Origin of the sequence: Halocynthiibacter sp. SDUM655004 (assembly GCF_026015885.1) — a bacterium.
GTDB classification, from domain to species: domain Bacteria; phylum Pseudomonadota; class Alphaproteobacteria; order Rhodobacterales; family Rhodobacteraceae; genus Falsihalocynthiibacter; species Falsihalocynthiibacter halioticoli.
In genome coordinates, this window is the sequence record NZ_JAPDUG010000001.1 from 1,296,228 (window position 1) to 1,353,335 (window position 57,108).

53 protein-coding genes and 1 tRNA gene (2 of these 54 running past the window's edge) are annotated in these 57,108 nt (G+C 56.1%); 21 read left to right on the forward strand and 33 right to left on the reverse strand.

Translation table 11 applies throughout. The features are described from left to right. Positions 1 to 1,532: the 3' portion of a ComEC/Rec2 family competence protein gene (locus N9C89_RS06340; RefSeq protein WP_263952991.1), read on the forward strand. It extends 520 nt beyond the left edge of the window; 1,532 of the gene's 2,052 nt are visible here — the last part of the coding sequence; the start codon falls outside the window, past its left edge; the stop codon is at positions 1,530 to 1,532. Positions 1,533 to 1,547: 15 nt separating this feature from the next. On the opposite strand, the gene lexA is transcribed toward N9C89_RS06340, so the two are convergent. From lexA to N9C89_RS06370, 6 genes are all read right to left on the reverse strand, one after another. Further along, positions 1,548 to 2,252: a transcriptional repressor LexA gene (gene lexA / locus N9C89_RS06345; RefSeq protein ID WP_263952992.1), complete on the reverse strand. Its 705-nt coding sequence runs from the start codon at positions 2,250 to 2,252 to the stop codon at positions 1,548 to 1,550. Between the two features lie 159 nt (positions 2,253 to 2,411). Then, positions 2,412 to 3,599 (reverse strand): gephyrin-like molybdotransferase Glp, encoded by a 1,188-nt coding sequence (gene glp / locus N9C89_RS06350; RefSeq protein ID WP_263952993.1) that lies wholly within the window; start codon positions 3,597 to 3,599, stop codon positions 2,412 to 2,414. Next, positions 3,600 to 4,076, reverse strand: coding sequence for a cyclic pyranopterin monophosphate synthase MoaC (moaC, locus tag N9C89_RS06355; RefSeq protein WP_263952994.1), 477 nt, complete (start codon positions 4,074 to 4,076; stop codon positions 3,600 to 3,602). Continuing rightward, on the reverse strand, positions 4,076 to 4,885 hold the full coding sequence (trpC, locus tag N9C89_RS06360) for an indole-3-glycerol phosphate synthase TrpC (RefSeq protein WP_263952995.1): 810 nt from the start codon (positions 4,883 to 4,885) through the stop codon (positions 4,076 to 4,078). Before trpC ends, moaC begins: the two co-directional genes overlap by 1 nt. Positions 4,886 to 4,978: 93 nt before the next feature. Further along, positions 4,979 to 5,998, reverse strand: coding sequence for an anthranilate phosphoribosyltransferase (gene trpD / locus N9C89_RS06365; RefSeq protein ID WP_263952996.1), 1,020 nt, complete (start codon positions 5,996 to 5,998; stop codon positions 4,979 to 4,981). Further along, on the reverse strand, positions 5,995 to 6,609 hold the full coding sequence (locus tag N9C89_RS06370) for an anthranilate synthase component II (RefSeq protein WP_263952997.1): 615 nt from the start codon (positions 6,607 to 6,609) through the stop codon (positions 5,995 to 5,997). The genes trpD and N9C89_RS06370 overlap by 4 nt, the downstream gene beginning before the upstream one ends. A gap of 176 nt (positions 6,610 to 6,785) precedes the next feature. On the opposite strand from N9C89_RS06370, the gene N9C89_RS06375 reads away from it, so the two are divergent. After that, positions 6,786 to 8,264 (forward strand): divergent polysaccharide deacetylase family protein, encoded by a 1,479-nt coding sequence (locus N9C89_RS06375; protein WP_263952998.1) that lies wholly within the window; start codon positions 6,786 to 6,788, stop codon positions 8,262 to 8,264. An 86-nt stretch (positions 8,265 to 8,350) separates the two neighbouring features. On the opposite strand, the gene N9C89_RS06380 is transcribed toward N9C89_RS06375, so the two are convergent. The 7 genes from N9C89_RS06380 to fabI form a co-directional block, all read right to left on the reverse strand. Further along, positions 8,351 to 8,515 carry a hypothetical protein gene (locus N9C89_RS06380; RefSeq protein WP_263952999.1) on the reverse strand — a complete coding sequence of 55 codons (165 nt, stop codon included), beginning with the start codon at positions 8,513 to 8,515 and terminating at the stop codon, positions 8,351 to 8,353. 149 nt (positions 8,516 to 8,664) lie between these two features. Next, the gene (gene trpE, locus N9C89_RS06385; protein WP_263953000.1) at positions 8,665 to 10,176 is read right to left on the reverse strand and encodes an anthranilate synthase component I; all 1,512 of its coding nucleotides are present in this window, start codon (positions 10,174 to 10,176) and stop codon (positions 8,665 to 8,667) included. A gap of 45 nt (positions 10,177 to 10,221) precedes the next feature. Continuing rightward, positions 10,222 to 12,051: a peptidylprolyl isomerase gene (locus N9C89_RS06390; protein WP_263953001.1), complete on the reverse strand. Its 1,830-nt coding sequence runs from the start codon at positions 12,049 to 12,051 to the stop codon at positions 10,222 to 10,224. 106 nt (positions 12,052 to 12,157) lie between these two features. Beyond that, complete coding sequence (locus N9C89_RS06395; RefSeq protein WP_263953002.1) at positions 12,158 to 13,351, reverse strand: aminotransferase; 1,194 nt, start codon at positions 13,349 to 13,351, stop codon at positions 12,158 to 12,160. 19 nt (positions 13,352 to 13,370) lie between these two features. Beyond that, positions 13,371 to 13,889 (reverse strand): xanthine phosphoribosyltransferase, encoded by a 519-nt coding sequence (gene gpt / locus N9C89_RS06400; protein WP_263953003.1) that lies wholly within the window; start codon positions 13,887 to 13,889, stop codon positions 13,371 to 13,373. 33 nt (positions 13,890 to 13,922) lie between these two features. Further along, on the reverse strand, positions 13,923 to 14,534 hold the full coding sequence (locus tag N9C89_RS06405) for a LysE family translocator (protein WP_263953004.1): 612 nt from the start codon (positions 14,532 to 14,534) through the stop codon (positions 13,923 to 13,925). 22 nt (positions 14,535 to 14,556) lie between these two features. After that, positions 14,557 to 15,369 carry an enoyl-ACP reductase FabI gene (gene fabI, locus N9C89_RS06410; protein ID WP_263953005.1) on the reverse strand — a complete coding sequence of 271 codons (813 nt, stop codon included), beginning with the start codon at positions 15,367 to 15,369 and terminating at the stop codon, positions 14,557 to 14,559. Between the two features lie 116 nt (positions 15,370 to 15,485). Between fabI and pdxH the strand changes: the two genes are divergently transcribed. The 5 genes from pdxH to N9C89_RS06435 all read left to right on the forward strand — a co-directional run bounded on the left by pdxH (position 15,486) and on the right by N9C89_RS06435 (position 22,049). Beyond that, on the forward strand, positions 15,486 to 16,091 hold the full coding sequence (gene pdxH / locus N9C89_RS06415) for a pyridoxamine 5'-phosphate oxidase (RefSeq protein ID WP_263953006.1): 606 nt from the start codon (positions 15,486 to 15,488) through the stop codon (positions 16,089 to 16,091). Positions 16,092 to 16,215: 124 nt separating this feature from the next. Further along, entirely contained in the window at positions 16,216 to 16,749 is a 534-nt protein-coding gene (locus tag N9C89_RS06420) for a cold-shock protein (protein WP_263953007.1), read from the forward strand. Beyond that, positions 16,719 to 17,315, forward strand: coding sequence for a DUF192 domain-containing protein (locus tag N9C89_RS06425; RefSeq protein WP_317134927.1), 597 nt, complete (start codon positions 16,719 to 16,721; stop codon positions 17,313 to 17,315). The genes N9C89_RS06420 and N9C89_RS06425 overlap by 31 nt, the downstream gene beginning before the upstream one ends. Before the next feature lie 42 nt (positions 17,316 to 17,357). After that, positions 17,358 to 17,434 (forward strand) — tRNA-Pro (locus N9C89_RS06430). 925 nt (positions 17,435 to 18,359) lie between these two features. Next, positions 18,360 to 22,049, forward strand: a complete 3,690-nt coding sequence (locus N9C89_RS06435) for a vitamin B12-dependent ribonucleotide reductase (RefSeq protein ID WP_263953008.1) — start codon at positions 18,360 to 18,362, stop codon at positions 22,047 to 22,049. 152 nt (positions 22,050 to 22,201) lie between these two features. Here N9C89_RS06435 and N9C89_RS06440 read toward each other — a convergent pair whose 3' ends face one another. From N9C89_RS06440 to N9C89_RS06465, 6 genes are all read right to left on the reverse strand, one after another. Then, positions 22,202 to 23,137, reverse strand: a complete 936-nt coding sequence (locus N9C89_RS06440) for a carbon-nitrogen hydrolase family protein (protein ID WP_263953009.1) — start codon at positions 23,135 to 23,137, stop codon at positions 22,202 to 22,204. Positions 23,138 to 23,243: 106 nt separating this feature from the next. After that, positions 23,244 to 23,810, reverse strand: coding sequence for an acetolactate synthase small subunit (gene ilvN, locus N9C89_RS06445; RefSeq protein WP_263953010.1), 567 nt, complete (start codon positions 23,808 to 23,810; stop codon positions 23,244 to 23,246). A gap of 13 nt (positions 23,811 to 23,823) precedes the next feature. Further along, positions 23,824 to 25,578, reverse strand: a complete 1,755-nt coding sequence (locus N9C89_RS06450) for an acetolactate synthase 3 large subunit (protein WP_263953011.1) — start codon at positions 25,576 to 25,578, stop codon at positions 23,824 to 23,826. Between the two features lie 416 nt (positions 25,579 to 25,994). Beyond that, a complete protein-coding gene (locus N9C89_RS06455) occupies positions 25,995 to 26,738 on the reverse strand; it encodes a phosphotransferase (RefSeq protein ID WP_263953012.1) in 744 nt (247 codons plus the stop codon). Beyond that, positions 26,735 to 27,385, reverse strand: coding sequence for a response regulator transcription factor (locus N9C89_RS06460; RefSeq protein ID WP_263953013.1), 651 nt, complete (start codon positions 27,383 to 27,385; stop codon positions 26,735 to 26,737). Before N9C89_RS06460 ends, N9C89_RS06455 begins: the two co-directional genes overlap by 4 nt. Continuing rightward, positions 27,382 to 28,806, reverse strand: a complete 1,425-nt coding sequence (locus tag N9C89_RS06465) for a cache domain-containing protein (protein WP_263953014.1) — start codon at positions 28,804 to 28,806, stop codon at positions 27,382 to 27,384. The genes N9C89_RS06460 and N9C89_RS06465 overlap by 4 nt, the downstream gene beginning before the upstream one ends. 263 nt (positions 28,807 to 29,069) lie before the next feature. Between N9C89_RS06465 and N9C89_RS06470 the strand changes: the two genes are divergently transcribed. The 3 genes from N9C89_RS06470 to N9C89_RS06480 all read left to right on the forward strand — a co-directional run bounded on the left by N9C89_RS06470 (position 29,070) and on the right by N9C89_RS06480 (position 33,611). Beyond that, positions 29,070 to 30,155, forward strand: a complete 1,086-nt coding sequence (locus N9C89_RS06470) for a TRAP transporter substrate-binding protein (protein WP_263953015.1) — start codon at positions 29,070 to 29,072, stop codon at positions 30,153 to 30,155. Positions 30,156 to 30,342: 187 nt separating this feature from the next. After that, the gene (locus N9C89_RS06475) at positions 30,343 to 31,233 is read left to right on the forward strand and encodes a TRAP transporter small permease subunit (RefSeq protein WP_263953016.1); all 891 of its coding nucleotides are present in this window, start codon (positions 30,343 to 30,345) and stop codon (positions 31,231 to 31,233) included. A 17-nt stretch (positions 31,234 to 31,250) separates the two neighbouring features. Continuing rightward, positions 31,251 to 33,611, forward strand: a complete 2,361-nt coding sequence (locus N9C89_RS06480) for a TRAP transporter large permease (RefSeq protein WP_263953017.1) — start codon at positions 31,251 to 31,253, stop codon at positions 33,609 to 33,611. Positions 33,612 to 33,818: 207 nt separating this feature from the next. On the opposite strand, the gene N9C89_RS06485 is transcribed toward N9C89_RS06480, so the two are convergent. From N9C89_RS06485 to N9C89_RS06505, 5 genes are all read right to left on the reverse strand, one after another. After that, complete coding sequence (locus N9C89_RS06485) at positions 33,819 to 34,208, reverse strand: VOC family protein (RefSeq protein ID WP_263953018.1); 390 nt, start codon at positions 34,206 to 34,208, stop codon at positions 33,819 to 33,821. Next, positions 34,208 to 35,062, reverse strand: a complete 855-nt coding sequence (locus tag N9C89_RS06490; RefSeq protein ID WP_263953019.1) for an arginyltransferase — start codon at positions 35,060 to 35,062, stop codon at positions 34,208 to 34,210. The genes N9C89_RS06485 and N9C89_RS06490 overlap by 1 nt, the downstream gene beginning before the upstream one ends. Before the next feature lie 75 nt (positions 35,063 to 35,137). Continuing rightward, positions 35,138 to 35,620, reverse strand: a complete 483-nt coding sequence (locus N9C89_RS06495; RefSeq protein ID WP_263953020.1) for an RDD family protein — start codon at positions 35,618 to 35,620, stop codon at positions 35,138 to 35,140. Between the two features lie 151 nt (positions 35,621 to 35,771). Then, positions 35,772 to 36,179 (reverse strand): DUF2852 domain-containing protein, encoded by a 408-nt coding sequence (locus N9C89_RS06500; RefSeq protein WP_263953021.1) that lies wholly within the window; start codon positions 36,177 to 36,179, stop codon positions 35,772 to 35,774. A gap of 111 nt (positions 36,180 to 36,290) precedes the next feature. Then, complete coding sequence (locus N9C89_RS06505) at positions 36,291 to 36,761, reverse strand: YbaK/EbsC family protein (protein ID WP_263953022.1); 471 nt, start codon at positions 36,759 to 36,761, stop codon at positions 36,291 to 36,293. A gap of 102 nt (positions 36,762 to 36,863) precedes the next feature. Here N9C89_RS06505 and N9C89_RS06510 point away from each other — a divergent pair, with 102 nt between their 5' ends. Then, positions 36,864 to 39,638 (forward strand): glutamine-synthetase adenylyltransferase, encoded by a 2,775-nt coding sequence (locus N9C89_RS06510; RefSeq protein WP_263953023.1) that lies wholly within the window; start codon positions 36,864 to 36,866, stop codon positions 39,636 to 39,638. Between the two features lie 5 nt (positions 39,639 to 39,643). Continuing rightward, entirely contained in the window at positions 39,644 to 39,928 is a 285-nt protein-coding gene (locus tag N9C89_RS06515) for a hypothetical protein (RefSeq protein WP_263953024.1), read from the forward strand. Positions 39,929 to 39,981: 53 nt separating this feature from the next. Here N9C89_RS06515 and eda read toward each other — a convergent pair whose 3' ends face one another. Together eda and edd are read right to left on the reverse strand one after the other, a co-directional pair. Further along, positions 39,982 to 40,623, reverse strand: coding sequence for a bifunctional 4-hydroxy-2-oxoglutarate aldolase/2-dehydro-3-deoxy-phosphogluconate aldolase (gene eda / locus N9C89_RS06520; RefSeq protein ID WP_263953025.1), 642 nt, complete (start codon positions 40,621 to 40,623; stop codon positions 39,982 to 39,984). Positions 40,624 to 40,701: 78 nt separating this feature from the next. Next, positions 40,702 to 42,507, reverse strand: coding sequence for a phosphogluconate dehydratase (gene edd, locus N9C89_RS06525; RefSeq protein ID WP_263953026.1), 1,806 nt, complete (start codon positions 42,505 to 42,507; stop codon positions 40,702 to 40,704). Between the two features lie 227 nt (positions 42,508 to 42,734). Between edd and N9C89_RS06530 the strand changes: the two genes are divergently transcribed. The 4 genes from N9C89_RS06530 to N9C89_RS06545 all read left to right on the forward strand — a co-directional run bounded on the left by N9C89_RS06530 (position 42,735) and on the right by N9C89_RS06545 (position 45,518). Continuing rightward, the gene (locus N9C89_RS06530; RefSeq protein WP_263953027.1) at positions 42,735 to 42,905 is read left to right on the forward strand and encodes an RSP_7527 family protein; all 171 of its coding nucleotides are present in this window, start codon (positions 42,735 to 42,737) and stop codon (positions 42,903 to 42,905) included. A 211-nt stretch (positions 42,906 to 43,116) separates the two neighbouring features. Continuing rightward, positions 43,117 to 43,707 (forward strand): DUF6778 family protein, encoded by a 591-nt coding sequence (locus N9C89_RS06535; RefSeq protein WP_263953028.1) that lies wholly within the window; start codon positions 43,117 to 43,119, stop codon positions 43,705 to 43,707. A 55-nt stretch (positions 43,708 to 43,762) separates the two neighbouring features. Further along, positions 43,763 to 44,962: an RSP_2647 family RNA methyltransferase gene (locus N9C89_RS06540; RefSeq protein ID WP_263953029.1), complete on the forward strand. Its 1,200-nt coding sequence runs from the start codon at positions 43,763 to 43,765 to the stop codon at positions 44,960 to 44,962. A gap of 13 nt (positions 44,963 to 44,975) precedes the next feature. Beyond that, entirely contained in the window at positions 44,976 to 45,518 is a 543-nt protein-coding gene (locus N9C89_RS06545; protein WP_263953030.1) for an RSP_2648 family PIN domain-containing protein, read from the forward strand. 10 nt (positions 45,519 to 45,528) lie between these two features. Here N9C89_RS06545 and N9C89_RS06550 read toward each other — a convergent pair whose 3' ends face one another. From N9C89_RS06550 to N9C89_RS06570, 5 genes are read right to left on the reverse strand one after another with little or no spacing between them, the layout of a single operon-like run. Further along, a complete protein-coding gene (locus N9C89_RS06550; RefSeq protein ID WP_263953031.1) occupies positions 45,529 to 46,710 on the reverse strand; it encodes a vWA domain-containing protein in 1,182 nt (393 codons plus the stop codon). Between the two features lie 2 nt (positions 46,711 to 46,712). Next, positions 46,713 to 46,877: a hypothetical protein gene (locus N9C89_RS06555; protein ID WP_263953032.1), complete on the reverse strand. Its 165-nt coding sequence runs from the start codon at positions 46,875 to 46,877 to the stop codon at positions 46,713 to 46,715. Positions 46,878 to 46,919: 42 nt separating this feature from the next. Then, positions 46,920 to 48,287 (reverse strand): DUF2927 domain-containing protein, encoded by a 1,368-nt coding sequence (locus N9C89_RS06560; RefSeq protein WP_263953033.1) that lies wholly within the window; start codon positions 48,285 to 48,287, stop codon positions 46,920 to 46,922. A 1-nt stretch (position 48,288) separates the two neighbouring features. Continuing rightward, complete coding sequence (locus N9C89_RS06565; protein ID WP_263953034.1) at positions 48,289 to 48,732, reverse strand: GNAT family N-acetyltransferase; 444 nt, start codon at positions 48,730 to 48,732, stop codon at positions 48,289 to 48,291. 29 nt (positions 48,733 to 48,761) lie between these two features. Beyond that, positions 48,762 to 49,601, reverse strand: coding sequence for an AAA family ATPase (locus N9C89_RS06570; protein WP_263953035.1), 840 nt, complete (start codon positions 49,599 to 49,601; stop codon positions 48,762 to 48,764). 183 nt (positions 49,602 to 49,784) lie between these two features. Between N9C89_RS06570 and dksA the strand changes: the two genes are divergently transcribed. Both dksA and N9C89_RS06580 read left to right on the forward strand, forming a co-directional pair. Next, complete coding sequence (dksA, locus tag N9C89_RS06575) at positions 49,785 to 50,207, forward strand: RNA polymerase-binding protein DksA (RefSeq protein ID WP_263953296.1); 423 nt, start codon at positions 49,785 to 49,787, stop codon at positions 50,205 to 50,207. An 84-nt stretch (positions 50,208 to 50,291) separates the two neighbouring features. Further along, complete coding sequence (locus tag N9C89_RS06580) at positions 50,292 to 51,467, forward strand: FAD-dependent monooxygenase (RefSeq protein ID WP_394358483.1); 1,176 nt, start codon at positions 50,292 to 50,294, stop codon at positions 51,465 to 51,467. 21 nt (positions 51,468 to 51,488) lie between these two features. Here N9C89_RS06580 and xth read toward each other — a convergent pair whose 3' ends face one another. Both xth and N9C89_RS06590 read right to left on the reverse strand, forming a co-directional pair. Continuing rightward, the gene (gene xth, locus N9C89_RS06585) at positions 51,489 to 52,295 is read right to left on the reverse strand and encodes an exodeoxyribonuclease III (RefSeq protein ID WP_263953037.1); all 807 of its coding nucleotides are present in this window, start codon (positions 52,293 to 52,295) and stop codon (positions 51,489 to 51,491) included. 32 nt (positions 52,296 to 52,327) lie between these two features. Further along, positions 52,328 to 52,651 (reverse strand): HesB/IscA family protein, encoded by a 324-nt coding sequence (locus tag N9C89_RS06590; protein WP_263953038.1) that lies wholly within the window; start codon positions 52,649 to 52,651, stop codon positions 52,328 to 52,330. Positions 52,652 to 52,721: 70 nt separating this feature from the next. Between N9C89_RS06590 and N9C89_RS06595 the strand changes: the two genes are divergently transcribed. The 3 genes from N9C89_RS06595 to N9C89_RS06605 form a co-directional block, all read left to right on the forward strand. After that, positions 52,722 to 53,921, forward strand: coding sequence for a deoxyguanosinetriphosphate triphosphohydrolase (locus N9C89_RS06595; protein ID WP_263953039.1), 1,200 nt, complete (start codon positions 52,722 to 52,724; stop codon positions 53,919 to 53,921). Positions 53,922 to 53,992: 71 nt separating this feature from the next. Then, positions 53,993 to 55,735, forward strand: a complete 1,743-nt coding sequence (gene argS / locus N9C89_RS06600; RefSeq protein WP_263953040.1) for an arginine--tRNA ligase — start codon at positions 53,993 to 53,995, stop codon at positions 55,733 to 55,735. A gap of 126 nt (positions 55,736 to 55,861) precedes the next feature. Beyond that, positions 55,862 to 57,108, forward strand: the 5' portion of a protein-coding gene (locus tag N9C89_RS06605; protein ID WP_263953041.1) for an SPOR domain-containing protein. The gene runs 46 nt beyond the window's last position; 1,247 of the gene's 1,293 nt are visible here — the first part of the coding sequence; the start codon lies at positions 55,862 to 55,864; the stop codon falls past the right edge of the window.

Below are 57,108 nucleotides of genomic sequence, written 5' to 3' on the forward strand. Positions count from 1 at the left end.
GTTTTAATTTCCAGCGCATGGCATGGTTTCAAAAACTGGGTGGCGTGGGCTATACCCGCAGTCCTGTTTTAGCGCTTGAACCCGCAGAAAAAGGGCGGGCGGGGCTTTTCATCCACCGTCTGCGCAAAAAGATATCGGCCTACGTGCAAACACAGATTGAAGGCGAGCGTGGCGCGTTTGCAGCGGCGATCCTGACGGGGGACCGTTCTGCGATGTCGCAAGACACGCTCGCTGATCTGCGGGCGAGCAACCTTGCGCACCTATTGGCGATTTCGGGGCTGCATATGGGGATGCTAACGGGGTTTGTCTTTGCCGCGACGCGCCTGTTGCTCGCGCTCAGCCCCTCTCTTTCGATGCGATTGCCCACCAAGAAAATCGCGGCGCTCTCGGCAATTCTGTTCGGGGCGGGCTATCTGGCGCTTTCGGGAGGCAATGTGGCCACGGTGCGGGCGTTTATTATGGTCGCGGTGATGTTTGCAGCGATCCTGCTCAATCGGCGTGCCTTGACCTTGCGGGCCGTTGCGATTGCTGCGCTAATTATCCTGCTTTGGCGGCCCGAGAGCCTGACGGGGCCTGGATTTCAGATGAGCTTTGCGGCGACGGCTGCGCTTGTTGCGGTGTTTGGCGCGTTACGAGATGCACCACTACCGCATGTGCCGCGCCCGTTCCAAGTGGCGGGGGCTGTTGTTCTTTCATCCTTCATCGCGGGCATGGCGACCGCACCCGTTTCGGCGTTTCATTTCAATCAGGTAAGCCAGTACGGATTGCTGGCGAATGTGCTGACTGTGCCGTTGATGGGCGCTCTTGTGATGCCGGCCGCGGTGATTTCTGCGCTCCTTGCGCCGATTGGGTTGGCGGGCTTGGCGTTCAAGGTCATGGCGCTGTGCATTGGCTGGATATTGGGTGTGGCCGAGGTGATCGCATCGCTTGAAGGCGCGGTACGTATGGTGCCAACACCCGCAGCCTATGTGCTCATCCTCATGGCGATTGGCGGGGTCTTCGCGATTATTTGGCAGGGCAAATGGCGTGTTATCGGTATCCCTTTGATTTTGGTGTCGATTGGGATGTGGGCCGTGTCGGAGCGACCAACAATTCTGGTTTCGGATACAGGAGGGCTGATTGGCGTTCTTGGCTCCGAGGGTCGTGCCCTAAGTAAACCGCGCGGCGAAGGCTTCGTTGCACAAAGCTGGCTTGAGAACGATGGCGATACTGCCACGCAAGAAGAAGCCTATGCGCGCAAGGGTTTTGAAGGAGAGAAGGGTGCTCAGATCTTGCGGTTTGGGGATCAGACGATGGCGCATATCACGGGGCGTAACGCGGCACTTCGGGCGGCGGACGCTTGTCACTCACATGACTTGGTTATTTCGCCCGTGAAGGTAGAGGCTGGACCTTGCCAACTTTATGACGCGACCACTTTAAGGAATACGGGGAGCCTTGCCATAGAGCCGCAGGACAACGGCTTTGCCGTTACATCGGCGCAAGAGGCACAGGGGCCGCGGCTTTGGGTGCCGCGGCGCAAACCTGAGAGATAATGAAAGCTATGGCGCTTAGTATGTGCGGATAAGCCCAACAAGCTTGCCTTGCACCTTAACCTGACCCGCAGGCAGGACGCGCGTTTCATAGGCAGGGTTGGCAGCCTCAAGCGCGATCATCTCACCTTTGCGACGGAAGCGTTTGAGCGTGGCTTCATACCCTTCGACATGGGCCACAACGATATCGCCGTTGTCTGCTGTTCCTGTCTCGCGGATCACCACAACGTCGCCGTTGTTGATGCCCGCGTCGATCATGGAATCGCCTTTGACTTCAAGCGCATAGTGGTTGCCTTGGTTGGAGAGCATCCCTGTTGGAACGGCAACGTTATGGGAAGATTCCGAGATGGCTTCGATCGGAGTACCGGCTGCAATGCGGCCCATAACAGGCAGCTCAATCGCGCTGCTGCTGACAGGCATAGCGGCGGGCGGCTGACCCACACGGTCGCCGTCAATCACGCGCGGAGAGAAGCTGCTGGGTTCGGGTGCACTTGGCGTTCCACCGAGGGCCTCTGGCAGCTTCACAATCTCAATCGCGCGTGCCTTATGCGCCAACCGACGGATGAACCCGCGTTCCTCAAGGGCAGTGATCAACCGATGAATACCGGATTTTGACCTCAGCTTGAGCGCGTCTTTCATTTCGTCAAAAGAGGGGGGTACACCGTCTCGCGCCACGCGCTTATCGATAAAAGATAACAATTCCAATTGCTTCTTGGTCAGCATCTGTCTCTTCCTCATGTCGCTTGGCCCTCTTTATGGTGGCGCATAGGCCAAGGGCGCGTTTCTTGCGGGCGGGCGGCTCCGATGTTGAAATTCTTGCGAATTCCACGGTTTGTTCTGAAATGTTCTACCCCTGTTCCCGTTTTGTGTCAACAGGAACGCTTAGATGTCGAGATACGACACCTGCGTGCCCGCTTCGATTGCCTCAGCGTGGGCGGGGCGGATCAAAAGGGCGTTGGCTTCGGACAATACGGTGAGGAGGCCGCTGTCTTGGCGCATAAGGGGGGTAATCACGGTGTTGCCGCTGTCATCTGTGGTTAGAACCGCGCGCATATAGTGGGCGCGGGGCCCGTTTGCCGGCATTGCCACGGTTGTTTTTGCACGTTTAGGCGTGGTGAGCGGGGTTGGGTGACCGAGCATCATGCGGATCATCGGCAAGATAAAGATTTGACCGCAAACCATTGAGGATACTGGATTTCCAGGAAGGCCGATCATCGCGGCATTCCCAACGCGCCCCGCCATCAAAGGCTTCCCCGGACGCATCGCGATTTTGTAGAACGACCGCTCCATCCCGCGCTCTTCGGTCACATCACCAACAAGGTCATGATCCCCCACAGAAGCGCCGCCGATGGTTACAATGAGGTCCGCACCCTCGGCGAGATCAAAGGTCTGATTAAGGCTCGCACGGGTATCTCTGGCAATCGGAAGCATCCGCACATGAGCACCAGCGGATTCCAGCATAGCCTTCAGGCCAAAGCTGTTGCTGGCGATGATCTGGTCTGGTCCAGGGGCTTCGCCGGGCATGACAAGTTCATCACCCGTCGCGATCAGCGCGACTTCGGGGCGCTTGGCGACGGTGACCTCAGGCGTGTTCATCGAGGCGGCGAGCGCAATGTCGCCCGCGCTCAGGACGCGTGGGGCGGTGATGCGATCACCCACACTGAAATCATCACCCAGTGGGCGAATGTAGGTCGCGGAATCAAGCTCGGTTTCCAACGTGATAAGATTGCCGCGGCGCGTGACATCTTCTTGAATTACAACGCGATCTGCGCCCTCTGGAACGGGTGCGCCGGTAAATATCCGAACCGCTTGTCCCGCACCGACCTTGCCATCAAACCCATGGCCAGCGGCGGACTCCCCGATGACGGAAAACATCGCGTGCGGCTCGACTTCAACGGCCTTAACCGCGTAGCCATCCATGGCGCTGCTTGCGAACGGGGGTTGATTGCGAGTGGCGACGATATCCTCGGCCAGCATGAGGCCCGCAGCTTCGGCCAGTGGCACGTTTTCGGTGCCAGTGGGCGTTGCGAGCGCAAGTGTTTTGGCGAGGGCTTCGTCGACCGAAATCATCTATGGAGCCTCAAACACACCGGATTTTCCGCCGGATTTGCGCAGGAGCCGGATGCCACCAATTTCCATTGTCTTTTCAACGGCTTTGACCATGTCATAAAGTGTCAGCGCGGCGGTCGATACAGCGGTCAATGCCTCCATCTCGACGCCAGTTTGCCCCGAGGTCTTGACTGTCGCAGTGATGCGGATGCCGGGGAGGGCGGTGTCGGGGGTGAGATCAAGCGCAACCTTTGTGATCGGAAGCGGGTGACAGAGCGGGATAAGATCGGCAGTTTTCTTTGCGCCCATGATCCCAGCGAGCCGTGCAACGGCCAGCACATCGCCCTTCTTGGCGCGGCCTTCTGTGATGATGGCGAGGGTCTCGGCTTCCATTTTGACAAAGCCCTCGGCGGTTGCTTCTCGGCTTGTCACAGCTTTTTCCGACACATCGACCATATGCGCATGGCCCGCGCCGTCGAAATGGGTGAGATCTGCCATTAGAACCCAACCGATGTAAGCGGGTGAGACAGCAGGTTTTGCGTGGCCTTGGCCACATCTTCGTGACGCATCAGGCTTTCACCAATCAGGAAACTGCGCACGCCATAACGGGCGAGGTCAGCGAGGTCATCCGAGGTTGATAAGCCGCTTTCGCCAACGATTGTGCGCCCTGCGGGCACAAGTTTCGAAAGGCGGCGCGTTGTGTCGAGGCTGGTTTCAAAGGTCTTGAGATTACGGTTGTTGATACCGATCAGCGGCGATTTGAGGTTTGTGGCGCGCTCAAGCTCTTCTTCGTCGTGAACCTCGATCAACACATCCATGCCCCAAGAAAAGGCAGCGTCTTCAAGCTCTTGGGCCTGCGCATCAGATACGCTGGCCATAATGATCAGGATGCAATCGGCATGCAGCGCACGGGCCTCGGCGACTTGATAGACGTCATACATGAAATCTTTGCGCAGCGCGGGCAATGATGTTGCCGAATGCGCTTCGGTCAGGAATGATTTTGCGCCTTGGAAACTTGGCGTGTCGGTCAACACCGAAAGGCAAGTTGCGCCACCAGTTTCATAGGCTTTCGCGAGCGTTGCTGGCTCAAAATCCTCGCGGATCAACCCTTTAGACGGGCTGGCTTTTTTGACCTCGGCAATCAGCCCATAGCCGTGCTGCCCCGCGCGGATCAACGCATCGGCAAAACCGCGTGTAGCAGGAGCGGCCTTTGCCTGAGTTTCGATTTCGGAATAGGGCACGGCGGCCTTATCAGCGGCGACTTCCTCAAGCTTGTAAGCTTTGATTTTATCAAGAACGGTGGTCATGTTTTTGTTTTATTCTTGCTTTGGGGGGCGAGGCAATGGCGAACCCGCGCCCGTTTGTAATTTGCGCCACGAACGCGGCTGAGTGTGTATGCGTTAGCTTTGTCCGGATGTTATCTTGGCAAGCTTGAGAAGTTTCTTGATGGCGCGGCCGCTGTCGATGGAATCTTTTGCAAGAACAACGCCTTCGCGTAGGTTTTTCGCCCGCCCTGCGATCAGCAGAGCCGCAGCCGAGTTGAGCAGAACCGCATCGCGATAGGCCGATTGCTCCCCGCCCAGAAGTGCGGCCATTGCCGCACCGTTTTCCTCTGGTGTGCCACCAGTGATTGCGGAGAACGGATGTTCCGGCAGGCCGGCATCTTCGGGATGGATTTCGAACTCATGGACCGCGCCGTCGCGGACCTCTGCCACCCAGCTTACGCCAGTGATGGAGAGTTCGTCCGTGCCGTCTGAGCCATGGACAAGCCACGCACGTTCTGTGCCGAGTTGTAAAAGCGTTTCGGCCATCGGATGAATGAGGCTTCGGCTAAAGGCGCCGGTGAGTTGGAATTTCACGCCCGCAGGGTTGGTCAGGGGGCCGAGGATGTTGAAGATCGTGCGCGTTCCGAGTTCGGCACGCGTTGGCATCACATGCTTGATAGCTGGGTGATGCATCGGGGCCATCATGAACGCGATACCCGCTTTTTCGAGCGCCAGTTCAACGGTTTCGGGCCCGACCATCACTTCAACACCGTTCTGGCCAAGCGAATCCGCAGCACCTGAATTCGAGGACAGCTTGCGGTTGCCGTGTTTGGCCACTGGAACGCCAGCGCCAGCAACGACAAAGGCCGATGCGGTGGAGATTTGCAGGGTCGGTTTGCCCGATCCGCCAGTGCCGACGATATCCATCGCGCCTTCGGGGGCTTTTACCTTGTTGCATTTCTCGCGCATAACAGTCGCAGCAGCGGCGTATTCGGCAACGGTTTCGCCGCGCGTGCGCAGGGCCATAAGAAAGCCCCCGATCTGGCTCGGCGTGGCTTCACCGGTAAACAGAATCTCAAACGCTGCACGGGCTTGTTCCGGCGTAAGCGGCCCTTCGGCGGCGGCGGCGATCAGGGGTTTCATCGCCTCACTCATGCTGCTGCTCCTGTGCTCAGGGGGCGGCGATCCTGCGAGGAGGGGAGCATGTTGAGGAAGTTCTCAAGCAGCTTATGCCCGTGTTCGGATTTGATGCTTTCGGGATGAAACTGGACGCCGTGGATTGGTAGGCTCTCGTGGCGCAGGCCCATAATCGTTCCGTCCTCAAGCTTGGCATTAACCAACAGGCTGTCAGGCAGGTTTTCGGGGTTCACCACCAAGGAATGATAGCGCGTCGCTTCAAACGGCGTTGGCAAACCAGCGAAGACGCCGCTGCTGTCATGGTGCATTGCGCCCATCTTGCCGTGTACGATTTCGTGGCATCGGATGATCTCGCCGCCGAAGGCCTCGCCGATGGATTGATGCCCAAGGCAAACCCCCATCAAGGGCAATTCTGCATCTGCTGCCGCCTTAACCATATCAAGGCAAATCCCAGCTTGCGCAGGATCGCAGGGGCCAGGAGAGAGCAAAACCGCCTCTGGCTTTAACGCGAGCGCCTCTTTGACCGAAAGAGCATCGTTCCGCTCAACCCTGATATCGGCCCCAAGCTCGCCCAAATAATGCACAAGATTGTAGGTAAAGCTGTCATAATTGTCGATTAACAGGAGCATTTTGCGGCCTTTGCGAATTTCGGGTGAACGCGGCGATTGTTTCGGGCTATACTTGCTCAGAGAGCCACCCACGGGTCAAGAGGCAAGCCGGTTTTTGCGCTGGCTTGGCCCGAATTTCAGGGAAAATGGCCATGAAATCAGCATGTCCTGTGAGGATGTGAAAAAGGACGAGGTATATGCAGGGATTCTTGAAAGGTGCGATTCTGGGCCTGTTTCTGGCCGTTGTGATCTTTGTTGTGGCTGCGGTGCTTGCGCCGCCAGTGGATCAGGCCAAACATAGCGAACCTCCTGCATCGGTTGAGGATCAGGATGTTGCCCTTGCTGCACCTGATTTGGCGGAAGCGCCTGCTGTTTCAACCGAAGCGGAAAAGGATGCCCGCGCAGGGGCAACGCCCGCCCGTCCTGAAGCTCCGGCACCAGACGATGGTAGCATTGTTATCCCCGAGCCAACCCAGAAAGTCGCGGTTGCCACTGAAGAGCCTTCTGCGCCTATTGCCCCTTCGGCGATCGAAGAACCTGATGCAAAGCCCGTAACGGAATCCACAACATTGCCGGAAACTGTTAAAATCGCAGAAGCCGCGCCCGAACAATCGCCCGAGGTCTCTACTGTTCCGGACACACCTCCCGCGCCAGAAGCGTTGAAGCTGCCGCAGATTGCGCCAGATGCTCCTGAAGCAGAGGAAGCAGAAGCATCCGAAGAGCGCCAGACCGTCCGGATTGATGCGCGCGAAAATCCGGTCCTGCGCAATCCCGAGCCAGAGGAAGACACAGAAGAAGAGTTGCCTCGCATTCAATCCGAAGCGGAATCCGAAAACGCGCCGCCCAATGCCTTGGTTCGCACACCTGATGCGCCTCGTGCCATTGGCAAACGCGTCTCGACCTTCTCTGATCGGGCCGAAACAGTGCTGACAAACCGTTTGCCGAGCATTGGCCGCGAAAGCGAAGAGGCCACAGGTTCCGCGCTTCAGAATCCGTCAAAACCCAACGCATTGCGCGATAATTCCCACGGGTTCACCGATACAGGGTTACCGATCGTCTCACTTGTTTTGCTTGATGAGGGAGTGGCCGAAACCGACCTTGCAGGATTTATCGAAGCTATGGGCGTTCCTGTGAGTGTGGCGATTGATCCGCTGTCTGAGCGCAGTGCCGAGCGAGCGGCGGCTTACTATGATGCCGGAGCTGAAATCCTCGCGATGCCTGCGTTCCCACAAGGGGCCACAGCGCAAGACGTAGAGGTGAACTTGGGGCAGGGGCTTTCGATTTTGCAAAACGCCGTTGCCGTCCTGCCTAAACCAGGAAGCAGCATGCCGCCGCGTACTTCGCTTGCGCAGGTTACGGCAATCGCATCGGCAACGGGCCACGGTATCGTTGCGCAAAAGATGGGCCTGAACTCCATCGGACAGCTTGCAGATCGCGCTGGCGTTCCAAATACACTTATCCAGCGTGTGGTGGAGCCAGAAACAACGCCGGATAGCCTCCGTGCTCAGATGAACCGCGCCATCTTCCGCGCCTCACAGGACGGCTCTGTGGTCATCTTGGCCCATGCCGATGACGCAACTCTAAGTGCGCTGTTGGAATGGGGCGTTGCGGATCGTCCAGCCTCGATAACTATGGCTCCTGTATCTGCTGTCTTGGGAGCGGGTACGACGCGCTAAGGAGCGGCTGGTGATTACCTGCTTAAAATATTTATGGCGCCGAAAACGACGCCATGAGCTTTAGGACAAATGAGCGTTTGTTTCTATTAGAGGAACAGTTTCGCTATCGCGACCATCGCAAGCGTAACACCAGACCCAACAACAAACGGATACCAGCGGTTCTCACCGTTGATTTTCGATGTTTCCGCGACAAGTTTGGCGATCTCTGCGCGCATCTTGTCGTCGGCAAGCGATTGTTCGGCGTTAGTCATCTTGTATTCCTCTGAGCAATTGTACCTGCGATCAGCTTAATACGCTCACTGAGTAAATATAGGGTGTACTTGCCCAAAATGCAATCAAAGCGCGATTGGCCCGCCGGATGTGCTCGATACCATCCAACCACCAAAAGATGTAGGAATTCTTACCCGTTGCCGTTAGCCAAGAAGACGCCTGCGTCCTCTGCAGCGGCGCGTATGGCTTTGGATTTATTGACGGTTTCCATATATTCGGCCTCTGGGTCGCTGTCATAGACAACGCCGCCGCCTGCCTGAATATAGAGCTTTTGGTCTTTCACAACAGCCGTGCGCAGGGCGATGCACATGTCCATATCGCCGTTGGCCGCGAAATAGCCGCATCCGCCGCCATAAACGCCGCGTTTTTCCGGCTCCAGCTCATCGATGATCTCCATTGCTCGGACTTTAGGTGCGCCAGAGACTGTGCCTGCGGGCATGCCGGCGAAGAAGGCTGAAAGGGCGTCCTGATCATCGGCCAATTCACCCACAACGTTCGATACGATATGCATCACATGGCTATAATGCTCGACAACAAATTGCTCGGTTGGGCGGACTGTGCCGATTTTGCTCACCTTGCCGGTGTCGTTGCGGCCCAGATCAAGCAGCATAAGGTGCTCTGCGAGTTCCTTTTTGTCGGCCATGAGGTCAGCTTCAAACGCTTTGTCTTCGGCCGGAGTTGCGCCGCGGGGGCGGGTACCGGCGATGGGGCGAATGGTAACCTCTTTGTCAAAGACACGTACGAGGATTTCGGGGCTCGCTCCGATAATCTGGAAGCCGCCGAAATTGAAATAGAACATGAACGGCGACGGGTTCGTGCGCCGCAAGCTGCGGTAAAGCGCAAAGGGCGGCAGCGGGAATTCCTGTGTCCAGCGCTGGCTCGGCACCACCTGAAAGATGTCGCCTGCGCGGATGTATTCCTTGGCTTTCTCAACCGCATCCAAATAGCCCTGATGGGTGAAGTTTGACTCAAGCGGGCCAAGCTCGGCCTGTGCGCCGAGGTTGCGGCTCTCGCTTGGCATCTGGCGTTCAAGATCACGCACGGCGTCCATCACGCGTTCTGCGGCTTGGGCATAGGCAGCGCGGGCGGATTGACCGTCGCGCACCCACGCGGGCGAAACAACGGTAACCTCGCCCTTTACCCCATCCAACACAGCAACAACCGACGGGCGGATCATCACCGCATCGGGAAGGCCCAACGTATCGGGGTTCACATCCGGCAAGTGCTCAACGAGCCGGATCATGTCGTATCCAAGATACCCAAAAAGCCCGGCCGCCGCGCTCGGAAGCTCTGGCGGCATTTCGATGCGGCTCTCTTCGATCACGGCGCGCAGGGCGGTAACCGGGTCTTCTTCGCACGGCACAAAGGCCTCGCGATCAAACCGTGCCTCGCGGTTCAGGCGGCTTTCGGTGCCGTTACACTCCCAGATGAGATCCGGTTTCATACCGATGATCGAGTAGCGCCCGCGGGTTTCACCGCCTGTCACACTTTCCAGAACGAAGCTGTCTTGCCGCGCTTGGGAGAGCTTGAGGATCAGCGAAACCGGCGTGTCGAGGTCAGCCGCCAAGCGGGTATAAACCACCTGATTGCGCCCCGCAGAATAGCCGGACTCGAATTCGTCGAAACTGGGCGTAAGGGCCACAGGCGCCTCCTCAAATCTTCTTGTCTTGTGCCCCGTAGGCCGCTGTTATTGTGTGAAGTTTGCGTGAACCGCGTTCACCACAGCTTCGTTAATTGTCAGCCCCTCGCTGGCACGCAAGGTATCAGACAGCGCGGCAAGCGCATCTTGTGTGATCGACTGGCCAAGGCTCGCTTCGAGCGCGCTCCGTAGAGCAACAACTTCGGGGTTCTCAAGGTCTGGGCCGTTGCTAGCATCGAGCCGCACAAAGATCACACCGTTTTCGGTCGGGATGTTGCGTCCTTCGCCAATCTCCATTGCAAACACGGTTTCCATGAAGTCTGCTGGTGTGCCTTCGATATAAGCCGTGCGGGTTTGGTCGGTTTCGATCGTGACAGTTAGGCCAAGTGTCACAGGATCAGCGCCAGCTTGGATTGCGGCCTGAAGTTCTTCGGCCTTGGCTGTCAGGGCCTCTTGCAAACGCTCATTGCGGATGGCTTCGCGTACATCTGCGCGGACTTCGGAAAGGTCTTGCAGGCGTGGTGGAACTTCGGCCTCAAAGCGCATGGCGAACACGCCGCCATCTTCAAGAAGGATCGCCTGTTCAAAATCGCCTTCTTGTAACTCAGCAGCAGCTTCACGGAAGGCGCCGTAACCGGCAATCCCGTCCGTAACATCCTCTGACCATTCAATGGTGCCGAGCGTTAATGATGTTTCTTCGACCAACTGCTCAAGTGACACACCGGAAGCGAGTTTGTCGTCGATCTCTTCAAGGCTGTCCTCGATGCGGCGGCGGGCAACATCGCCCACAAGCTCTTCACGAAGTTCGGGAAGGGCCTCTTCATAAGTCGTTGTCTGTGCGCTCAGTATCGCGTTCATGCGGAACAGGGCTGGGCCGAGGTCCGTTGGGAGCGGGCCAATGATGCCAGGCTCTTCCATCGCATAAATCGCGTCACCAGCTTCGCCGAGATCAGCTTTGCTTTGGTCGCCAAGATCAACGTCACCCATGGTCAGCCCGCGGCCTTCGACCAGCGATTGAAAAGTGGTTTCTCCTGCATCAATCATGGATTTTGCCGAAGCGGCGGCCTCTTCGGAGGAGAACACAAGGCGTTCTACCAAACGGCGCTCTGGCACCTGATACTGCTCTGCGCGGTCGTTATAGAGCGCGCGCAACTCCTCTTCGGCCACATCAACTTCGTCGATTAGGTCAGTTGGCGTCACCCAAGCATAGGTGATGCGCTTGCGGGCGGGCAGGGTGAATGCATCTTCGTTGGCTGCATGATAGGCCACGAGATCTTCTTCGGTGGCTTCGGGAAGTTCTTCGTCAAGCAGAGCTTCGTCAACGATGGCCCAAGTGAAATCACGGCGACCTGCAACATAGGCAAGCGCGTTGTCGACCAGAGATTCAGGTGCGGTGATGCCGCCAAGTGTTGCTTGCTCATAGAGGCTGCGTGCGGCGTCTGCGCGCACGGACTCTTCGAATTGCGATTCCGTTAGGCCGGATTGCTGGAGGGTGAACCGATAGGCTTCGCGGTCGAACGATCCATCAAGACCGATAAAGCCCGGTGTTTCGGCCAAAAGCCGCGCCACATGCTCGTCACCAACGGACAGGCCGACCTTTGCGGTTTCATTGTCTAGGGTCGCGCGGTTGATTAATTGTGCCTGAACCTGACGATCTACGCCGGCTTCGACGGCCATTGGGAGCGTTACATTCACGCCCATTTGTTGAGAAAATCCGCGAAGTTCGGCCTGTAGCGCGAGAGCGTATTCATTCGCGGTCACTTCGGTGTCGCCGACCTTTGCAACTGGAGTCGCTCCGCCGCCAAAGCTCGTAATACTGAAACCGGCAAGACCGATACAGAGCATCCCGACCAAAAGCCACGCGAAGAATTTGGACATACCACTCTTGGAACCGCTCGACATATTTCTCCAACCCTTTTTCAATTGTTCCCGAATGTTTAGGGCTTTGCATGGGGGGGAGCAAGAGGCGCTGCGCGCCCAGAGGCTAGAATTGCAGGGTTTTTAGACGATCAAACAAAGTAGAGATGCCCGCCGTGTCGATATTGGCGAATGCCACACGCAATTCGCGCGCGCCGCTTGGGTCTTTGGCGGGTTTGAACATGGTCCCCGGAAGAAGGAGAACAGAGGCTTTCTCGACCAGCGCGGGAGCGATTTCATTGGAGGGTTGCGCAAAAGGATGGCGCATATAGGCGAAATACGCGCCCGCACCGAGCAACTCCCAGCCTTGTTCGGCAAGTGCGGGGAAGCCCGCCACAATTGCATCCTTGCGTGCAAGGATTTCGCGCCGCTCACCTGCGAGCCAATCTCCGAGGTTTTGCAGCCCCCAAAGCGCTCCGATCTGACCAAGCTGGTTCGGGCAGATGGTGACTGTATCTAAAAATTTCTCGATTTCGCTTAGGAAACTCGGCGCGGCGATGATTGCGCCAACGCGGTGCCCCGTTAGGCGGTAGGCTTTGGAGAATGAATACAGCTGAATCACCGTGTCGGACCAATCTGCGTCTTGCAGAAGGTCATGCGGCGCACCGGTTTGGCTGTGAAAATCACGGTAGGTTTCGTCGAGGATCAGCGCGATGTCATGTTGGCGTGCGAGATCACGGAAAGCGGCAATGAGGCTTGCAGGGTACTCAACGCCGCCGGGGTTGTTCGGGCTAACCAAAACAAGCGCACGGGTGCGTCGCGTTATGAGGCTTGCGGCCTCTTCCGGGTCGGGCAGCAGCCCCGCACGCGCCGGAAGCGGCACTGCGCGGACACCTTGCATCTCGCACCACATTTGATGGTTGAAGTACCACGGTGTGGGGATGATGACTTCATCACCGGCGCCCGCAAGCGTGGCAATCGTTGCGGCGAAGGCTTGGTTGCACCCCGCTGTTATCGCGACGTTTTCGGCCGAAACTGATCCGCCGTAATGCGCGGCCCATTGGCCAGCCAGTTCCGCACGAAGATCAGGTCGGCCCAGCACCGCGCCATAGAGGTGACTATCGGGGCGGGACAAGATTGCATCGGCCATGGCCGCACGCATCTCTTGCGGTGGAACCTCGACAGGTGCGGCTTGGCTCACATTCAAGAGCGGGCGCTCGGACGGAAACTCCACGCCCTCAATCCAGCGCCGCGCTTCCATGACGGGCGGCGGCGCGGTGGCCAACATGGCCGGATTTCGGGCGAGGGAGGGTTTAGTCATCCTTAAGGATCAATCCGGCTTAGTCGGTGCCGCGATAGGGCTCTACATATTGAAGCGCCATATCCCAAGGGAAGAAAATCCACGTATCCTGACTGACCGAGGTGATATAAGTATCGGCCTGTTTCTCGCCCTCTGGTTTGGCATAGACACATGCGAAATGGGCCTTTGGGTACATCTGGCGGACAAGCTCAAGTGTTTTGCCGCTGTCGACAAGATCGTCAATGATGAGGATACCTGTTCCGTCTCCCATCAATTCAGGGTCGGGCGATTTAAGAACCTCTGCTTCGCGGCGATCATCGGCTTTGCCGCCAGTGGAGTGATAGGATTTGACCGAAATTGTATCGACCGTGCGCACATCCAACTCGCGCGAAATAATCATCGCAGGGGCCATGCCGCCGCGCGTGATCGCAACAACCGCTTTCCACGCGCCGTCATCCGGCCCTTCGCCATCAAGCCGCCACGCAAGCGCACGGCTGTCGCGGTGGATCTGATCCCAGCTGATGTGGAAGCCTTTTTCATGGGGTAAACGATCAGTCATTTTTTATCTCTTTTGCGACTTTGTAACGGAAGCCTATGTGGCGGCGATTTTAACACCCAGTGCGGCAAGGAGACCGCCAAAGACTCGATCAATGGCGCCTTTAAGCCCCAGATAGCTGCGGCGGGTGGCTGGCAGGGAAAATATCCGCCCGACAAGAATATTCCAAGCAGTTTCGTTAAAGAACACTACGGCAAGTAGCGCAGCATAGACTTCGATGCCTACGCCAGCAGGGACCGTGCCGAGGAATATCGCCGCAAACAGAACCGCAGGCTTCGGATTGGCAAGCTGGGTGACGAGGCCAAGTACAACGCCGCGCCCGAAGCTCGGTGGCGTTGCAGAGCCGTCAGTTTCGATTGGGGTGTCGGCCTGTTTCCAGAGCTTTATCGCCATATAGACAAGGAATGCCCCGCCACAGAGTTTGAACGCCCAGAGTAGGGCGGGCATATAAGTAAAGAGCAGCGACAACCCAAACAGCGCCGCCATGGCCCAGATGACGCCGCCGATTCCAATGCCGATTGCCACGCCAGTTGCGGCGCGGAACCCGTGGGTTACGCCCGTGCGGGCAGCCATAAGAACGGAAGGGCCGGGACTGATGGCGGCCATCGCATGCAAAAACGCGATGGCCAGAAAAGCGCTCAACGTCACGCGACGGCTCCTTTATGACGGATCACTTGCGGCCGGTGACAGCGTCGATATCAGGCGCGTCAACGGCCTTCATGCCGACAACATGATAGCCCGCATCCACATGCAGGTTTTCGCCCGTTGTGCCTGTTCCCAGATCTGAGAGCAGATAGACAGAGGCCTTACCCACTTCTTCTTGGGTCACGTTGCGGCGAAGCGGCGAGTTCAATTCGTTCCATTTCAGGATGTAACGGAAATCGCCAATGCCGCTGGCGGCCAGAGTTTTGATCGGACCGGCGGAAATCGCGTTAACGCGGATACCGTCCTTGCCAAGGTCTTCGGCGAGGTATTTGACCGAAGCTTCAAGCGCGGCTTTGGCAACACCCATCACATTATAATGCGGCATGACCTGCTCGGCGCCATAATAGGTGAGGGTAAGCATCGAGCCACCTTCCGGCATCAACTTTGCGGCTCGCTGCGCGACGGCTGTGAACGTGTAAACCGACACATCCATCGTCATGTTGAAGTTCTCGCGGCTTGTGTCGACGTAGCGGCCACGAAGCTCGTTTTTGTCGGAAAAACCAATCGCATGGACGATAAAGTCGATCTTGCCCCATTTGGCTTCGACCTCTGCAAAAACGCGGTCAAGCGAGGCTTCGTCTGTCGCGTCACAATCAAATAGCGTCTCCACACCAAGTTGTTCGGCGAGTGGCGCGACGCGTTTCTTGAAGGCCTCTCCCATATAGGTAAATGCCAGTTCGGCGCCATGCTCGGCACAGGCCTGCGCAATGCCCCAAGCAATTGATTTGTCGTTGGCCAGGCCCATAATTAGCCCGCGTTTGCCGTCCATCAGTTTCATAGCATGTCCATTAGTGAGTGCCTCTATCCTCAATCGACTTACGGTATTGGGCGAGTTGCATCAAGCCTGATACCGTGGTCAATTTGGCGCCAACGACTCGTAAGAAAGCGAATTCCATGAGCGATATGCCTAAAATTTTTCGGGGCGATGACCCTTTCGTAATAGCGCAATCTTGGCTTGCGGAGGCGGAGAAAAACGAACCGAACGATCCGAATGCAATCGCCCTTGCGACGGTTGATCAAGATGGGCTGCCCAATGTGCGGATGGTTTTGCTCAAGGAGATAGAGGCGCAAGCGTTTGTTTTTTATACAAATTACGAGAGTGCAAAAGGACAGGAACTCGCAGCAAGCGGCAAAGCGGCCTTTGTTATGCACTGGAAATCACTGCGTCGCCAAATTCGCGTGCGCGGTACCGTTGAGCGCGAAGAAGGGCCGCAGGCCGATGAGTATTTCGCCAGCCGTTCGCTCAAAAGTCGCCTTGGCGCATGGGCATCGGAGCAATCTCGACCACTCGCCTCACGCGCGAGTTTAGTTGCAAAAGTTGCAAAAGTGACGCTAGGTAAAGGTTCTAACCCCGAACGCCCGCCATTTTGGGGCGGATTTCGTATCCACCCAACCGAGATAGAATTTTGGGCTGACGGGGAATTCAGGCTCCATGATCGCTTTGTTTGGCGTCGGGAGACTTTGGCAGATGCTTGGAATATCCAGCGGTTAAATCCGTGACATTCTGGTGTACGTCGGGTCATTTTATGGTGGAGAATTTTTTTTTCGCTTGAAACGTCTGGGTTGTATAGCCAAAACACTTGTGGGCAGTAGGTAATTTAGGCGCCAGAATGGCGTGATGGGGATGACAGAAGAAAACGCGCAAGGACCGATCGTCCTAGGACAGGTAAAGTGGTTCGACCCTGTTAAAGGGTTCGGATTCGTAATCCCGCCGGAAGGTGGGCCCGATATCCTTTTGCATGCAAACGTGCTTCGCAACTTTGGACAGGGGTCGGTGGCCGAAGGGTCCGGCATAGAAATTCGTGTGCAGGAATCGACGAGAGGCCTTCAGGCCGTGGAGGTGCTGCAGATCAGCCCGCCCACGCCTGCGAAGCCGGACGAAGAACCAAGCAATGATTTCGCGCCATTTGGTGATGACTCGCATGTTCCATTGGTGCCTGCACGGGTGAAGTGGTTCGACAAAACCAAAGGCTTTGGGTTTGCCAATACCTTCGGCAGTGCCGAGGATGTGTTTGTGCATGTTGAGGTTTTGCGTCTTGCTGGTCTTGCCGATCTACAACCAGGCGAGGCGATTGCCATGCGGGTTGTCGATGGCAAACGCGGGCGGATGGCCTCATCGGTCACGCCATGGGACGCGACCTTTACGGATCAGGGGTAAGTGGTGTGGCGCGTGTGAGCTTTATAATAGGCCGCGCGCGTTCCAAACCTGCTGATCGCACGGCTAATCGCTTACTTAATGTAATGAAACGTGCTGCCGCAGCGGCCTGTGTGGCGATTGCGGCATCTACTATGACCTCTGGAGCCATCGCCGAATGCGCGTCGGATCGCGTGTCGTTGCGTGGCCCATGGGGACAGGCGCAGTTCACGGTCGAGATTGCCGACACAGAGCGCAGCCGTGCCACCGGTCTCATGAATCGCGAATCTATGCCGCGCGGCGCAGGAATGCTGTTTCTCTATGATTCGCCCCGCGCGATGACGTTCTGGATGCGAAATACGCTGATTCCGCTCGACATCTTGTTCATCTCGCCACAAGGCGAGGTTCTGCACATCCATCAGATGGCAAAACCGCTCGACGAGACCCTGATTCCGGGGCCTGACGGGGCGATTGCGGTGCTCGAAATCAACGGCGGATTGGCCGAAACCTTTGGAATGACAGCTGGAACCGAAGTGCAGCATAATTTTTTTGAAAAATTTGGCGCTAAGTGGCCTTGTGAGGCGTCTTAGGGCTTTTCATTCCCGCGCAGTCACTTTAAAGAAGCGCTCAGTCGGGGCGTAGCGCAGCCTGGTAGCGCGACGGTTTTGGGTACCGTAGGTCGCAAGTTCGAATCTTGCCGTCCCGACCAACTTCTCTCAGTTTGAATTTGAATACATACGATGCACAGGCGTGGCGGTCTGTGTGGCGCTTTGATGTGCTTTTCTGTGTGCGCAGGTTCGTGGACCTGTAGGTAATGACAGCAACACGACATCGTACATTTCAGAAGAGCAGCACCGTTTAGATTCTTCGCGCCGCCAAACGCTGCGGATGATTACCTTGCGCATCAATATCTAGTGTTTCGCTAAAGCAATGCGCAGCGGTGGTACCGATGCCGTTGGCCGACACCCGAAGAAAACGCATCAAAGTGCCGCCGATTCCGGGCGGTGTTGATTCTCAGTCATCATCGTTCTGCCACATTATGTAGCGTTCGTGTTGCCGTGTGCTGCATAAATGTAGCGTTTTTAAGCAACGGTTGTTTTGGCTCGAAATTTTCAACCATAGGTTTTCAGTTCTTTGGTGGCCTCCGCGAGATGCCAACTCTGGCGTTAACCTTTTGTGGATAAGTTTGCGTGAATTCTTAACGGATTCCTCTAAAGGCCCTGACGTATTGAGAAAATCGAATGTGGACAAAATCGCGTGCCTCTCGTGATCCGCAACTCAGAATCAAATACCGCCGCGGGGATTCGCGTTCGCCATATTGGGTCAACTGAAAATCGACCCAAAAAATGCAAATAAATCCGTTGACCAAACCGGCGGATATACGCCAAGTTGTGGGGGCCGGTCGGGGAAGCCACAAGATTTAGTGGTAGAGCGGCAAAAGGGACAGATTTCTTACACTGAGATGCGAAACACTGGGTTCGCTCTTTGGCCGACGGTTTTGTGCGCCGCGGAGCAGATTTTTGCGCCCTTTGAAATACGCCCCCGACTGGCACGAAACCGCGCTGGTTCAGTCAGAACACAGCATCGAGAACACATTTAAGGCGGCGACAGGCCGGTGACGGGGCAACGATACAATGAAAATAGAACGCAAGTTTACAAAAGCCGGCAAAGACGCATACGAAACCCTCGAATTTACCGAAACTTCCTCTGAAATCCGCAATCCGGACGGCACAGTCGTTTTCCGGCTTGATGACGTTGAAGTTCCCGCAAGCTGGAGCCAAGTGGCCAGCGATGTAATTGCGCAAAAATATTTCCGTAAGGCTGGTGTTCCCGCTGCACTTAAGAAAGTGAAAGAAAAGGGTGTTCCAGAGTTCCTGTGGCGCTCGGTTCCTGATGACAAAGCGCTTGAGAAGCTGCCAGCAGAGACCCGTACAGGCGGCGAGATCAGTGCAAAACAGGTGTTCAACCGTTTGGCAGGCGCATGGGCCTATTGGGGCTGGAAGGGCGGCTATTTCAGCTCTGAAGAAGATGCGCGCGCCTACTACGACGAGATGCGCCACATGCTCGCCAGCCAACGCGCTGCACCAAACTCGCCGCAGTGGTTTAACACTGGCCTGCATTGGGCATATGGCATCGACGGTCCTGGTCAGGGTCACTATTACGTCGACTATAAGACAGAGAAACTAACACGCTCGACCTCGGCGTATGAGCACCCACAACCGCACGCCTGTTTTATCCAGTCGGTCGACGATGACCTTGTCGGTGACGGCGGCATTATGGATCTCTGGGTGCGTGAGGCACGCCTCTTTAAATACGGCTCTGGCACCGGCACCAACTTCTCCTCGCTGCGTGCAGCGGGTGAGGGGCTTTCCGGTGGCGGCAGTTCCTCCGGCCTGATGGGCTTCCTCAAGATCGGTGACCGTGCAGCGGGTGCGATCAAATCGGGCGGTACAACACGCCGTGCGGCGAAAATGGTTATCGTCGATGCGGACCACCCCGATATCGAAGAGTTCATCAACTGGAAGGTGCTTGAAGAGCAGAAAGTGGCCTCGATCGTCGCTGGCTCCAAGATGCACGAAGAGAAACTCAATGCGATCTTCGCAGCGATCAAAGCGTGGGACGGCAAAGTTGAAGATGCCTATGAGCCCAAGTCGAACGACGCCCTCAAAGAGGCCGTTCGCGCAGCGAAGAAGGTCAAGATTCCAGAAACTTACATCAAGCGCGTGCTCGACTATGCAAAGCAGGGCTATGATAGCATCGAATTCCCGACATATGACACAGACTGGGATTCCGAAGCCTATAACTCCGTTTCCGGTCAGAACTCCAACAACTCCATTCGTGTAACAGACGCCTTCCTCAAGGCAGTTGAGAACGACGGCGATTGGCAGCTCATCGACCGCACAACCGGACGCGTGAACAAGACGATCCGTGCCCGTGAATTGTGGGAGCAGGTTGGTCATGCGGCTTGGGCCTGTGCTGATCCAGGGATCCAGTACCACGACACCGTAAACGCATGGCACACATGCCCAGAAGATGGCGAAATCCGCGGCTCCAACCCGTGTTCCGAGTATATGTTCCTCGATGACACGGCCTGTAACCTCGCGTCGATGAACCTGCTGACCTTCCTAAAGGATGACGAGTTCCAAGCCGAAGATTACATCCACGCCACGCGCCTCTGGACATTGACGCTGGAAATCTCCGTGACAATGGCGCAGTTCCCGTCCCAAGAGATCGCGCAGCGATCCTTTGATTTCCGTACTCTGGGCCTTGGTTACGCCAACATCGGCGGTCTGCTGATGAACATGGGGTATGGATATGACTCCGATGCGGGGCGCGCGCTTTGTGGTGCTTTGACGGCGGTTATGACCGGCGTTGCCTACGCCACGTCGGCGGAAATTGCGTCCGAGCTTGGCGCCTTCTCGAAGTACGAGAAAAACGCCAACCACATGCTCCGTGTAATCCGTAACCACCGCAATGCGGCTTATGGAAAAACAACGGGCTACGAAGGCCTCGACATCAAGCCGCTTGCACTTGATCATGCAAGCTGCCCTGATAAGCGGCTGATTTCGCTCGCGAAACAAGCGTGGGACGAGGCGCTCGAACTGGGTGAGAAACACGGCTATCGCAACGCACAGACAACAGTGATTGCGCCAACTGGTACAATCGGCCTCGTGATGGACTGCGACACAACGGGTATTGAGCCAGACTTCGCTCTGGTGAAGTTCAAGAAACTCGCAGGCGGTGGTTACTTCAAGATTATCAACCGCTCGGTACCTGCGGCGCTTGAAAAGCTCGGGTATGGTTCTGCTCAGATCGAAGAGATCGTCAGCTATGCCGTGGGCCACGCCAGCATCGGCAACGCACCTGGCATCAACCATACATCGCTGATCGGACATGGCTTTGGCCAAACAGAGTTGGACAAGATCGAAGCCGCGCTTCCGAGCGCCTTTGACATCCGTTTTGTGTTCAACCAGTGGACCTTGGGCGATGATTTCTGCACCAAAACACTTGGCATCCCGCAATCGAAGCTCACCGATCCAAACTTCGACCTGCTGCGCCACCTTGGCTTTAGCCGCGAAGAGATCGAAGCAGCGAATGACCATGTTTGTGGCACCATGACACTTGAAGGCGCGCCGCACCTTAAGGAAGAGCACTACAATATCTTTGATTGTGCGAACCCTTGCGGCAAGAAAGGTAAGCGTTTCCTGAGTGTTGATAGCCACATCTATATGATGGCAGCGGCGCAGTCCTTTATCTCTGGCGCGATCTCCAAGACGATCAACATGGCCAATGACGCCACTATCGAGGATTGCCAGAAAGCCTATGAGCTTAGCTGGAGCCTCGGCATCAAGGCCAACGCGCTTTATCGCGATGGCTCCAAACTAAGCCAGCCGCTTGCAGCCGCGCTGGTTGAGGATGACGAGGACGCGCAAGAAACGCTTGAATCCGGTTCCGCTCAGGAAAAAGCCGCTGTTCCGGCCGAGAAGGTCGTTGAAAAGATCGTTCTCAAAGAGGTTGTCAAATCCCACCGCGAGAAAATGCCGGAGCGCCGCAAGGGCTATACGCAGAAAGCGGTTGTTGGCGGGCACAAGGTCTACCTGCGGACCGGCGAATACGAAGACGGCAACCTTGGCGAAATCTTTATTGATATGCACAAGGAAGGGGCGGGCTTCCGTGCCATGATGAACAACTTTGCCATCGCGGTTTCGGTTGGGCTTCAGTACGGCGTTCCGCTTGAAGAGTTCGTTGACGCGTTCACCTTTACCAAGTTCGAGCCTGCGGGCATGGTTCAAGGCAACGACAGCATCAAGAATGCAACGTCGATCCTTGACTATATCTTCCGCGAACTCGCTGTATCTTACCTTGATCGCACCGATCTGGCCCATGTGAAACCAGAAGGCGCAAGCTTTGATAGCCTTGGCCGTGGCGAGGAAGAAGGCGTGGCTAACGTTCAAGAGATGAGCGAAACAGCAGCGTCCAAGTCCTTGGAAGTGTTGAAACAAATCAGCTCGACAGGCTATCTGCGTAAGCGGGTTCCAACAGACCTGTCCTTGCTTCAAGGAAGCGCTGGCGCAACCGCGCTCGACAATGCAACCGACGCAACGGCTGCGCTGCAAACTATGGTGCCTGACACGGCTGCTGACGCAACTGCGGTCTCAAGTGGCACAGTGGCAAGCTCCGCCACTCAGATGGACGCGCGCTCCAAAGCCAAGATGCAAGGCTACGAAGGCGACCCATGCGGCGATTGCGGCAACTACACTTTGGTGCGCAACGGCACCTGTATGAAATGCAACACCTGCGGCGGGACATCCGGCTGTAGTTAATTAGAGATCCGGGGCGGGTGCGCTCGCCCCTGACGCGGATCAGGCCGCAGGCAGAATACCGGGCGGTACACTAGAATGAGCCTGATTAGCGAAACTAAAGGGTCCCTTCGGGGGCCCTTTTTTCTATTTAATGGTAGTGGCTTAGCGCTGGATTAGTTCGGAAACTCGACTGGGCGCTGTGCTTCGCGGTTGACGTTAAGCGTAAACACATCCGGTCGTGAATAGTGCCCCGTCGCATCGAATTTACGGCGCGCCGCGCTCGCTAGGCTGGCGTCAACCTCCGCCCAGAGTATGCCTTTCTCTTTGCGCATCGGCCCTGCGGCCAATCCACCAAAAGGTTTGTAAACCACGGCGTCTCCGTCGTTGATCCATTCCTTATCGTCGGGGAAAATCTCTTTGCGATGCGGTGTATTTTTCGGGATGTCTTTGCCCTCAAGCTGAGTGGAACAACCGATGACCCAACATCCTCCTTCACGCGCGATATGCTGCATGGTTGCAAGCCAGCTTTCGCCCGTGTCCCATGTGGGCGCGCAGTAGATTTCTACGTTCTGGGCGTAGAGCGCATAGCGGGCGAGTGGCATATAGTTTTCCCAACAGAGCAGCGCGCCAACGCGTCCCACGGCGGTGTCGACGACCCGAAGACCGCTGCCGTCGCCAAAACCCCAGACCATGCGTTCCGGATTGGTCGGCATCAGTTTTCTGTGGTTGTTCAATAGCTTGCCGTCTGCATCAATGATGCAGACGCTGTTGAAAATCGTGCTTCCCGAAGCGGTGCCATCTTTTTCCTGATAGCCTGCTACAATCACCACCCCATGTTCGCGGGCGGCATCTTGTAGCGGCATGAGGTCGCCTTGGCTGCGGTCGATGCAATTGGCCAGAAGGCGGGCATAGATATCATCGGTTTTGCCCATATCTTTGCCCGGCGTCAGGCGCCAAACAAAGGAGGGATACCCCGGAAACCAAGCTTCTGGGAAAACAACGAGCCCCGCGCCATCACGCGCAGCGGCTTCGACAAGTTCGGCGGCACGCTGCATGGTTTTGGCAAGATCGAGGTAGACGGGTGGTTCCTGAATTACGGCAGTCTTCATCACATACTCCCCATTCTAAAAGCGAGAGTATGCCACAACTAACGAATTCCTCAAAACGGAGCGGTATACCCACACCGTTTCGAGGGGATTTTCAGCGCTTTTTGCGTTATTTCTCGGGGCCGCGTCCAAGAGCGGCAACACCAGTTCGTGCGGTTTCCACGAGGCCAAGAGGGCGCATCAGATCGGCAAAGGCGTCGATTTTTTCGCTGGTGCCGGTCATTTCGAAGATGAAGCTGTTGAGCGTGCTATCCACAACATTTGCGCGGAAAATATCAGCAAGGCGCAGGGATTCCACCCGTTGCTCGCCTGTTGCGGCCACTTTGAACAGCGCCAATTCCCGCTCCACGCTCGCGCCTTCGACTGTGAGGTCATGGACGCGGTGAACAGGGACGATGCGGCCAAGCTGGGCTTTGATTTGCTCGATCACCTGCGGTGTTCCCGAGGTTACGATTGTGATGCGAGAGCGGTGGAATTCGTGGTTCACCTCGGCCACGGTCAGGCTTTCGATGTTATACCCACGGCCCGAAAACAGCCCGATCACCCGCGCCAGAACGCCAGCTTCGTTGTCCACAACACAGGCCAGAGTGTGGGATTCAACAACATCCGCGTTTGGGTCGCGTAGGTCATAGGCGGAATGGCTTGAAGAGCCTTTTTTGATTTTTAGAGCAGACATTTACAGACCTTCCTTAAACTAGAACCGCGCCGGTATCACCAATTGCATCGGAGGTGTCGGCTTCGCCCATGATCATATCGTTATGTGCCTTGCCGGACGGGATCATCGGGAAACAGTTCTCGTGCTTCTCGACAAGGCAATCAAAGATCACCGGACCGTCGTATTCGATCATTTCCATGATCGCGTCATCAAGGTCTGCGGGGTCGGTGCAGAGGATGCCTTTCGCGCCAAAGGCTTCGGCGAGCTTGACGAAGTCAGGCAAGCTTTCGCTCCACGAATGGCTGTAGCGCTCGCCATGCAAGAGCTCTTGCCACTGGCGCACCATTCCGAGGCGCTCGTTGTTCAGAATGAACTGCTTTACCGGCAGGCGATACTGCGCCGCTGTGCCCATTTCCTGCATATTCATCAACCAGCTCGCTTCGCCGGCAACGTTGATCACAAGCGCGTCGGGGTGGGCGACCTGAACGCCGATACTGGCGGGGAACCCATAGCCCATCGTTCCAAGCCCGCCCGATGTCATCCAGCGGTTTGGCGCTTCAAAGCCAAGGAATTGCGCTGCCCACATCTGGTGTTGGCCAACCTCGGTCGTGATATAGCGATCATATTTTTTCGTAAGCGCTTCAAGGCGTTGCAGCGCGTACTGTGGTTTGATGATTTTGTCTGAATTGATATAGGACAGGCAGCGGCGGGCGCGCCATTCGTCAATTTGCGCGTGCCATTTGGACAGCGCCTCTGCGTTGGTTTTGCGGCCGCGTGCCTTCCAGATTTTGAGCGCATCCTCAAGCACATGGCCAACGTCACCGATGATCGGAACATTAACGTGGATCACTTTGTTGATCGAAGAGGCGTCAATGTCGATGTGAACCTTGGTGCTTTTTGGGCTGAACGCATCGAGGCGGCCTGTGATCCGGTCATCAAACCGCGCGCCGATGTTGATCATCACGTCACAGTCGTGCATCGCCATGTTGGCCTCATAGAGACCATGCATACCGAGCATACCGATCCAGTTTTTGCCTGATGCGGGATATGCGCCAAGCCCCATGAGGGTGGATGTAACTGGAACATTCGCGGCATCGGCCCATTCACAAAGCAATTGGCTCGCGGCAGGACCAGAGTTGATGACGCCACCGCCCGTATAGAAGATCGGCCGCTCGGCTGTTTCGAGCAGTTCAACCATTGCGGTGATGGCTTCAACGTCGCCTTTCATTGACGGCTGGTAATTCGCGACATTCGCTGTTTTCGGCTCTGTATATGTGCCTTTGGCGAACTGAACATCCTTCGGGATATCAACAAGCGTCGGGCCCGGGCGGCCTTCGGTTGCAACGTGAAAGGCTTGGTGGATCGTTTCGGCAAGCTTGTCCGTTTCCTTCACCAGCCAGTTGTGTTTGGTGCAGGGGCGGGTGATGCCAACCGTGTCGGCCTCTTGAAAACCGTCGGTGCCGATCATGAAGGTCGGAACCTGTCCGGTGAGAACAACAAGCGGGATCGAGTCAAGGAGCGCATCGGTCAACCCCGTAACAGCGTTGGTCGCGCCAGGGCCGGAGGTTACCAAAACAACGCCGGGCTTTCCGGTGCTGCGCGCATAGCCTTCGGCAGCGTGAACAGCGCCTTGCTCATGACGTACGAGGATATGGCGAATGTCGTTCTGTTGAAAAATCTCGTCATAGATGGGTAGGACAGCGCCACCGGGATATCCAAAGATTGTATCCACACCCTGATCCTTCAGGGCTTGGACGATCATTTTTGCTCCGGTCATCTGCCGTTTCATCTTATGCTCCAATAATTGCGTGCCTTGCACGATCTTAACTCTGCTACAAAAAAGCCCCCGGAAATTTCCGAGGGCGCATGGGGATAAATCTGGATTTCCGTTACCGGCCCATGCGCATCTTTTCGACTAGAATGACAACAAACGACATTGTCGCGGCTCCTCTGTATGCTTTGGGGACATTACAACAAAAAAACCGAGCGTCAACACCGAAAATGCGACAAATGTGTCGCCTGAGGGATAAAATATTGCCGAAAGTTGCGAATTATAGAGGTTGAGAGGTAATTTTCGCAAAGCCGGGCGGAGAATACAGGGGCGTGTCAGCATGGTTTCCCCGTTTGGGCGCGGAGAAACGATGGGGTGTTCCACCAGTTTCGACGATTTCGGCTATTCTAAGGGAGCGCTTAACTTCAATGCGCTTATGACAGCGCGAGCAACAAATCGGCCATCCGACGAGCATAGTCAGGCTCTTTGTCCCAGCCGCTTGCCGCTTCCCAAGCATAATAAGCGCGCTGTTCGTTTTTTGTGGTGCGGTCAAAGGGCAAGAGCGGGAATTCGTCAAACAGCGCAATATCCCTACGGGCTTCATCCCAATCGATCAACACGGCGCGGCCGCTTCCCGTCATCAGAATATTTCCGGCCCCGAGATCACCATGGATTACCTCAAGCGGATTGGTGCAGAAATTTTCCCACGCCGTACGCGCGGCCGCCGCGATTTCATCGGGAAGGTTGCTAAAGTCGATGTCAGGGCCTTTGTCTTGATAGAGATAGTCACAGCTCGCCAGACATCCGGGGCGTTGCGGCATGCTGGCCGCCGCAGCGCGGAATTCGCGCATTGAACTTGCGAGATCAGGTAGGGAGCTTGTGGGGTAGGGTGTACCGAACTCGAAGCTTTCAAGTGTCCAGCCATCCTGTGCCAGCGTGCCGCCACGTGTCCTGTAACTGCGCGGCGTTATGAACCCAACTGACTCTGCATGGCGCTTGGCTTCTTGGAGCCATTCAAGCGAGTCTTGGGGCTCGGTTGTTGATTTTGCCACCAACTGGTTCTTGCCATCAGTCGCAAGGTAGACGCAGCTTCGCGTGCTTCCTTTGAGTGGGCGAAGTATTTCAATCTGCCCGAATTCGGACAGGTCCGGTCTATTGGATGCGGTTTTCCCGCTCAAAACGACACGCCTGTGCCTTGAAGAACCCCGTGCTCCATGGCGTATCGCGTTAGGCCGGCGGTGGAGCTGATGCCGAGTTTTCGCTTGATGTTCTTGCGATGTGTTTCGACAGTTCGCACAGAGATATTGAGGCTGTTGGCCACCTCCTTGTTCGAGCGACCCTGCGCGAGTTCGAGTAGAATGGTTTGCTCGCGGCTGGTGAGGGGCATGCGGCCATCATGGGTTTTCGGCTCGATCGCGGCAGTCGCGCCCGTGCAAAGATAGCTGCCACCCTTCATCACGGTATCAATTGCGGTTTTGATTTCTTCGGTCGGCACATCCTTGAGCAGATAGCCACGCGCGCCGTGGGACAGCGCCGTTGAAATATATTCCGGTGTGTCGTGCATCGACAGGATCAGGATGCGGGCCTCTGGACGTATTTCCAAGACGATTTCCGCTGCGGATAGCCCCCCCATTTCAGGCATGTTGAGATCAAGCAGGATTACATCAGGTGCAAGTGTTTCCACCTGATCGATCAATTCGCGCCCATTGGTGAGCGTTCCGATCACCTCAATATCGGGGTAGGTTTCGATGATGGATTGGATGCCTTCGGCAACCATCGGATGGTCGTCAACGATCAGCACGCGTGTAGGGGCGTTGGTGGTCATGCTATTTCCTTTGCAGGGCGTTCGGGCGCGAGCAGGTGGCTCAGAGGGATACGAACCTCGATCACCGTGCCTTTGGCGCTGGATGTCAGGCGCAGGGTGCCGTCGAGTTGCTCGACGCGTTCCTGCATGTTGCGCAGCCCGATGCCGTTTTCGCGGCGTAGGCTCGCGCTGTCGGGTAGGCCGTGTCCGTTGTCGGCAATGCGCATCGTTGCGCCACGTTTGTGGCCTGAAATGCGCATGCTTACATAGGTGGCGCCGGAATGACGTTCGATATTGGTCAGGGCCTCTTGCGCGATCCGATACAGGGCGATTTTGCTTTCCTGATCGAGCCGGTTTCGGAATACGGCCGTTTCAAAGTCGGTCTTGATGCCTGTGCGCGCTGTGAAATCCTTGGTTAGCGATTGCAGCGCTGGTCCGAGGCCAAGGTCGTCGAGGATGCCGGGGCGCAGATCGCGAGAAATGCGGCGGACTTCCTGAATGGCGCCGTTTAGGTGCGAAACCCCTTTCTCAAGGCTGTCAGAGGCGGTCGCGTCACCATTGGCAATCTTGCGCCGCGCCAATTCGAGCGCATAGCGCACGCCCACAAGGATTTGGCTGATCGAGTCGTGAAGCTCGCGCGCCACGCGGCCGCGCTCTTCCTCTTGAGTGTCGAAAATCCGCTGTGTCAGGGTTTTGAGCTTGGCATCGGCAAGGCGGCGTTCGCGGATGTTCAGCATTAGCCCCGAGAAGAAAACCACAAGCAGAGCGCCAAGCGTGATTGCCATGATATAAACAAAGGTGGCTTGAATACGTTCCTCAACCGTCGCGCGGGCCGTGGCGACCGTGCCGAGCACATCGTCGATAAATACGCCCGTACCAACAGCCCACCGCCAGTTTTGTAGCCCGATGACATAGGCAATCATTCGTCCGGTTTCGCCAGTCGAGGGTTTTTCCCAAAGAAACGTGTGATAGCCGGCGCCCGTACGGGCTTGCGCGATGAGCGTGTCTACGATCGGGGTGCCTTCCTCATCGGCAAGCCCCGCCCAGTTTTTGGTGATAAGTTCGGTGCGGCGTGGGGAGACAAGATTGTTGCCGTCATAATCAAAGACGAAATAGCTCCCATCTTCGCCAAATGTCATTGCCGAGAGGATCTGTGTGACACGCAGCTTGGCGTCATAATCATCCGGCGCAGCGCGACCATAGATAAAGAAGAACGCGCTTCGAGCGAGGTTCACATAGTTCTTTAGCTCGGTTTTCTTGGCTTCGATCAACTGATGCTCAAGCTGGCCGATTTCCTGATCTGCGAGCTTTTGGGATTGCAACGTCACCACAACAGAGATCGCCGCCGCCGCCACAATCAGCGGGACCGAGGCCAGCAAAAACACCTTCTGCCCGTAGGACAGATGGAGCTTGTTGTTCAATCTGGCGAGCAGTCCTGACACAGGGTGTTCCGGCGATTTGGTTAGGGGCGAGTCATTTGAGTTGCGGCAGAGTACTCCAAAACTGCAGCGAAAGCCCAGACTCCGTACAACACAAAGCCTGAAACGCCCGAATTCATTAAAGAAATCGGCAAAATTCGAGTGAAATACCCCGTTTCTGCGTAGTTGTTGGTATTTGCCAATTTCGCTTCTCTTTGTATGGTCCAAACACTTTCAACAATGACTCGGTCATAGGGGCCGGGTTTTCCAAAGGGGAGGAGACCTTTATGGATCGCCGTTCATTCCTGCGCACATCCGCACTTGGCGGGACAGCTGCTGCAGCATCGACACTCGCTACACCAAGCCTTTCGCAAAACAAACGCACACTGACCATGGTTACATCGTGGCCACGCGGTTTTGCTGTTCTTGACGATGCCGCCAGCTACTTCGAGCAGGCTGTTAACACAATGTCCGATGGCGAGCTGACCATCGAGAAGAAAGCTCCAGGCGAGCTCGTTGGCGCTCTCGAAGTGTTTGACGCTGTTTCTTCCGGTCAGGCTGATCTCTATCACTCCGCTGACTACTACTATATCGGTCAGCACCCAGCATATGCGTATTTCACCGCTGTGCCATTCGGCGCAACCGGTCAAGAGCTGACAAACTGGTACCTGCACGGTGGCGGTCACGAGCTTCACAACGAGCTTGGCGAAATCTTCAACCTCAAGTCGTTCCTCGCTGGTAACTCCGGTTCCCAGTCCGGTGGTTGGTTCCGCAAGGAAATCAACTCCGCAGAAGACCTCAACGGCCTCAAGTTCCGTATGCCTGGCCTCGGTGGCAAGGTTCTCGGCAAACTGGGTGCGTCGGTTCAGAACATCCCAGGCGGCGAACTTTACCAAGCGCTGTCTTCCGGTGCTCTTGACGGTCTGGAGTGGGTTGGCCCATTCGCTGACGAACGCGCTGGCTTCCAAGAAGTTGCCAAAGTTTACTACACTGCGGGCTTCCACGAGCCAGGTTCCGGCCTCTCCGCTGGTATGAACCTTGACGTTTACAACAGCCTGACACCATCGCAGCAGTCCATCATTGCGAACGCTGCTATGGCGACAACGCACTACAACCTCAGCCAAACACTTGCGAACAACGGTGCAGCTCTTGCCCGTCTGCAGCAGCAAGGCGTTAAAACACTTCAGTTCTCTGATGATGTTTGGGATAGCTTCGGTGCGGCTTCTAAAGAAGTTATGGACGAAAACATGGATGATCCGCTCTTCGCAAAAGTCCGCGAGAGCTTTGAAACATCTCTGGCGTCTTCTGCTTCTTGGATCCAGAAGTCTGACGGCTACTATGTCGCTCAGCGTACACGGGTTCTCGGCGGCTAAGCCAAGACGTGTGACAATATCGGGGCCTTCTGCGCAATCGCAGGGGGCCCTCTGACGTTGAGTGAGTTGCGCATGTAGCTCGGGGCCAAGCCCACAAAGAGAGCGCACGTAACACTTTTCCTCGACAGGAATTGCCGCCGGTCCCGACGTGCAATTCAGCTAATTTAAAGAGAACAGGGGGACGGAAATGCTGGATGGCATTATCTGGTTCTTTAAGAACATCTTACTCGGGTTCTACAACTTCGGATACGCTGTGACGCATCCGCATTTGTGGCTCAACTGGTCTGACAAAGCCGCGTTGATGAACTTTATCTACTACGGTGGATCGGTCGAGTTCTTCTTTGTGGTGCTTGATGCCTTCCTTGTGCTGACGGTGATTGGCCTATGGCGCAATAGCTTCATGTGGGGCTGCGTGCGGCTCTTTGAGGGGATCGGTAACTGGGTTGGCCGTATCTTTGCGTGGGCTGGCCTTGCGATGGTGCTTCAGCAGATCATCATTGTCTTTGTGCAGCGTATCTTTACGCAGGCGCAGATCAGCTTCGGTTTTGGCCCCGCGCTCACCAAAGACATCTCGTGGTGGAGTGAAGAACTCAAGTTCTACAATGCGCTCGTGGTGGCGCTCTGTGTCTCTTATACCTTTGTTCAGGGTGGGCATGTGCGGGTGGACCTTGTCTATTCCGCTGTTAAGTTCCGCACCCAACGCGCAATCGACATGTTCGGCTCGATCTTCTTTATGATGCCGATGGCCGTTCTGATCTGGATGTACGCGTGGTTCTTTATGTGGCGTCACCTCGTGACCCCGAAGATTTCCGCGACGGACAAGCTCGAACTGCTCGAGAAAAAGGCGCGTATCCTCAAGTGGAATGTTGAAACCATCGGCTTCTCGCCAAACGGGTTCAACGGCTATTTCCTGTTCAAAATCCTGCTCTTGCTGTTTACGGCGCTGGTGTTCATCCAAGCCGTGGCCTTCTTCTACCGCTCCTATCTCGAGCGCAAAGAAGGGCCGGCAAGCGAAGGCAAATTCCTCGACCGCGACACACTCGGCGAGGGCGAAGAAGCCTACGAAGGCACGCATTAATCTAAAGGGCAGAACCTATGTTATTCGGACTTGATGGCGTTGAAGTCGGCCTTATCATCGTCTTTCTTAGCCTCTTCGCAGGTATTCTTTCCGGCTTTCCGGTGGCTTTTGCCATCGCAGGGGCTGGGATTATTTCCTTCGGAATTATTGCCGCGCTCGACAGCGCCGGTATCCTCTATCACCAAGCTGTGGATCAAAGCAGCGAGGCGTTCCGAGACCTTGTAAATACGGGGATACATCCCGATACGATCTCGAAATTCCGCTATCCTGATTTGCCGCTGGTGATCGAGCCGTTGCTTGTTGGCGGTTGGGAAACCGCGCTGAACCGCAACATCTCTTTCATCGTCAACCGCATGAACGAACGTGTGTTCGCGGGGCAATCCATCGAAACGCTTCTGGCTGTTCTGATGTTTGTTTTGATGGGGATTACGCTTGAACGTTCCAAAATCGCCAACGATTTGCTGACAACCATGGCGCGGGTGTTTGGCCCGCTTCCAGGTGGTCTTGCTGTTTCGGTTGTGGTTGTGGGTGCGTTCCTTGCGGCTTCTACTGGCATCGTGGGCGCGACTGTTGTGACTATGGGTCTGCTTTCGTTGCCGACCATGCTGCGGAACAACTACTCGCCTGAGTTGGCGACGGGTGTGATCGCGGCGTCCGGTACGCTTGGACAGATCATTCCGCCCTCAATCGTGATCGTTCTTCTCGGAACGCTCGCGGGCGATCTCTATTCCGCCGCGCAAGAGGCGCGGGCAACCGAAGCGGGCTGTACCGATGCTCTGACATACCTTGGCGAAGCTGCGGTTGTGTCCGTTGGTACGCTCTTTCAGGCGGCAATCCTGCCGGGTGTGCTGCTGGCGCTGCTCTATGGGCTTTATGCCTTTGGTTATGCGCTGCTGAACCCGTCCAAAGCGCCTGCTGTTGTTTTGGATGACGATGCAGTTCCGGTTCCGGGAACGGGTCGCCGCAACAGCCTGACATGGTTCCTTGCGGTTCCTGTTATCCTGATCGGTGGTAGCTTGCTTCTTGGGCAAGTCAATGTGATCGGCAGCCAGAACATCACCGTGGCTAGCTATTCGGATGCGTCCGAGGGCGCCAGCCTGCGCACAAATGTGGGCGATCAGTGTAAGGCCTCGATGATCGAACTGCACGGGCAGGAAGCTTGGGATACAGCGATTGCCGAGCAGCAAGCGATTGAAGAGTCTGGCGGAGCAGTGGTGAGCCATGAGCTTTCTGAAGAAGAAGTCGAAACCGCTCTCGCCGAGAAAATCGCCAATGCGGCGCCAATCGGCACAGGTGTTGCGATCTTCTTCGTGTTCCTCGCATTGGTTCTGACAACTGCGCGCGGTGTTGCTCCGAACGCGGACAGCCGACCGTTGTTGATCGGTGGGGCAGGGATTGTTCTGGCATTCCTCGTCGACATCGTGCTGATCGCACCGACAACAAGCTCGGGCGCAGCCACTGTCTTGTTGGCCATTCCGATGGCGCTTGTGCTCTATGGTCTGGTCCATGCGATCAAGCTTTTGGGCCGCAACGAGCTTCTACGCGTTGTGTTCCCGCCGCTTGTGCTGATCATTGCGGTGCTTGGCTCGATCCTTGGCGGGATTACCAACCCAACACCTGCGGCCGCTCTTGGTGCGGGTGGGGCGTTGATGCTTGCTGCATACCGCAAGCTCCACGACGAAGGACGTAGCGGGCAGGTCATTCTGATCGCGGCATTCTCGATCATCGTGATGATCCTTGTTGGCGTGAACTTCGATCTGCGGATCACACGCGACTCGGTTCCGTTCGAGGATTGGGTGGCGTACTTCGTTGCGCTTAGTGCCTATCTGATTGCGATGTTCGGCATCCTCTTTAGCTGCTGGGTCCTGTTGCGCGGTAAGGTTCTGCCGCCAATCGTGCGGGAAACGGCCAAGGTCACGAGCATGGTGTTTACCATTCTCATCGGCTCGCAGCTCCTGAACCTCGTGGTGATCTCCTTTGGTGGTGAGCATTATATTCAGCAGTTCTTGCGCAGCTTTGACAATGAGTTCACGGTCTTCCTGATCGTGATGCTGGTGCTGTTCATTCTGGGCTTCGTGCTCGACTTCCTCGAGATCATCTACATCGTGATCCCGATTGTTGGGCCAGTGATTTACGGCGGCACGATGGATCCGAAATGGGTCACAATCATGATCGCGGTGAACCTGCAAACCAGCTTCCTGACGCCTCCGTTTGGCTTTGCGCTGTTCTATCTGCGTGGGGTTGCTCCGAAGGAAGTCACGACGCGCCACATCTATCGCGGTGTTGCTCCCTTCGTGTTGATCCAAGTGCTTGGGCTCGCGCTCTTGTGGCTGGTGCCATCGGTGGTGACTATCGTGCCAAACCTGATGGGCGGCTAGAAGCTGACCCATATGAAGTATAGAGAAGGGCGCCCCGCGGGCGCCCTTTTTGCGTTTTAGGGAGTGTTTCACCGGCGCTGTGTAAAGCTCTGTGAGAATGTCGGAAATGGACAACGCTTACCGGAAAAAACACGCGCAGAGCGTGCATTTTGGTTCGAATAAGGAAACATATTGTTTCGCTATGCGTGTGTAATGAGCAGTGGGATGCTAGCGCGGTTGCAGCAAATCCCATGTATTGCCAAACGGGTCACGCCAGACAACAACTTTGGCGTATGGCTCATCGCGCGGCTCCTCAAGGAACGTGACGCCCGCGTCTTTCATCCGTGCAAAATCCGCGTCGAAATCATCGGTCTGAAGAAAGAACCCAACGCGCCCACCGGTCTGATTGCCAATTGCGGCTTCCTGCTCGGGGCCGTCCGCCTTGGCCAGAAGGATGCGTGTTGATCCCGCGCCGCTTGGCGCAACAACAACCCAACGTTTGGTTGGCGATTGTTTGGTGTCTTCGATAAGGGAAAAGCCAAGCACGTTGCAATAAAACGCAATCGCGGCGTCATAGTCTGGCACCACAAGCGCCACGAGGGAAATGTGCTGCGCCACTACTCTTTGAGCGATACAGGCGGACCGGCCACGCGGCTGTCGGGCAGGGCGATTTGCGCAACCTGTTCGGCAATCGGATCGGTCAGGAGTGGGTGTGTTTCCGCGTCAAACGTTTCGGGGTCATCGACGTTAACCCATTCGTTATCTTTAAACACCTCAAGAGCAGAGAAGCGCGCTTTGTAGCCCATCTTCGGGCTATTTGGCACCCAATAGCCCAGATAGACATAGGGGAGGCCAAGCTCGCGGGCGATCTCGATATGGTCGAGGATAATGTATGTGCCGACCGAGTTTTTAGCGAGATCGGGATCGAAGAAGGAATAGACCATCGACACACCGTCATCCAACACATCCGTCAGGCAAACGGCGGTTAGGCCAGTATCCACGTTGGGGGTATCATCCGGCGTTGTGTATTCAATCACGCGCGTTTTGATCGGCGTTTCCTCGATCATCGCGGCGAACTCAAAGACATCCATATCGGCCATGCCGCCGTCTGCGTGACGCGAGGCGAGATAATAGCGGAACAGTTCGAATTGCTCTTCGGTGGCCCAAGGAGACCGCGCGTCGCGTTTCAGATACGCGTTTTTGCGGGCAACGCGCCGCTGGCTTTTGTTGGGCTTGAAATCTGCTACACGGATGCGCGCTGACAAACAGGCTGCACATTCTGCACACGACGGGCGATAGAGCACATTTTGACTGCGCCGAAACCCTTGTTTTGACAGGCTGTCATTGAGATGTGTGGCGAACTCGCCTTGGAGCGAGGTAAACAGTTTCCGCTCCTTGCGACCATCGATATAGGGGCAGGGTTGCGGGGCCGTTACATAGAATTGCGGCGCAATGGGAAGACTGTGGCGCATGGTTACTCGTTTTGTTTCCTGTGCGAGAGGATAGCAAGCGAGTTTGCATGCGCCAAGCCCTAGCTAAAATTTGAGTTAATAGCGCGAGATTCTGTTAATCATGGCCGTGCCAAGGAGGTGATCGCCAAGGCCTTTGCCCTGCGGCGAGAGTGCCATGAGGCCGACCGACAGGATTTGCAGGATCACGACCGAGAACGACACGGTAAAGGCCAAGGTGTGCAGAAGTGCCATGGAGGTGTCGAGGCGCTCGCCGCGATGGGTGCGCAATTCGATCGCCATGAGCCACATACCTGGGGTCGCTGAGTTCTTTGCGATGGTGACGGTTCGGTAGACAAACCCGATCACCATAAATACCAGCGGTGCGATGAACGCCGCCAAAAAAGCGGTGAATACAATCACCAGTGCGGTCAGGATGCCAATGACGATGGTATCAATCACCCATGCGAAAAAGCGCTTGGCCGTCACATCCTGATAGAATTCGGCGTGAAACTCCGGATCGGGAAGGCCGGACGTGCGTTGGTTAAAATCTGATCTTTGGGAAAAATCGTCGTATGACATTTCGGTGTCCGTTGATGGGGGGAGGGCCGTTGGTGGAAGGTATACCTAGGTGGCGTATATCGGCCCCGCAGCGCGTTGGAAAGGCGGCGGGGCCGATGTGACACAGAGGGAGCGCTAAGGAACGGGGAGCGCTACACCCCAAGAAGCGGGATTAGGCTTCGATAGTGTCGTCCTGCTCTGATTTCTTGGCGTCGCGTGCTTTCTTCTCGCGCTCGTCCATAAAATCGTCGAACTCTGCTTTGTCCTTTGCTTCGCGAAGGCGCGTAAGGAACGCTTCAAAGTTTTGCTGCTCTTCTTCGAGGCGCGACAGCGTATCGGCCTTATAGGCGTCAAACGCGGTGTTGCCGGAGGAGCGGAAACTATAGCGGCGAGAGCGGCGGCCACAGCCACCATTGGATTTTGCGAACATGCGTTTACTCCAGATCATATATGCAAGAAGGGCGAGGCCAACAGGCCAGAAGAAGATAAAGCCGAGGATCATTGCAGCGATCCATGCGCCTTTCCCTTTTTCATCCAGCCAGGTTTCTGCCTGGGTGGGCCAAGTGCCGACGGTGCTCATGCGTGTCTCTCCTCTGTTTTGTTCAATGTGAAGCGTTTTCACATTAACAGAAATGGTCACGTAGCTGTGAAATGCAAGAGAAAATGTGAATGTTTTTTACATTAACTTTATTTATGCAATAAATTCAGATACTTCCGCGCCAGAAATTTTTGCGAGTGTTTCGGGGTTTGCCGCGAAAACGTGGTGTGGAGTACCCGCAGCAGCCCAGATTTCGTCGAACTGAAGCAGGGTTTTGTCGAAAAATGTGCGTGGTGGCGTGAGGTGCCCGATCGGGCTTACGCCGCCGATGGCAAACCCTGTTTGGGCGCGGATGAGTTTGGCGTCGGCCTTGCCCAAATCTGCGCCAACGAGAGCGCTGGCTTTTTCCGGACATACCTGTTGCCCGCCCGCTGTGATGAACAAAACGGCCTCGCCGGTTTCGGCATTGGCAAAGATAATGGATTTCGCGATCTGGTCCACATCAACGCCAACGGCATCTGCGGCGGCCTGTGCGGTTTTTGTGCCCGCGCTTAGCTCCTTAACGTTTTGGGGAAGGTTTGCGGCCTCTAGGGCGGCTTTTACGCGTTTCAGGCTTTTGCTCATGGGGTGTCCGTAGATGTGTTTTCTTTGCGCGGAGGGTTTCAAAAATTGCCTGTGGCTGCAAGCCGTATTGACGCCCCTCTGAATGGGCATCACGATTGCGCTATGACTTTTGCCAGCCGAATGACCCGTTCCCCGATTCCGTATGACCTCGAACGCAGCAAGGATGCGCTTGCCTGCGTGCCGCAGCTTGCACCGGAGCTTGCTGATTTGGTCGCAGGGGCAGGCGGGTGCTCGCCCTATTTGCTTCACCTCATGACACGAGAAGGCGATTGGCTCGCGGAGGCCTTGGCGGGGACGCCCGAGGACGCCTTGGCGAAAGTGTTTGCCGAGGTACGTGCGACCGCGCCAGATCAGCTTGGTGTCGCCCTGCGCGTGGCCAAACGGCGGGTTGCGCTCTTGGCGGGGTTGGCCGATTTGGCAGGGGTATGGCAGCTTGAGGACGTGACGGGTGCGCTTACTGATCTGGCTGATCTAGCAGTGGATCGCGCGATCAAAGCCGAAGTAACCCGAGAGGCCAAACGCGGCAAACTTCCCGGCTATGCGCGCGATACCGAAGAGGCGACAGGTGGCCTTGTGGCGTTGGCGATGGGCAAGATGGGAGCGGGGGAGTTGAACTATTCCTCTGATATTGACCTCATCTGCTTGTTTGACGAGAGCCAATATGACCCTGATCTCTATTTCGATGCCCGCACGAGTTTGATCCGCGCGACAAAACGCATGTCAGCGCTGCTGAATGACAATACGGCGGAGGGCTATGTTTTCCGCACAGATTTGCGGCTACGGCCTGATCCGAGTTCAACGCCTGTTTGTATGGCGATGGATCCTGCGGAGCGATACTACGAGAGTTTGGGGCGCACTTGGGAGCGGGCCGCGCATATCAAAGCACGAGCGGCCGCGGGCGATATCGAGGCGGGGGAGGCATATCTTAAACGGCTATCGCCCTTTGTCTGGCGCAAGCATCTGGATTTTGCCGCGATTCAAGATGCCCATGACATTCGCTTGAAAATCCGTGCGCACAATGGGTTTACGGGCGAAATCAGCCTACCAGAGCATAATATGAAGCTGGGGCGTGGCGGTATCCGCGAGATAGAGTTTTTCACCCAGACACGACAGCTGATCGCGGGTGGCCGCGATAAATCGCTTCGGGTGCGTGGTACGGTCGACGGTTTGGCCGCGCTTGCAGAGAAAGGATGGGTCGAGCCGGAAACAGCTGAGGTTTTGACCGACCATTACAAGGCGCACCGTGAAGTGGAACACCGCCTTCAGATGATTGCGGACGCCCAGACCCATTGCCTTCCAAAATCGGAGGAGGATTTCGAACGTCTTGCCAATTTCATGGGCGAGGGCGATGTCACAAAGCTCAAGGCCGATATCAAAGCGCGACTTGAAGAGGTTCATCATCTTACCGAGGGGTTCTTTGCGCCAGGGCTTTCGGTTCCTGAGCCGGAGCTTCCCGAGGAAACGCGCAAGATCGTCGAGGGGTGGTATGCTTATCCGGCGTTGCGCTCCGCGCGCGCAAATGAGATTTTCAAGCGTCTTAAGCCTGACCTCATGGCCCGCATACAGAAATCGGCCCGCGCGGATGAGGCGCTGCGCCAGTTTGACGGGTTTCTAAAAGGGTTGCCCGCTGGCGTTCAGCTGTTTTCGCTGTTTGAGGCCAATCCGCAACTTATTGATCTTATTCTTGATATCGTTGGCACATCCTCTGATTTGGCGAGCTATCTGTCGCGGAATTCAAGTGTATTCGACGCGGTGATTGGCGGGTCTTTCTTTAGCGATTGGCCGGGAAAAGAAGCACTCACCAAGGCGTTGACCGCGCAGCTTGCCCCGCTTGCAGATTATGAAAGCCGCCTTGATGAAACACGGCGGTGGGCCAAGGAATGGCATTTCCGTATCGGCGTTCATCACCTTCGTGGCTTGATTGATGCCGATCAAGCGGGCGCGCAATATGCGGATTTGGCCGATGCGGTGCTGGCCGCACTCTGGCCCGTTGTGTGTGAGAACTTCGCGGAGAAACACGGGCCGCTCCCGGGACGTGGCGCGATCGTTTTGGGTATGGGTAGCCTTGGGGCCGAGCGGCTGCATTTTCGCTCTGACCTTGATCTGATCGTTATCTATGATGCCGACGGTACCGAAGAAAGCGCGGGTCGCCGCCCCCTAATGGCAAGGGCGTATTATGCGCGCCTGACACAGGCATTTGTGACCGCTCTTACGGTTCCGATGGCCGAAGGTCGGCTTTATGAGGTTGATATGCGGTTGCGCCCATCGGGCAAAGCGGGGCCGGTCGCCACAAGCTGGGCCGCTTATCAGAGTTATCAGGAGACTGAGGCGTGGGTGTGGGAATACCTTGCGCTCACCCGCGCCAGACCAGTTGCAGGAAGTGCGGAGTTGGCGGCGGATTTTGACGCTTTCCGCAAACGGGTTCTGGTCGAGAAGGGCGATAAGGCGCGTGTGATCAAGGAAACAGGCGAAATGCGCGCGCGGATCAAAGCTGCGAAGCCTGCAAACTCCCCTTACGAGGCCAAACTCGGACAGGGGCGGCTTCAGGATGTGGAACTTACCGCGCAGGCAATCGCGCTTATGGCGGGATTTGATGGCCGCGGTGTGAATGCGCAGATTGCTTCGGGCGATTTGCGTGCGTCCGAGACCGAAGCATTGGTGAACTCAGGCGACCTGATGTGGCGGCTTCAGGCAGCGTCTCGCCTTTTGATGGAGCAGCCCGTGGGTGCCGATGAGATCGAACAAGGGGGGCGCGAGTTCCTCCTGCGCGAAACCGGTTGCAGCAGCGTTGCGGACATGGAAGAAACCGTCGCAAAGGTTGCCGATCAGGCCCGTGTGGTTATTGATCGGCTGTTTCCCGTTCCGGAGCAAGATTGACGTTTATGATTGATAAAACTCATAAAAACACGACCGCCGATCCCAAGGGGCTTATTCGCGAGAGCTTTCGGATTGACGGAATTAGCACGGCAGAATGCAGGTCGATCTTTATCGATTGGTCGTTGAGCTTGCCAAACGAAGTTGATCCGAAGGTGGCGATCGCCGAATTGCTGGAACAGCACAAAAGCGCGCCGCAAGATCATCCGATGCTGGAAATCCTGCGTGATGGGTTGTTGACGCCAGAGATCAAAGGGCGGCGGGGCGGTCGCAAGACGCGCGTTAAATCCTAGATGTGAAAAAGGGCGCCGAGGCGCCCTTGAAATAGCATAGCGATGCGAAAAACTCAGACCTGAAGGGCTACTGCTTCGCGAGCGAGTTTTTCGATCCCTGCCCAATCCCCAGATTGAACGAGGGTCTTCGGTGCAACCCAGCTGCCGCCGACGCAGAGCGTGTTGCTCAGGCCGAGGTAATCGGGTGCGTTGGCAAGGGATACTCCACCAGTCGGGCAGAACTTGACCTGTGGAAGTGGCGCACCGATTGCGCCGAGCGCCTTGGCGCCGCCGTTCGCTTCTGCGGGGAAGAATTTTTGCGTTGTATATCCACGCTCCAACAGGCGCATGGCCTCGGTCGACGTCGCAACACCAGGAAGCAGCGGTAGGCCAGCTTCTTCGCAAGCGTCGAGCAACGTGTCCGTCGCGCCCGGGGACACGCCGAATTTCGCGCCTGCATCAACTGCAGCTTTAACATCGTCTGGGGTGAGTAGAGTGCCAGCACCAACAACGCCGCCGTCGACTTTTGCCATCTCACGGATCACATCAAGGGCTGCATCTGTGCGAAGGGTAACTTCGAGCGCGGGCAGGCCGCCTTTGACAAGCGCTTCGGCCAAAGGTTGGGCATGGGCGGCATCGTCAACAACGAGTACGGGAACAACTGGGGCCAAACGGCAGATTTCTGCGGCACGGAGGCTGGCTTCTTGCGGGGTCACTCTTGGATCTCCTGAATGAATTGGGGCGCGGAAAGCGCATCTGTGTTGGGCCGTGGGGGCCTTATAGTGCGCGCTTGCCTAAACGACAACTGCTGCCCCGTCGGTTGACGCGCCAACGGTGTCTCGGAACACGGAAAAGAGTTCACGTCCAATGCCGTGGCTGTTGTCTGAAAGGTCCGGCGTGGCGGGTTGGCGCGCTTCGAAGTCATCTTCGAGCACGTTGATTTCGCCGGTGATTGCGTTGACTTCAACCATGTCGCCATCGCGGATTTTAGCAAGTGGCCCTCCGACTGCGGCCTCCGGAGACACATGGATTGCGGCGGGCACTTTGCCCGATGCACCAGACATGCGCCCGTCCGTCAGGAGCGCGACCTTCAAGCCACGATCAAGCAGCACAGACAGGCACGGCGTCAGGCCATGAAGTTCGGGCATGCCGTTGGATTTTGGCCCCTGAAAGCGGACAACGACCACTGTGTCCTCGGTGAATTCGCCAGCTTTGAACGCGTCTTTAACTGCATCTTGCGTGGTGAAAACGCGGGCGGGGGCCGTAATGTTTTGATGCTCTGTTTTTACGGCGGAGACTTTCATCATGCCAGTTCCCGCGTTGCCGGACAGGCGCTTGAGGCCACCGGATTCGCTGAACGGGTTAGATGCAGGTCGCAGAATCTTTTCGTTTTCCGAGCGGCCAAGCCCCTCAACCCATGTCAATTTGCCGTCAACCAGCTTCGGGTCTTGCGCATAGCGGCTAAGGCCGTCGCCCGCGACGGTTTTAACATCATCGTGCAGGATATTTTCGCCCAGCAGTTCACCGATGACAAACCCGAGGCCGCCGGCCGCATGGAAATGGTTCACGTCGGCAAGGCCGTTGGGGTAAACTTTGGTCATGAGCGGTACGACTTTCGAGAGGTCTTCGAAGTCTTGCAGATCAAGAATGATGCCCGCAGCGCGCGCCATCGCAGGAAGGTGCAGCACGAGGTTGGTTGAGCCACCCGTTGCCATCAAGCCGATGATGCCATTCACAAATGCGCGCTCGTCCAGAACGTCGCAAACCGGTGTAAACTCATTGCCAAGTGCAGTGATGGCCAGCGCACGCTGCGCGGCGGTGCGGGTCAGAGCCTCGCGCAAATCACCCTCCGGCGGCACAAAGCTTGCACCGGGAAGGTGCAGCCCCATGAATTCCATCAGCATCTGGTTGGAGTTGGCGGTTCCGTAAAAGGTACAGGTTCCGGCACCATGATAGCTCGCCATCTCCGCCGCCATCAGGGCATCACGCCCAACTTCCCCAGTTGCGAATTGCTTGCGCACCAGCGCCTTTTCATCATTTGGCAATCCACTCGACATAGGGCCTGCTGGAATAAACACCGATGGAAGGTATCCGAACGTTGCCGCTGACATCACCAGACCGGGCACGATTTTGTCACAGACGCCAAGGAAGACGGCGGAATCAAACGTGTTGTGGCTTAGAGCGATCCCTGCGGCCAGCGCAATTGTGTCACGCGAGAAGAGCGAGAGTTCCATGCCGACTTGGCCTTGGGTAACGCCGTCGCACATGGCGGGTACACCGCCTGCAACCTGCGCAGTTGCTCCTATTTCGCGGGCTGCTGACTTGATGGTTTGCGGATATGTTTCGAAGGGTTGATGGGCCGACAGCATGTCATTGTAAGCCGTCACAATCCCGAGGTTCGCGGCACGTTCCGCGACCAGAGCGTCTTTGTCGCCTCCCATCGCCGCATAGGCGTGGGCTTGGTTGCCGCAGGACAAATGCGCACGGCGCGGGCCTTCTTCGATGGCTTGCTTCATGCGGGCAAGATACTGCGTTCGGGTCGGACGGGACCGTTCGATAATGCACTCGGTTACGGCGGCTACAGTGGGATTCAGAGACATGTGACTTACCTTTGGGCCAGAGAGTCGTGTTGCTTCACCGGGCAGATAGCACATCCTGTTAGCGCTAACAACACCCTGCCAGACACTTCTTTTCAACGATAGCACATTTCCGGCCTCGATTGAGCCATTCGCTCAGCGCAATACGGAAATGTGAAACTGTCAGTGGTAAGGGCAGCTTTGTTGACCTAAATTAAGGTTAACGAAATTGAAGGTGATCGGAGACAAAAATGCCCGAAGTGACCACAGATATAGACATCGACGCAATCGACATGCACGAAATCGAAAAGCGCGCACACCGCATGCGTGCGGAAATGGCCCGCGACCTCGCAGTGGCATTGGGCCGCGCAATCGCGAAGCCATTTACGCTTCTAGGGCGCAAAAAGCCTGTTGCGGCATAAGTCAGCGGCAAAGCACGGCGAGACCTAACAACTAATTGAAGAGGGGCACGATTTTGTGCCTCTTTTTTTGTTTTCTTAACTGATTTGCAACGATACTCTTTCAGAAGATGAATGTTTTTAATGAGTTCGCTTCTGGTGATTTCAAAAATCGACCTGTATGAGCATTGGCTATGTGGTTGGTTCGAACCAGTTTGCGTTTTGGAGGATTTATATGTCTGTACTCAAGGCGACTATGGCCGTTGCTTTTGCTTTTGTTTTGGCCGCGTGTTCCGGCGGAGGCAAAACCAAATATGAGTTTACGGACGGAAAAATTCCGCAAAACACCTATACAGTTTCCAGTATAAACATCAGCGTGCCGGAAACACTCGTGGTTTCAGAGGCCAATCAGTACTACCCGAATGCGGATATCGTTTGGCGCGGTGATCCCCCTGGTGATCGCCACAAGCAAGTGAAAGCCATCTTTGAAGAGGGCATGGGCCGCGGTGCCAAGGCGCTCAGCGGCAGCAAATCCGTGAACGTAAATGTTCAGGTCACGCGTTTTCATTCGCTAACGGAGCGCGCGCGCTATGCTTACGGTGGCACCCATTCAATTCGCTTTATTCTATCGGTAACCGATGCCTCGACTGGGCAGCCAATTGCGCCCGCGCGCGAAGTTCATGCCGATCTGGAAGCATTTGGCGGGGATGACGCTGTTAGAGCCGATTTCAACGGACAAACCCAGAAGGTGCGCGTAACCAACCACTTGGCGCTCGTTATTCAGCGAGAACTCGCGGTTATTTACCTTGAGGAGAGCGGCGCATAGCGGTCTGGCGCGGAATGCCTCTTTCGCAGCGGTGTTTAACATCCTATGAGGGGGCATGACACATTCAGCCTATCCAACTGTCCGACTGAAACCCAAAGCAGAAGCGCGTGCCATACGGCATGGTTTTCCTTGGGTCTATGCAAATGAACTTGTAACGGATCGACGCACGAAAGCGCTCGAACCGGGAAGCATTGCGATTCTTGAAGACAGCGATCGCAAAGCCATGGGCGTTGTGACGGTGAACACAGGTAGCAAGATCATTGCGCGTATGTTGGACCGCAACCCGACCGCGACAATCGATCAGAACTGGTTCGAGACACGCTTTGAGCGTGCTTTGGCCCATAGGACAGCGCTGTTTGACGAACCATTCTATCGGCTCGTGCATGCCGAAGCTGATGGCCTGCCGGGTGTGATTGTTGATCGCTTCGGTGATGTTGCCGTTATCCAGCCGAATGCCGCTTATGCAGACGGCATGTTCGACGTTCTTGCCGCAGCGCTCGAGCAGGTGAGCGGCGTCTCGGTCATCGTGAAAAACGGGTCTGGCCGTGCGCGATCGCTTGAAGGGTTGGACGAAGAGTTGACGGTTGTGAAGGGGAGCATCGATGCCCCTGTTCCGGTTCCGATGAACGGCGCAACCTATATGGCAGATATCCTTGGCGGACAAAAAACAGGCCTGTTCTTTGATCAACGGCCAAACCACGCTTTTGTGCAACGGCTTTGCAAAGACGCAAAAACGCTTGATGTCTTTAGCCATGTTGGCGGATTTTCTCTCGCCGCGCTCGCTGGAGGCGCTAAATCGGCTCTTGCTGTGGACAGTTCCGCAGCCGCACTCGCGCTCGCCGAGCAGGGTGCAGAGGCCAGCGGGGTCGCTGATCGGTTTGCGACTCGCAAGGGCGACGCCTTCGCAATGCTCGAAGAGCTGGCCAAAGAGGGCGAGATTTTCGACGTGGTCGTATGCGATCCACCTGCGTTTGCGCCAAGCAAAAAAGCGCTTGAGGCGGGGCTACGCGCCTATGAACGCGTCGCGCGATTGGCAGCGGCTTTGGTGAAACCCGGTGGCTACCTAACGCTTTGCTCCTGTTCCCATGCTGCTGATCTTACAAAATTCCGCAACGCCAGCGCGCGGGGTATCGGACGCGCGGGTCGGAGAATGCAACTTGTCCGCACAGGATTCGCAGGCCCTGATCACCCGCTGCTCCCGCACCTTGCTGAAAGCGGGTACCTCAAATCGCTGACGTTCCGCCTCGATATCTAAGGGTTTTTTTGCAGTGAAAATCCTACTTGATGCCTGCGTTCTCTATCCGACTGTCATGCGCGAGGCGTTGATTGGTGCCGCTAAAGCGGGGCTCTACACACCGCTTTGGTCTGAACGGATATTGGAAGAATGGGCGCGCGCAACGATCAAACTAGGGGCAGGTGCGGAAACAATTGCTCGTGGTGAAATTGCTGTCCTGAAGGCTCAGTTTCCAAATGCAAGCGTGTCTATCGCAAAGGGCGTAGAGGCGCGGCTTTATTTACCTGATCCGAATGACATTCACGTGCTGGCGGCTGCGGTTTCCGGCCATGCGGATGCGATCGTCACTCTTAACCGCAAAGATTTTCCCGCGCATATTTTGGCTGAGGAAGATGTGAAGCGATTGGACCCTGATCATTTCCTGCTCGATCTGTTTCAACGCGACCCCGACGCGATGCAGGATCTTGCCGAGCGTATCCGGCTCGAAGCAAGTCGTTTGTCGGGTGAAGATCAAGACATGCGCAAGCTCTTTAAAAAGGCAAGGCTGCCGCGATTTGCCAAGGCAGTATCTTTTTAAAATTAAAGGCTTAGGTCAGGATTTTCATGCCCTTTGTCAGCCCCTCAAGCGTCATGGGGACCATACGATCTTCAAAAATATCGCGGATCATTTGCGTGGATTGCGTGTAGCGCCATTGTGCTTCTGGTACAGGATTAATCCAAAGGTGGCTTGGCCATTGCTGACACGCACGGCGCAGCCAGACCTCGCCAGTTTCCTCGTTCCAATGCTCATTTGCCCCGCCACGATAGGCAATCTCATAAGGTGACATCGCGGCATCGCCGACAAAAATGCACTTATAGTCGCTGCCAAATCGGCGGAGCACCTCCCATGTGGGCGTTTGCTGATTCCAGCGGCGGGCATTGTCTTTCCAAACACCTTCATAAAGGCAGTTATGGAAATAGTAATGTTCGAGATGCTTGAATTCGCTGCGTGCGGCGCTGAACAATTCTTCGACGAGCTGAATATGGGCATCCATGCTGCCGCCAACATCTAGAAATAAAACGACTTTTACCGCGTTGTGCCGCTCGGGGCGGGTCTTGATATCAAGGAAGCCATTGTGCGCGGTTGCGCGGATTGTAGCGCCGAGATCAAGCTCTCCGTCCGCACCGGAACGCGCCCAGTTTCGCAACCGTTTCAGCGCGATTTTGATGTTTCGCGTTCCAAGTGCGACCGTGTCGTCAAAGTCTTTAAATTCTCTTTTATCCCAAACCTTTACGGCGCGTTGATGGCGGCTCTTGTCTTGTCCGATCCTCACGCCCTCGGGGTTATAGCCATGGGCGCCAAACGGCGATGTGCCGCCGGTGCCGATCCATTTGCTGCCGCCTTGATGGCGCTCTTTTTGCTCGGCAAGTCGCTCTTTCAGCGTTTCCATCAATTTCTCAAACCCGCCAGCGGATTCGATTTGGGCTTTTTCTTCTTCGCTTAGGTGCTTTTCGGCAAGTTTGGTAAGCCAGTCGGCGGGGATATCAACGGCATTTAGCACATCATCGACCGATATTTCGGCCAAGCCGCTAAAGCTTGCAGAGAAGGCGCGGTCGAACCGGTCGATATGGCGCTCGTCCTTCACCATGGCCGCGCGGGAAAAGTAATAGAATTCGTCGATGTCGTATGTGGCGATTCCTGCCTGTAACCCACGGAGAAACATCAAAAATTCCCGTAGAGTCACGGGGACATTTTCCGATCTTAGGGTTTCAAAGAAGCGCAGAAACATCCTTAGGCCATGCGGGTCACGAGGATTGTGAGGAACATGCCGACAACGGCGAAAATGAGTGCGAAAACAACCATGTACTGCGCGTAATCAAGGGGTTTCCCATCGCGACGGCGTGCGAGCAATGCGCCAACTAAAGCACCGGCAAGCAAAGCGAATAGTGTGTTCATGTGGATCTCCAGTTCGGCCCAAGGCCAGGTCTTGCGGCGCAATTAGATCCGCGGAGGGCGGTTTAGTTGCGCGATTTCTTTCTGGCGGCGTTTGATCACCGCGTCGTCGCCAAAGCCATACCGCGCCCAACCATAGCTGTCGAGCCGTGTTGCGCGCGCTTCGGAGGCGCGGCCAATTGCGTCGAGCGCTTCGGCCTTGAGTAAGAGCAGCGTTGCGAGCAGGGCGGCATTTTCTTCGGCGCGAACGGCAGGAAGATAGGAATTCACTATGGAGAGGGCGAAGTCAGGATTGCCGTCGGTCAGGGCGAAGGCCGCCAGTTGCATGCCCACATGAGCCTGTTGAATTTCCGCGTTGCCGAGGTTTTTGTACATGAGTTGCGATGAGACGAAGGCCTGAAGCGCTTCCTCGGCGTCCGAGGCGATGATCATCCGGCCGTAGGCATAGAGCGAGAATGCGCGGCGGGAATCAGTCCAGCCGTTGTTTTGTGCGATTTGCAAAGCCTTCGACGCGCCGGCGAGCCGATTCTGGCGGGGCCGATTGGCCGACATGGCTGTTTCTATTGCTTTCTTCCAACTGTCTGGCGTTGTTTGGGCCGTCAGCGGCGTAACGGAGCCGCCAGCTGGATTTATGCGTTTGAGTAATGCAGGGAGGCGGGCTTCAACGTCGCCACGGGTCATGCCGGAAGCCAGTTCAGGCGAGTAGTAAGCGCGCAGAACCAACATATCGAAGCCGGTTAGAATTGTGTGGAAATTATCGTCGTTGAACACCGAGTCTGACAAACGATAGAGATCGTTTAGTGGCCCGATAGCTTGGGCGAGTTCCTCGTGGAGGCAATCGCGAAATTCCTGTGGGCTTACGTCGGAGGGGATAAAGATCGCAGCTTTTGTGCGGGTTTCCAGCGTGGCCCAATCGGTAATATTGCTGCGGCGATTGCGGCGGTATTCTTCCCAACTCGAGACGCGTGGAACAACGAAACATGCAGCGTCGGGCAGGTGTCGTTGCAGATCTTTGCGAGGAAGGGTTTCGATGCTGACGGCAGCGGGAGCGCTGGCGTCAACTTGACGAATATCTATTTGAGCTTCGGTCCGTAACCGTTTGATAAGACGGGATAGTTCTTGTCGGCCCGCGGGAGGCGTTGCCCCGTTCAGGCGCACGGTTATCGGCGTGTCGAAACGTGTCATGACGGGCAGTTCACGGCCCGTTTCCAGCGAGAACGTGAGGTCGAGGAAGTCACGAGCTGTTTCGCTGTTGGAGCGGTTAAGCTGTGTTTTAACGGGGCCGCTGAACGTCTTCATCGCCGTGTAGTCGGCTTCTGTCTTTTCGGTTGAATTTTGGCGGCTGGTATCGCCGGATTGCTCCGGGACGGCACACCCTGCGAGCAGGAGGAGAACGGCGATGTTTCGAAGCATCCTAGGGTCTCTGATACTTTATAAACGGTGTCAATTTCCCAACTCTATCATAAAGCTGCCGCGCGGGGAGATTATCTTCTTGTGTAAGCCAATAAACTGACGGGGCGCCCGCCTTGTCGGCTTCTGCGTAGACCGCCTCAATAAGAGCGCGTCCAATTCCGTGACCACGCACATCAGGCTCGGCCCAGAGGTCTTGGAGGTAGCACGTGTTTTCAATTTTCCAGCCGTGGCGGTGAAAAAGATAGTGCGTGAGGCCAACGGGTTTGTCGTTAAGAACCGCAAGCAAGCCATTGAAATCATGCGGATTGTCGCTCAGAAGGCGAGAGAAGGTGCTGTCAAATACCTCAGTGGGAAGTTCGGTATGATAAAACGCGAGATACCCTGTCCAGAGTTTTGCCCACTCTGGCTTGTCTTCAGCGCAAATAGGGCGGATTTCGAGAGCCATAGGTATCCTTTCCAGTGAACCCGAGTGTGTTATCTCTGCCCACGGGCAAGGAATGCGAGCCGCTCAAACAAGGCGACATCCTGCTCGTTCTTGAGCAATGCGCCATGGAGTTTCGGCAGGGCATCTTTGCTGTCTTTGGCCAAGTCTTCGGGGCTGAGATCATCCGCCAGAAGCAGTTTGAGCCAATCAAGGACCTCGGAAGTCGATGGTTTTTTCTTTAAACCCTGCGTATCTCGGATCTCGTAGAACTGGGTTAGCGCCGTGGTGAGTAGGCGGTCTTTGATATCCGGAAAATGCGTTTTGACAATCGCGCGTAGGGTCTCCATTTCGGGAAAGCGGATGTAATGGAAAAAGCAGCGCCGCAAAAACGCGTCCGGCAACTCTTTTTCATTGTTTGACGTGATAATCACCACAGGGCGATGCGTTGCACGGATGGTTTCGCCGGTTTCATAGACGTTGAATTCCATCTTATCGAGTTCTTGAAGCAGGTCGTTTGGAAACTCGATGTCGGCTTTGTCAATCTCGTCAATCAGGAGGAGGGCGCGTTTGGGGGCCTCAAATGCCTGCCACAGTTTGCCCTTCTTGATGTAGTTGCACACATCATTGACCCGTTCATCGCCCAACTGGCTATCGCGCAGGCGGGAAACGGCATCATATTCATAAAGACCTTGCTGCGCTTTGGTGGTGGATTTGATGTGCCACTCCAGCAGAGGCATATCCAGTGCACGCGCAACTTGATGGGCAAGCTCGGTTTTTCCGGTGCCCGGTTCGCCCTTAACAAGCAGCGGGCGCTCCAGTGTGATGGCCGCATTTACGCCAACGGTCAGGTCTTCTGTCGCCACATAGGCGTCTGTTCCGGTAAATTTCATTGAGATTTTCATAGCCTATGTGGTTTTCCTTCCTCACCTTTACCAATTGCCACATTTTGACTCAACTGCGGCTTTTAACCTCGTGACAATCTCTCTGGTTTGGAATAGACCACCCCCAGAATGAGGAGCCCGATGACCGACTCAGCAAGAGACAGTTCAGACGGCCTGCATGAGGGAGCAGGTATGAAAGCACAAGTTTTCTTGCCAGAAGACTATCGTCCCGCTGAGGACGAAGAGTTTATGAATGAACGCCAAGTCGAGTATTTCCGTCGCAAATTGCTAAATTGGAAAAACGAGCTGGTGGCTGGCAGCAAAGACACCATCGAAGGATTGCAAGACGGCACGCGGAATATTCCCGACGTGGCGGATCGCGCCTCCGAAGAAACTGATCGTGCGCTTGAATTGCGTACCCGTGATCGCCAGCGCAAGCTGGTTGCCAAGATCGACGCCGCGCTACGCCGTATCGACGAGGGGGAATACGGATATTGCGAAGATACGGGCGAGCCGATTTCGCTTAAACGTCTGGATGCACGGCCTATCGCGACATTGTCACTTGAGGCGCAAGAGCGCCACGAGCGCCGCGAAAAAGTCCACCGTGACGACTAGACGCGACGATTAATCGCGACACAGATCAAAACGAAGTAAACGCCGGGGCTTTCACGCTGCGGCGTTTTTTCGTAAGGGCAGTTCATTATGTTGATTGGGCAAAAAATACATATTCTTGGGGCGGGGATCGGCGGGCTTTCTGCGGCACTCGCGTTGGCGCTGCGCGGTGCGCAGGTCACTGTGTTTGAACAGGCCGAAGTTGTTAAGGAAGTTGGCGCCGGAATTCAGGTTTCGCCCAACGGTTACGCCGTATTGAAAGCGCTTGGCGTTGCCGAAGCTGTTGAGGCGCGCAGCCCGCGTGCCCGCTCTATGCGGCTCATAGATGGTGAGGCTGGCGGAACGGTGTTCCGTATGGGCCTTGAGCCACAAGACGGAGAACGCCCATATCTATTTGTGCATCGTGCTGATTTGATTGAGGTTCTGGCCGAAGCGGCGCGCGCAGCAGGTGTACAGATCAAACTGCTCCATCACATTGAAAACGTGTCCTTTCAAGATGGTCAGCCCGTTGTTCGCACGGCTCAAGGTGCGGAGGCCCATCCGGAAATTCTGATCGGGGCCGACGGGCTTCATTCCAAGGTTCGTGCTGCTCTCAATGGCGAAGCGAAGCCGTTTTTTACGCGGCAGGTGGCGTGGCGGGCAATTGTTCCGACGCAAGACGCGGATCCAGTTGCCAAGGTTTACATGGGCGACCGCCGCCACCTCGTGACCTATCCGTTGCGTGATCGAAACCAGCTTAACCTCGTTGCCGTCCAAGAAACCGCGAATTGGGCCGATGAGGGGTGGTCCCACGAGGATGACCCAGACAACCTACGCGCGGCCTTCTCTGGTTTTACGCCAGATGTGCGCGCGCTGTTGAATCGGGTGCAATCCGTCTATCGGTGGGGGCTGTTCCGCCATCCAGTTGCCGCCACATGGACACGCGGGCAGGTCGCCATTCTAGGTGATGCCGCGCATCCGACGCTGCCGTTTATGGCGCAGGGCGCGAATATGGCGCTTGAGGATGCTTGGGTTTTGGCGGCGTCATTGGCGATGGGCGATACAGTCGCCCACGGGTTTGCGCACTATCAGGCGCAGCGCGTTCCGCGCGTCACCCGTGTGATCGAAGCGGCCAATAAGAACGCCCGAAATTATCACCTGCCGTCTGGGCCTGTACGATTTCTTGCGCATTCGGCACTGCGGCTTGGGACGGCCGTTGCCCCCCATATGGCGGCCAAACAATTTGACTGGATTTACGCACACGACGTGACCAAAACCGTCTAGACGGGTCGGTCTTCCTGCGGGTTAAGCGGCGAGCTCTACCCAGACAGGTGTGTGATCCGAAGGTTTTTCACGTCCACGGACTTCGCTGTCGATCTTGCATTCAAGCAAGAGATCGGCGCACTGCGGTGTGAGAAGGAAATGGTCGATGCGAATGCCGTCGTTTCTATTCCATGCGCCAGCTTGATAATCCCAAAAGCTATAGTTTTCAGGGGCTTGGTTGCGGGCGCGGAACGCCTCGGTAAAGCCGAGGTTAAGAATTTTGCGCCATGCTTCGTGGCTTTCAGGGCGATAGAGCGCGTCCCCTTCCCAAGCAGTGGGGCGGGCGGCGTCTTCGGGTTGGGGGATGATGTTGTAATCCCCCGCCATCAATGCGGGCATTTCATCCTCCAGAAGCTGTTTCGCACGTGTGTGAAGCCGCTCCATCCATGCCAATTTATATGCATATTTGCCGCCCTCAATCGGCGCGCCTTCTTGGTCGAGTTCAACCGGATTGCCGTTGGGCAGGTAGAGCCCGCAAACGCGCACGGCCTGCTCGCCCACGACGGTTGCTTCGATCCAGCGGGCCTGTTCGTCGCTGTCATCGCCGGGAAGTCCGCGGCTTACATCTTCGAGCGGCAGTTTCGAGAGGATTGCCACGCCATTAAAGCTTTTTTGGCCGTGGGTTTCGACGTTGTAGCCCATATCCTCGAATATCTCGCGAGGGAAATTTTCGTCGATGGATTTGATCTCTTGAAGCAAAACCACGTCGGGCTCTGCCTCCTTGAGCCAATCCGGAAGCGCATTGATACGGGCCTTGATGCCGTTAATGTTGAAGGTCGCGATTTTCATAGAATTGCCCGTTTCTGCTCTTTTGGGGTGCGCTACATCGAGAAGCTGGTGCCACAGCCGCAAGACGAGGTGGCGTTCGGGTTCTCGATCGTAAAGCGGGCGCCGATCAACTCCTCGGTAAAGTCGATCACAGCATTTGCCAGAAACGGCAGGGAGACGCTGTCTACGACGACTTTTTCGCCGTTGCCTTCAAGCACAAGGTCTTCGTCGGCAGGGTCATCCAGCTCGATCTCGTATTGGAAGCCCGAACATCCGCCGCCCTCAACGGCAACGCGCAACGCTTTTCCTTGCGCGGCGGCTCCGATCTCTGCGAGGCGCTCAAAGGCGCGGGGAGTGACCTTAGGGGGTAGATTCATAACACGTTTCCATTCTGTTACCTGTCACATATAAGGTCCAAAAGGCATAGCGACAACAGGTAGGTAACAAATGCTTGCATCATTTGCCTCCGATCCGGCACGCAGTAAGGGACGACTGTATGCCGAGGAAGAGAGCGCCCATCGTTCGCCGTTCCAACGGGACCGCGACAGGATCATTCACGCGAGTGCGTTTCGGCGGCTCAAGCATAAAACACAGGTGTTTATTGAGCATGAGGGCGATTATTTCCGCACACGGCTCACCCATTCGATCGAGGTTGCCCAAGTTGCGCGGACCCTTGCGGGGACGCTTGGGCTTAATCAGGAACTGACCGAAGCCGTGGCGCTGGCGCATGACCTTGGCCATACGCCTTTTGGACACACAGGCGAGGATGCACTGGCCGCGCTGATGGCGCCCTATGGCGGGTTTGACCACAACGCACAGGCGCTTCGGATCGTCACGAACTTAGAGCGGCATTACGCGGAGTTTGACGGGCTGAACCTCACGTGGGAAAGCCTCGAAGGTATCGCAAAACATAACGGCCCCGTAACGGGTGATCCCGAAACCGGCGAATTGCCCTATGCGCTGGCGGAATATAACGCCCGCCACGACCTTGAGCTTGATACCTACGCCAGTGCGGAGGCGCAGGTTGCTGCGCTGTCTGATGATATTGCGTACAACAGCCATGACCTCCACGATGGCCTGCGCGCAGAGTTGTTCTCAACCGATGAACTGGCCGAGTTGCCGCTTCTGGATGATTGCTTTGCGCGCGTAGATGCAAAGTATCCGGACTTAAACTATTACCGCCGTCGTCACGAAGCCCTGCGCCGGTTCTTTGGCGTTCTGGTTGAGGATGTAATTGCCCAGAGCAACCTTTTGCTGGCCGAAATTAATCCGAAATCGGTTGAGGATATTCGCGCAGCGGGTCAGCCGATGATCCAGTTCTCTGATCCTGTCTGGCGCGACCTTAAAGTGATCCGCAAGTTCCTTTTTGTGCGCATGTATCGCGCGCCTTCGGTCGTTCGGATGCGAGAGAAGGTGACGCGCATGATTGATGAGCTGTTTCCGCTCTTCATGGCGCAACCGGATTTGTTGCCCAAGCAATGGCGCAAGGAAATCGCCGAAGCCAAGGATGAGACGACTCTCGCGCGGATCGTGGCCGATTATATTTCAGGGATGACAGACCGTTTTGCCATTCAGGAACACCAACGCCTGATTGGTGGTGTGAAGCCCGATAATATCGTGACCGGACGGGTAAAGTTGAAGGATTAAGCCGCGCGCATGTGGTTGAATGTTTCGCTAATCCTGCTAAACCGCGCGGATAAACAATAGGACGCCGTAAGATGAACCTTTTTGCCGATATTCGCGAGCTTGTAATCGACAGCCTTGATCAGCTGACAGCCGAGGGGCTTCTGCCTGCTGGTCTTGAGATGAAGAACGTCGCGGTCGAGCCGCCGCGTGATGCGGCCCATGGCGATATGGCAACCAATGCGGCAATGGTTCTGGCGAAGCCCGCCAAGATGAAACCGCGCGACATTGCAGAGGCGCTGGCCGCCAAGCTTGCCGAGGATCATCGCATCACAGTGGCCGAAGTAGCCGGACCGGGATTCCTTAACTTGCGGCTCGCAGATGGTGTTTGGCAGGGCGTGATTGGTACGGCTCTCACGGACGAAAGCTATGGCCGCTCGAACATGGGGCAGGGCCGCAAAGTTAACGTTGAGTATGTCTCCGCAAACCCAACTGGCCCACTTCACGTCGGGCACACACGCGGCGCTGTTTTTGGTGATGCGCTGGCAAGCCTTCTGGACTACGCCGGCTATGACGTGACGCGCGAATACTACATCAATGATGGCGGCGCGCAGGTCGATGTTTTGGCGCGCTCTGTGTACCTGCGTTATCTTGAAGCTCTTGGACAGGAAGTCGCGTTTGAAGACGGCACCTATCCGGGCGATTACCTTATTCCCGTGGGCAAGGCGCTGGCCGAGGCCTATGGCGACAAGCTCGTCGGCGTTCGTGAGGAAGAATGGCTTCCTGAAATCCGCGACTATGCCACCGACGCGATGATGCATTTGATCCGCAGCGACCTTGCGATGCTCGGCGTTGAAATGGATGTGTTCTATAGCGAAAAGTCGCTTTACGGCACAGGGCAGATCGAAGGCGCAATTGCTGCGTTGGAAGCGCAAGGCCTGATCTATGAGGGCGTGCTTGAGCCGCCAAAAGGCAAAATGCCGGAAGATTGGGAGCCGCGTGAGCAAACCTTGTTCCGCTCAACGGCCCATGGCGATGATGTGGACCGTCCCATCAAGAAATCCGACGGAAGCTGGACCTATTTCGCCCCTGATATCGCTTATCACTACACTAAAATCGAGCGCGGTTTTGATGTGTTGATCGACATTTTGGGCGCGGATCATGGCGGCTATGTCAAACGGATGAAGGCAGCCGTTTCGGCGCTTTCCGCTGGCGAAGTGCCGCTTGATATCAAGCTTACCCAGCTTGTCCGTCTGTTCAAAAATGGCGAGCCGTTCAAAATGTCAAAGCGTGCGGGTACGTTTATCATGCTGCGCGATGTGGTGGAGCAAGTTGGCCCTGACGTAACCCGCTTCGTCATGCTGACCCGCAAGAACGATGCGCCGCTTGATTTTGATTTCGATAAAGTTCTGGAGCAAAGCAAAGACAACCCTGTCTTCTATGTGAACTATGCGGTTGCACGGGTGAATTCGGTGCTGCGCAAGGCCAAAGAGGCGGGCATCGACGTTGATGACGCGACACTTGCAGCGGCGGACTTGTCTGGCATTACGCATGAGTCCGAATTGAAGGTTGCTAAATCGCTGGCCGAATGGCCGCGTCTGGTCGAAATTGCAGCGCGCACAAACGAGCCGCACCGGATTGCGTTCTTCCTTTATGATCTTGCCTCGGATTTCCACGCGCTTTGGAACCGTGGCAACGACGAGGTTGGCTTGCGGTTCATCCAAGAGGGCGATGTGGCCACGTCACAATCGAAAATCGCGCTCGCAAAGGCCGTTTCAGTTGTTATTTCCTCAGGTCTTGGTATTCTTGGCGTGACACCGGTTGAGGAAATGCGCTGACACCAGCTTGGGAGACACCCACGCAATAATGATCAGCCCCCACCGGCGTTGTGGCAGAGGCCGGACAGCACACTGTACCGGCAAGAAAGGCAGCAACGACTGCCTGTAATGACGGTGAGGCAGGATATGAGCGGTTTTGATCGCGACCAAGGGCGTACGCAAGACTCCATTCAAAGACACGATGGGCATCCCACATCTGAGCAGGGTCACTTCCAGCCGCGCGCAGATGCGCCGCCGGCGGGGTACCCTCATTTGGGCGCTGCTCCAACAGAGCCGCCATTGCACGCCCCACATTCCTATGCCCATGCGCAGCAGGCAACCGAGCCACAAGCCCCCCAACACGCTGCGCACGGCCAGCCAACGCGCGTCGATCGTCCGCAGACCGAGGCGTTTTACCAGCCCGAGCCTGACTACAACCAACCGAACACCGGCCAGCATGGCGGGTCTGTGCCGCCACCTGATGGGCAAGGCAGCGAGGAAGGCGCGACCTTCATGCATGTGCTTGGTGCTGTCACATCGCTGGCGCTTGTCGTTGGGCTTGGTGTGTGGGGCTATCAGCTTGCGGTACGGGATGTTTCCGGATTGCCAATCGTGCGCGCTCTTGAAGGGCCATCACGTGTTCAGCCCGATGATCCAGGAGGGCAACTGGCCTCAAATCAGGGGCTATCCGTAAATGCAGTTCAGGCCGAGGGTGAGGCAGAGCCAGCGGCGGAACGTCTTCAACTTGCGCCGAAAACTGTGGATGTTTTGCCAAGCGACCCCGTTGTCGCCACCGCACCTGCAATCGTCCCCGTGCCGAAACCTTCACCACTAAAGCAAGATCCTGCAACGCTCGCAGCGCCAGCTCCGGAACTTGCGGCTCCAAAGCCGATTGCCGTGGCCGCGGCACCGGATGATCTGCCGATTGTTGGGGAAGCGATTGCAGAAGAGGCCGTTCCCGAAGCGGATGACGTGCATGAAGACAGGCTACCGGCAAGTGTTCCAGGTCTTGCCAAGTCCGCGCGTCCAGCGGTTCGGCCAGCGAATTTCGCTTCAGTTGTAAGCGCTCAGAAAGATCAAGCCAGCGCGGTTGAAGCGGCGCTTGCCGAGGCCGTCAACGCGCCAGAAGGTGTTGTGGTGCCGCAAGCCGGAGACCTTGTGCGCGATATTGAACCAGACAAAATTCCCGTCGGCACAAACCTCGTTCAGCTTGGGGCCTTTGCCTCAATTGATATCGCTCGTGCAGAATGGGCGCGGCTGTCGTTGAAGCACGAAGGGTTTATGGCCGGAAAGGATCGCGTCATTCAGTCTGCAAGCAGCGGTGGCCGAACCTTCTATCGCCTGCGCGCGCATGGCTTTGCCGATATAAGCGACGCGCGGCGTTTCTGTGTTGC

Excerpts from the sequence above, each read along its gene's own strand:
- lexA (WP_263952992.1), bottom strand. The coding sequence starts at position 2,252 with ATGCTGACCAAGAAGCAATTGGAATTGTTATCTTTTATCGATAAGCGC.
- glp (WP_263952993.1), bottom strand. The coding sequence starts at position 3,599 with ATGATTTCGGTCGACGAAGCCCTCGCCAAAACACTTGCGCTCGCAACG.
- moaC (WP_263952994.1), bottom strand. The coding sequence starts at position 4,076 with ATGGCAGATCTCACCCATTTCGACGGCGCGGGCCATGCGCATATGGTC.
- trpC (WP_263952995.1), bottom strand. The coding sequence starts at position 4,885 with ATGACCACCGTTCTTGATAAAATCAAAGCTTACAAGCTTGAGGAAGTC.
- trpD (WP_263952996.1), bottom strand. The coding sequence starts at position 5,998 with ATGAGTGAGGCGATGAAACCCCTGATCGCCGCCGCCGCCGAAGGGCCG.
- N9C89_RS06370 (WP_263952997.1), bottom strand. The coding sequence starts at position 6,609 with ATGCTCCTGTTAATCGACAATTATGACAGCTTTACCTACAATCTTGTG.
- N9C89_RS06375 (WP_263952998.1), top strand. The coding sequence starts at position 6,786 with ATGCAGGGATTCTTGAAAGGTGCGATTCTGGGCCTGTTTCTGGCCGTT.
- N9C89_RS06380 (WP_263952999.1), bottom strand. The coding sequence starts at position 8,515 with ATGACTAACGCCGAACAATCGCTTGCCGACGACAAGATGCGCGCAGAG.
- N9C89_RS06390 (WP_263953001.1), bottom strand. The coding sequence starts at position 12,051 with ATGTCCAAATTCTTCGCGTGGCTTTTGGTCGGGATGCTCTGTATCGGT.
- N9C89_RS06395 (WP_263953002.1), bottom strand. The coding sequence starts at position 13,351 with ATGACTAAACCCTCCCTCGCCCGAAATCCGGCCATGTTGGCCACCGCG.
- gpt (WP_263953003.1), bottom strand. The coding sequence starts at position 13,889 with ATGACTGATCGTTTACCCCATGAAAAAGGCTTCCACATCAGCTGGGAT.
- fabI (WP_263953005.1), bottom strand. The coding sequence starts at position 15,369 with ATGAAACTGATGGACGGCAAACGCGGGCTAATTATGGGCCTGGCCAAC.
- pdxH (WP_263953006.1), top strand. The coding sequence starts at position 15,486 with ATGAGCGATATGCCTAAAATTTTTCGGGGCGATGACCCTTTCGTAATA.
- N9C89_RS06420 (WP_263953007.1), top strand. The coding sequence starts at position 16,216 with ATGACAGAAGAAAACGCGCAAGGACCGATCGTCCTAGGACAGGTAAAG.
- N9C89_RS06425 (WP_317134927.1), top strand. The coding sequence starts at position 16,719 with ATGGGACGCGACCTTTACGGATCAGGGGTAAGTGGTGTGGCGCGTGTG.
- N9C89_RS06435 (WP_263953008.1), top strand. The coding sequence starts at position 18,360 with ATGAAAATAGAACGCAAGTTTACAAAAGCCGGCAAAGACGCATACGAA.
- N9C89_RS06440 (WP_263953009.1), bottom strand. The coding sequence starts at position 23,137 with ATGAAGACTGCCGTAATTCAGGAACCACCCGTCTACCTCGATCTTGCC.
- ilvN (WP_263953010.1), bottom strand. The coding sequence starts at position 23,810 with ATGTCTGCTCTAAAAATCAAAAAAGGCTCTTCAAGCCATTCCGCCTAT.
- N9C89_RS06450 (WP_263953011.1), bottom strand. The coding sequence starts at position 25,578 with ATGAAACGGCAGATGACCGGAGCAAAAATGATCGTCCAAGCCCTGAAG.
- N9C89_RS06460 (WP_263953013.1), bottom strand. The coding sequence starts at position 27,385 with ATGACCACCAACGCCCCTACACGCGTGCTGATCGTTGACGACCATCCG.
- N9C89_RS06470 (WP_263953015.1), top strand. The coding sequence starts at position 29,070 with ATGGATCGCCGTTCATTCCTGCGCACATCCGCACTTGGCGGGACAGCT.
- N9C89_RS06475 (WP_263953016.1), top strand. The coding sequence starts at position 30,343 with ATGCTGGATGGCATTATCTGGTTCTTTAAGAACATCTTACTCGGGTTC.
- N9C89_RS06480 (WP_263953017.1), top strand. The coding sequence starts at position 31,251 with ATGTTATTCGGACTTGATGGCGTTGAAGTCGGCCTTATCATCGTCTTT.
- N9C89_RS06490 (WP_263953019.1), bottom strand. The coding sequence starts at position 35,062 with ATGCGCCACAGTCTTCCCATTGCGCCGCAATTCTATGTAACGGCCCCG.
- N9C89_RS06495 (WP_263953020.1), bottom strand. The coding sequence starts at position 35,620 with ATGTCATACGACGATTTTTCCCAAAGATCAGATTTTAACCAACGCACG.
- N9C89_RS06500 (WP_263953021.1), bottom strand. The coding sequence starts at position 36,179 with ATGAGCACCGTCGGCACTTGGCCCACCCAGGCAGAAACCTGGCTGGAT.
- N9C89_RS06505 (WP_263953022.1), bottom strand. The coding sequence starts at position 36,761 with ATGAGCAAAAGCCTGAAACGCGTAAAAGCCGCCCTAGAGGCCGCAAAC.
- N9C89_RS06510 (WP_263953023.1), top strand. The coding sequence starts at position 36,864 with ATGACTTTTGCCAGCCGAATGACCCGTTCCCCGATTCCGTATGACCTC.
- N9C89_RS06515 (WP_263953024.1), top strand. The coding sequence starts at position 39,644 with ATGATTGATAAAACTCATAAAAACACGACCGCCGATCCCAAGGGGCTT.
- edd (WP_263953026.1), bottom strand. The coding sequence starts at position 42,507 with ATGTCTCTGAATCCCACTGTAGCCGCCGTAACCGAGTGCATTATCGAA.
- N9C89_RS06530 (WP_263953027.1), top strand. The coding sequence starts at position 42,735 with ATGCCCGAAGTGACCACAGATATAGACATCGACGCAATCGACATGCAC.
- N9C89_RS06535 (WP_263953028.1), top strand. The coding sequence starts at position 43,117 with ATGTCTGTACTCAAGGCGACTATGGCCGTTGCTTTTGCTTTTGTTTTG.
- N9C89_RS06540 (WP_263953029.1), top strand. The coding sequence starts at position 43,763 with ATGACACATTCAGCCTATCCAACTGTCCGACTGAAACCCAAAGCAGAA.
- N9C89_RS06550 (WP_263953031.1), bottom strand. The coding sequence starts at position 46,710 with ATGTTTCTGCGCTTCTTTGAAACCCTAAGATCGGAAAATGTCCCCGTG.
- N9C89_RS06555 (WP_263953032.1), bottom strand. The coding sequence starts at position 46,877 with ATGAACACACTATTCGCTTTGCTTGCCGGTGCTTTAGTTGGCGCATTG.
- N9C89_RS06560 (WP_263953033.1), bottom strand. The coding sequence starts at position 48,287 with ATGCTTCGAAACATCGCCGTTCTCCTCCTGCTCGCAGGGTGTGCCGTC.
- N9C89_RS06565 (WP_263953034.1), bottom strand. The coding sequence starts at position 48,732 with ATGGCTCTCGAAATCCGCCCTATTTGCGCTGAAGACAAGCCAGAGTGG.
- N9C89_RS06570 (WP_263953035.1), bottom strand. The coding sequence starts at position 49,601 with ATGAAATTTACCGGAACAGACGCCTATGTGGCGACAGAAGACCTGACC.
- dksA (WP_263953296.1), top strand. The coding sequence starts at position 49,785 with ATGAAAGCACAAGTTTTCTTGCCAGAAGACTATCGTCCCGCTGAGGAC.
- xth (WP_263953037.1), bottom strand. The coding sequence starts at position 52,295 with ATGAAAATCGCGACCTTCAACATTAACGGCATCAAGGCCCGTATCAAT.
- N9C89_RS06590 (WP_263953038.1), bottom strand. The coding sequence starts at position 52,651 with ATGAATCTACCCCCTAAGGTCACTCCCCGCGCCTTTGAGCGCCTCGCA.
- N9C89_RS06595 (WP_263953039.1), top strand. The coding sequence starts at position 52,722 with ATGCTTGCATCATTTGCCTCCGATCCGGCACGCAGTAAGGGACGACTG.
- argS (WP_263953040.1), top strand. The coding sequence starts at position 53,993 with ATGAACCTTTTTGCCGATATTCGCGAGCTTGTAATCGACAGCCTTGAT.